A 57,671-nucleotide genomic window follows, 5' to 3' on the forward strand; every position below is an offset into this window, starting at 1 on the left:
CCGCCATTGCCACCGGCCGTACCGGGTGCAGCACCCGGGTCACCGGCCGCGTCATAACCGGCACCACCGTTACCACCGTTACCGCCGCTGCTCGGCGTGCTTCCCGTATTGCCGTTGGCGCCGCTCGTCGCCCCGGCACCGCCGGTGCCGCCGTCGCCACCAGCACCGACGTCGCCGCCGCGTCCGCCGTTGCCGCCGTCGGGGTTCGCCGCTGTTCCGTTGGCGCCGTCACCCCCATTGCCGGCCTGGCCGCCGCCGCCGCCATCGCCCGCGCGTCCCCCGATGCCGGTCGTGCCGCCTCCGGTACCGCCGTCACCGCCCACGCCGCCGACGCCACCGTTGCCACCGGCGGCACCATCGGGGTTGCCGGCGTTGCCGTCAGCCCCGTGGAAGGCGTTACCGCCGACGCCACCGTTGCCGCCGTAGCCGCCGGCACCGTCGCCGCCGTTGGAGGCGTAGTTGCCGCCGCCGCTCGACCCACCGGCGCCACCAGCGCCGCCCGCGCCCCCGGAACCGCCCTGCCCTCCGGCGTAGCCGTCCATGTGTTGGGCATCGCCGTTGGCACCGTTGGCGCCGTTGGCTCCGTGGCCGCCGTTGCCGCCGTTGCCGCCGTTACCACCAGTGCCATGAGCACCGGCGGTGGCGCCGGTACCGCCGGCACCGCCGTTACCGCCGACGCCACCGTTGCCGGCGTCGGTGCCGTCGGCACCCGGGGCAGTGCCGTTGATGCCGTTGAATCCGTTGCCCCCGGCGCCACCGACACCACCGGCGCCACCGTCGCCGGTCGCGGCCTGTGAACCATCGGCGTTCAGGCCACCCACGCCACCGTTGCCGCCGACACCGCCGTTGCCACCGGAGGTGCCATCAACAGCACCCGCCGTGCCATTCACACCCGCCAAGCCGGCGCCACCGGCGCCGCCGTCACCACCGACACCGCCGACACCACCGGTACCCGCTGCGGCGAAGCTGCCATTACCGCTGTGACCGCCGGCACCGCCCTTACCGGCGTTGCCACCGGCGCCACCGTGCTGGCCGGCGTAGCCATCGACATGCCCGGCATCGCCAGCCGCACCATCACCACCGTCGGCGCCGTTGCCGCCGTTGCCACCATTGCCACCGACACCACCGACACCGTGGACACCGGCCTGAGTGCCGCTACCGCCGACACCGCCCGCACCGCCGTCACCGCCATTGCCGGCATTGGTGCCCGCAGCACCCGGCGCGGCACCGTTGGCACCGTTGAAGCCATTGCCCCCGGCGCCACCCGCGCCACCGGCACCACCGTCACCGGTCGCGGCCTGCGAGCCGTCAACGTTGAAACCACCCAGCCCACCATTGCCACCAGCACCGCCGGCCCCACCGGCCGTACCGTCAGGATCCTGCGCGGTGCCGTTGACACCGGCTAGGCCAGCACCGCCGGTGCCACCGTTACCGCCGACACCGGCCTGTCCGTCGCTGCCGGCGGCGGCGTAGGTGCCGTTGCCGCTGTCGCCACCCGCACCGCCCTTGCCGGCGTCGCCGCCGTTGCCGCCGTCCTGGCCGGCATAGCCCGCCTGGTGCCCGATGTCGCCGGCCGCACCGTTGCCGCCGTCGGCGCCGTGGCCGCCGTTGCCGGCGTTGCCGCCGACACCACCGACACCGTGAGCACCGGCCTGAGTGCCGAAACCGCCAACGCCACCGGCACCACCGGCACCGCCGTTGCCGCCGCGAGTGCCGTCAGCCCCTGGCTCGTCGCCGTTGACACCGTTGATGCCGTTACCGCCGCGCCCACCAGCACCACCGGCACCACCGTTGCCGGTGGTGGCCTGCGAACCGTCGACGTTGAAACCGCCCGCGCCACCGTTGCCGCCGACGCCGCCGGCCCCACCGGCAGTACCGTCGGGATCCTGCTCGGTGCCATTGATTCCGTCCAGGCCAGTACCGCCGACACCGCCGTTGCCGCCGGCGCCGGCGGCCCCGTCGCCGCCGTTGGAGGCGTAGTTGCCGCCGCCGCTCGACCCACCGGCACCGCCCTTGCCCGCGTTGCCGCCGTTGCCGCCGTCCTGGCCGGCATAGCCCGCTTGGTGCTGGGCATTGCCGTTGGCACCGTTGGCGCCATTGGCTCCGTGGCCGCCGTGGCCGCCGTTGCCGCCGTTGCCACCAGTGCCATGAGCACCGGCGGTGGCGCCGGTACCGCCGGCACCGCCGTTACCGCCGACGCCACCGTTGCCGGCGTCGGTGCCGTCGGCACCCGGGGCAGTGCCGTTGATGCCGTTGAATCCGTTGCCCCCGGCGCCACCGACACCACCGGCGCCACCGTTACCGGTCGCGGCCTGTGAACCGTCGGCGTTCAGGCCACCCACGCCACCGTTGCCGCCGACACCGCCGTTGCCACCGGAGGTGCCATCAACAGCACCCGCGGTGCCATTCACACCCGCCAAGCCGGCGCCACCGGCGCCGCCGTCACCCCCGACACCGCCGACACCACCGGTACCCGCTGCGGCGAAGCTGCCATTACCGCTGTGACCGCCGGCACCGCCCTTACCGGCGTTGCCACCGGCGCCACCGTGCTGGCCGGCGTAGCCATCGACATGCCCGGCATCGCCAGCCGCACCATCACCACCGTCGGCGCCGTTGCCGCCGTTGCCACCATTGCCACCGACACCACCGACACCGTGGACACCGGCCTGAGTGCCGCTACCGCCGACACCGCCCGCACCGCCGACACCGCCATTGCCGGCATTGGTGCCCGCAGCACCCGGCGCGGCACCGTTGGCACCGTTGAAGCCATTGCCGCCGGCGCCACCCGCGCCACCGGCACCACCGTCACCGGTCGCGGCCTGCGAGCCGTCAACGTTGAAACCACCCAGCCCACCATTGCCACCAGCACCGCCGGCCCCACCGGCCGTACCGTCAGGATCCTGCGCGGTGCCATCGATGCCGGCCAGACCACTACCACCGGCACCGCCGTTCCCAGCGCCACCCGCCGTGCCGTCCGTACCGGCGTTACCGGTCAGGCCGCCTGCGGCACCCCCGGCAGCAGCAGCACCGCCGTTGCCACCGTCGCCACCGTTGCCGGCGTTGGCATATCCGGCGAGCCCATTGGCGCCGGCGCCGCCGTCACCGCCGAGTCCGCCGTTACCGCCCGCACCGCCGTCGCCGTCGCGACCGGCCGTGCCGTTGCCCGAACCGCCGATACCGGCCGCACCACCGACGCCACCCTGGCCGCCGATAGCGCCGTTGCCGCCAGTGCCACCAACAACACCATCGCCGGTGCCGCTGTTGTCGAACGTGCCGGCCGCACCCTTTGCGCCGTCGCCGCCGTTGCCGCCGGCACCGCCGACACCACCGGCACCGCCATTGCCGCCGATCCCGACGAACGACGAACCGTCACCGCCCGCACCGCCGTTGCCGGCGTTGCCGCCGGCCACCCCATGACCACCGTGACCACCCGAACCGGTACCCGCCGCACCATCGGTGCCCGTCCACCCGGCACCACCGGCCCCACCGTTGCCACCGTTGCCCCACGCGCCCATGCCGAAAAAGTCCTGGGCCTGACCCGACGAACCCCCGTTGCCACCGTTACCGGCACTCAGCGACGCAGTGCCGTTACCCCCAGCACCACCATCACCACCATTGCCCCACCACTCACCACCATGACCACCGTCGCCGCCATCAGCCCCCAGGCCACCGGCACCACCATCACCACCATTGCCGATACCACCGGCATGCCCACCATTGCCACCGGTGATGCCCTCCAGGGTCGACGACCAGCCATCACCGCCATCGCCGAACCACAACCCACCGGCCTGACCATCCGGATCGAACTCGGTGCCATCAGCACCGTTGCAGATCATCCCGCAAAAACCGGCCGTCGCCGGCGCGAACAACTGATTGATCACACCATTGACACCCGAACCGAAATCACTGTTGATCCAGTCCTGCAACAACGCGTGCAACGGCAGATAGAACGTCTCCTGCCACTGCTCGGCATGATCGGCATCCCACAACCCGAACAAGCCACCCTCAGCAACACCGGGCACACCCCACGTCGACACATCGAACAGATCAAAGTCCGACGCAACGCCACCATCATCGACACCGAAGAAATCCCAGAACGCATCCAGACCGAAGTCATCGGCCTGCGCACTCGGCGCCGCCACCACCGGAGCCACCCCGAACGCCAAAAACGCCGCCACCGAACTCGACGCCCCCACCACGCGACGCCGCACCGAACCCCGACCCGACGAACGTACCAATTTGCTAGACACTCGCCGACCCATGGAAGAACCTCTCAACAGTTTCTACTAAGAATTCCTGAAGGTTCGAATTATGGCCAGGCGTCCACTAATGGACAACTTAGGGACCATAAATTGTGATGAATATCATGTTGATATGTGCATTTCACTCCCGGCTGGAATGACGAAAGCGGCTGTTGCGACGGCGTTTTGAGACCACCGTCACACTGCTGCGACGCCCGTCACATTCAGCAGTCGGCATTATTCACAGCAAGTCGGCTGGGCGTATAAGTATTTTTACCGACCCTCCTTTATATACCTAGACCTGAGTGCGCATTAGAGGACAGCGTGCGTATCGGGATCACCTTTAATTTCGGTTTGCTGGAATCGCCATGCCCGGCAGCCGCAACACGTCAAAGGAACGGGCCCGCGCCCCGCTCGCGCCCGCATGACCATGGCCATGAAGAGCCGCCGCCGCTGCTCGGTGCTTCGCTCGGAAGGTCGCGATCAGGTGGACCGCTGCGGGGCGAAGATCAAACCGTCCGGCGCGCAGCGGGCAAGCGCAGCCCGTCCCGACCACTGTCCGGCACTGCGCCTCCGACAACATCGGCAAAAGTTCTCAAAAGTGGCCAATGGCGCACTCGCGGAAGTACCGGTAGAAATACCTACATGGTCGGGAACCAAGACGTATCGCCGCGCTCCATCCTGGACAGCAGGGCCAGCCGCTCGCATGACCATTGCGGCTGGTAGGGACGGTACATCTTGTCGAACGCGAGCGAGGCGGGTTTCGCGCCTGCCGTAGCGCGGACGGTCCTGGTGGTAGACGCCGGGGATCCCCGGCCACAGTGGCAGCCCGGTACGGAGTCGTTGTCGACCGCCGCGCTCTCGTGGCTGGAGCGCACGCTGGCCGAGGTGGTGGCCGGCCACCGCGGTATCCGCCTGACGGAGCAGGACCGCCGAGACAGGTTCGCCGCCGGGTTCGCGGACACCGGTGCCGCGGTGGCGTGCGCTATAGCGCTGCAGCGCACGCCTTCGGCACCCATCCAGCCGCGAATCGCAGTGCACGCCGACGAGGTGCCGCCGGTCGAACCGGATGCGTACCCGAGATCCCTGGTGAACCGCGCCGCGCGGCTATGCGACCTGGCCCATGCCGGTCAGACGGTGTTGTCGGAGACGGCCCGGGAGTTGGTGGGTGATCGGCTTCCCTTGGAGGCGTGGCTGCATGATCTGGGTGTTCATCGGCTTCCCGGCCGACCGTATCCGGAGCGCGTGAGCCAACTCTGCCACCGCGACCTCGTCACCGATTTTCCGCCCCTTTTAACGGGAAAACCGGTGGCCGAGCCGCATTTTCCGACGCCGCTGACCAGTTTCGTCGGACGCGATGCGGAACTGACCGAGCTCCGGCGGCTCGTTGACGGCAACCGGCTTGTGACGTTGACCGGCACCGGTGGAGTCGGCAAGACACGGCTGGCGCTGCAACTGGCCGATGAGGTGGCCGGCAGGTACCGCGACGGGGCATGGTGTGTAGATCTGTCGCCGATCACTGATCCCGAACTGATTCCCGAGCGAGTAGCGAAAACGCTGGGCCTGCCTGATCGACCCGACCGCTCCCCACTCGACACTCTGGTGTCCTTGATCGCAGGCCGGCAATTGCTGATGGTGCTCGACAATTGTGAGCACCTCCTGGACGCGTGCGCACGGCTGATCGCCACGCTATTGGCCGCCAGCGCGGAGCTGACAATCGTGGCGACAAGTCGGGAACCCATTGGCGTGGCCGGCGAGGTGACCTGGACGACCCCCTCGCTCTCGCCGGCCGACGAGGCTGTCGACTTGTTCCGTCAGCGCGCTCGGCTGGTTCGGCCGGGTTTCACCGGCACCACCGACGATGCCGCCTTGGTAGCCGAGATCTGCCAGCGGCTGGATGGGGTGCCGTTGGCCATCGAGCTTGCCGCGACACGCGCCCGAGCGTTGTCGCTGACCGAGATCGCCGACGGGCTAGGCGAACGCTTCCAACTGTTGACCGGTGGCGCGCGCACTGCGGTGCCGCGCCAACAGACGCTGAGGGCGTCGGAGGACTGGTCGCACGATTTGTTGAGCGAATCCGAACGCGTGGTGTTTCGCCGATTGGCGCCGTTTCGGGGCGGGTTCGACCTTGACGCCGCCCACGCTGTCGCCGGCAGCACTGACCTGCCGCGTGGACACATCGTCGACAAACTCACGCAGCTGGTGGATAAATCGCTGGTGATAGCCGACAGCACCGGAGAATCGACGCGGTTCCGGCTGCTGCAGACTGTGCAGCAGTACGCCCTGGAGAAGCTGGAGCAGGCCGGGGAAGCTGAGGCCATCCGGGCGCGCCACCGTGACCACTACACAGCACTGTTCGACGCCGGGGTGACCGCCGGGTACGGATGGCACATTGCGCAGGCCGAACTCGAGATCGACAACCTCAGGGCCGCCTTCAACTGGAGTCGTGAACATGGCGACATCGAGCTGGCCGCACATCTCGCCTCGTCGTTGTTCCCGCTGTGGATCCATAGTCAGACCTTGGAGGGCCTGGCGTGGTTCGATGCCGTTCTCACCACGCCCGCCTCGATGGCACCTGCCGCGCGCGCCCGCGCTCTCGCCGACAAGGCCATCTTCGAGGCGTTGACCGGCGACTACGGCCATGCCGATCAAGCTGAGGAGGCAGTCGCCATCGCGCGGCGTCTCGATGACCCGGCCCTGCTCGCCTGGTCGCTGGCAGCCTGCGGTTTCACCTCGAGCTACAGCCCTGAGCTGGCCCTGCCCTACTTCGAGCAGGCCATCGCACTGTCTCCCGCCCTCGACGACGATTGGCGGCTGGCGCAGATATATGGCGTACAGGCCTATTCCGCCTTCGTCGCCGGGGACCTGGCCACCACGCGCGTGGCCGCGGAGAAAGGGCAGCGCCTCGCCGACGCGGTCGGCGACTGGTCGGTTTCGCGCCTGTGCCGGCTCTGCTTGGGATTGACACACCTTCATCGGGGCGAACTCACCATGGCCGTCGAGAAGACCCGGAGCGTGGCTGTCGAGGCCGGGGCAGCAGGCGATCCGCTGTTCAGCACCCAGAGTCTGGCCGTCCTGGCCGAGGCCCTTGCGTGCCAAGGGGATACCCGAGGTGCCCGGGCCGCAGCGGACGCGTGCGTCGAGGCTGCCACGGACCTCATCGACTTCCACCGTGCCGTCAGCTTCGGGACGGTGGCGGACGTGTCGCTGGCCGCCGGTGATGTGTCCGGTGCGGTCGGCGCCGGTGCCGCAGCGTTTGACACGTGCGCACTGCCGCAACTGCTGGCAATAACCGGCAATCCGGTCGCCAGGGCCGCGTTGGCGTCCGGCGACCTGGTCACGGCGCGCCACCTGGCCGACGAGGCGCTTGCCGTGGGTTCCGGATTCCAGCGGGTACTGCTACTGGAGATACGTGCCCGGGTAGCGATGGCCGAGGGGAAACTCAAGCAGGCCGAGGAAGACGCGCGTCACGCGTTGGCGATCGCCGCGGAAACCGGGGGATACCTGGCCGTCCCCGAACTAATCGAGTCGCTAGCAGCAGTGAACTGCGCTGCGGGCCAACACCCTCGCGCAGCACGGCTTTTCGGCCTGGCGGCCAGTGCCCGAGATATCGTCGGCACGGCCCGCTCCAAGGTGTACGACGCCGAATACACCGACGCACTCAACACTCTACGAGAAGCAATGCGGCAGGACGACTTTGAGCGTCATTGGGACCAGGGAACTGCATCGTCGATCGCTGAGGCCATCGCCTACGCGTCCAGCACCGAAGGCAGGCGTAAACGCCCGTCGCGTGGTTGGGCTTCGCTGACTCCGGCCGAACACAACGTGATCCGGCTCGTCAGTGCTGGACTCCGCGACAAGGACATCGCCTCGAAACTGAGCATCTCGCCGCGAACCGTGCACTCCCACCTGAACCACATCTATACCAAGCTCGGTATCTCTTCCCGCGTGCAACTCGTCCAGGAAGCGGCAAGGCATATCTGAGCCCGACGACGTTGCCCCGCGACGTATCAGGCGAAGCGTGCGAGTGCGGCGAACAAGACCGGTCGTCGCAGCGGCACCTCACTGTCCGACGACTCAGGCCCCGTACACCGGCACCGGCGTGCGCGCCTGGGCCAGCAGGTCGCTGACGACCGGGCCCAATTCGGCCGGATCCCAGCGCGCACCCTTGTCGATCTGCGGACCGTGCGCCCAGCCCTCGGCGACGCGGATCTTGCCGCCCTCGACCTCGAAGACCTTGCCGGTCACGTCCTTGGATTCCACGCTGCCCAGCCACACCACCAGCGGGCTGACGTTCTCCGGCGCCATCGCGTCGAACGCCTGGTCCTGCGTCGCCATCATGTCGGCGAACACCGTCTCGGTCATCCGGGTGCGCGCTGACGGGGCGATCGCGTTCACGGTCACGCCGTAGCGGCCCATCTCAGCCGAGGCGACCAGCGTCAGCGCGGCAATACCGGCCTTGGAAGCGCTGTAGGTAGCCTGCCCGACACTGCCCTGCAGACCGGCACCCGAACTGGTGTTGATGATGCGGGCGTCCACGGTCTCGCCGGCCTTGGACTGCGCCCGCCAGTAGGCGGCCGCATGCTTCATGGTGGCGAAGTGGCCCTTGAGGTGCACCGCCGTGACGGCGTCGAATTCCTCTTCGGTGGCATTGGCAAACATCCGGTCCCGCACAATCCCGGCATTGTTGACCAGCACATCCAACCCGCCGAAGTGCTCGACCGCGGTCTGGATCAGCGTCGCCGACTGCTCCCAGTCGGCAACATTGGAACCGTTGGCGACGGCTTCCCCACCGGCCGCGACGATCTCGTCGACCACGCCCTGGGCGGCACTACCGCCACCGGCCGGCGAGCCGTCCAGGCCCACACCGATGTCGTTGACCACCACCCGGGCGCCCTCAGCGGCGAAGGCCAGCGCATGCGCCCGCCCGATTCCGCCGCCTGCTCCGGTGACGATGACCACGCGGCCGTCGAGAAGTCCCATGTGTGCTCTCTCCTTTATTTGTTGGCGCTCGAAGCGTCGAGGTAGGCGGGCGGCTCGCCACCGCCGTGGGCTTCCAGGCTGGCACCACTGATGTAAGACGCGGCATCGGATGCGAGAAATGCTGCCGCCCAGCCGATGTCGGCGGGCTTGGCGAGCCGGCCCAGTGGCACGGTGGCGGCCACGGCGGCCACCGACTCGGCGTCGCCGTAAAACAGCTCGGACTGCTCGGTCTCGACCATGCCGACCACCACCGAGTTCACCCGCACCTTGGGGGCCCACTCGACGGCCAGGGTGGCGGTCAGGTTGTCCACGCCGGCCTTGGCGGCGCTGTAGGCCGCGGTGCCCGGCGACGGGCGATGCCCGCTGACGCTGGTGATGTTGACGATCGACCCGCCGCTGTCCTGGGTCTGCATGACGGCGTTGGCGTGCTGGGCGACCTGTAGTGGCGCCAGCAGGTTGAGCTCGATGATCTTGCGGCTGAAGTTGGCCGAGGCCTGCGCGGCCGGCGCGTGCGGTGAACCGCCGGCATTGTTGACCACTACGTCAAGCCGGCCGTGCTTGGCGACCACGGTCTCGATCAGGCCCTTGACCGCGTCGTCGTCGCGGACGTCGCAGGCGTGAAACTCATACGGCAGGCCGTCCATCGACCGGCGCGCACAGGTCACCACGGTGGCGCCCTGGTCGGCAAAGACGGCGCTGATGCCAGCGCCGACACCGCGGACACCACCGGTCACCAGCACCACTTTTCCGGTCAATCCGAAATAGAGGGAACCGGACTTGAGATCAGACACTGTGCTAGTTTACCAAGCAAGTGCTTGCTTAGGTAGCTCAGGTGGTTCACGCCCCCCGAATCGACAGGGAAAGCCAGGAACAGCAGATGCCGATCACATCCACGACCGTTGAACCCGGGATCGTCGCGGTCACCATCGACTATCCGCCGGTCAACGCGCTGCCCTCTCGGGCCTGGTTCGAGCTGGGCGACGTCATCACCGCCGCAGGCAACGACATGGCCACCCACGCGGTGATCCTGCGGGCCGAGGGTCGCGGCTTCAACGCCGGCGTCGACATCAAGGAGATGCAGAACACCGAGGGCTTCACCGCACTGATCGACGCCAACCGCGGCTGCTTCGCAGCGTTCAAGGCCGTCTACGAGTGCGCGGTCCCGGTGATCGCCGCGGTCAACGGCTTCTGCGTCGGCGGCGGCATCGGACTGGTCGGCAACGCCGACGTGATCGTGGCCTCCGACGACGCCAAATTCGGCCTGCCCGAGGTGGAGCGCGGCGCGCTCGGTGCGGCCACCCACCTGTCCCGGCTGGTGCCGCAGCACATGATGCGCCGGTTGTTCTACACCGCGGCCACCGTGGACGCCGCCACGCTGCACCGGTACGGCTCGGTGCACGAGGTGGTGCCGCGCACCGAGCTCGACGAGGCCGCGCTGCGGGTGGCTCGCGACATCGCCGCCAAGGACACCCGGGTGATCCGGGCCGCCAAGGAGGCGCTCAACCTCATCGACGTGCAGAAGGTCAACTCCAGCTACCGCATGGAGCAGGGCTTCACTTTCGAGCTCAACCTCGCCGGGGTGGCCGACGAGCACCGCGACGCCTTCGCCGGCACCGAGAAGGGGAAGAAGTGACGACCAAGCTGACCACTCTGGACGACGCCGTCGCCGAGCTGCGCGACGGCATGACGATCGGCATCGGCGGCTGGGGTTCGCGCCGCAAGCCGATGGCATTCGTCCGCGCCATACTGCGCACCGGAGTCAAAGACCTGACCGTGGTGACCTACGGCGGCCCGGACCTGGGCCTGCTGTGCTCGGCGGGCAAGGTGCGCCGGGCCTATTACGGGTTCGTCTCGCTGGACTCGCCGCCGTTCTACGATCCCTGGTTCGCGCGTGCCCGCACCACCGGCGCGATCGAGGCCCGCGAGATGGACGAGGGCATGCTCCGGTGCGGGCTGCAGGCCGCCGCCCAGCGTCTGCCGTTCCTGCCGACCCGGGCCGGCCTGGGCAGCTCGGTGATCGACTTCTGGGAAGGGGAGCTCAAGACCGTCACCTCCCCGTATCCGGTCGAGGGCGGGCAGGAGACGTTGGTCGCGATGCCGGCGTTGAACCTCGACGCCGCGTTCGTGCACATGAACCTCGGCGACGAGCGTGGCAACGCCGCCTACACCGGCATCGACCCCTACTTCGACGACCTGTTCTTGATGTCGGCGCAGCGCCGCTTCCTGTCGGTGGAGAAGATCGTGCCCACCGAGGAGCTGATCACCACCACGTCGCCGCAGACCCAGATCATCAACCGGATGATGGTGGATCGCGTCGTGGAAGCACCCGGTGGTGCCCACTTCACCATCGGCGCAGCAGATTACGGCCGCGACGAGAAGTTCCAGCGGCACTACGCCGAAGCCGCGAGGTCCGACGAGACCTGGGCGGAGTTCAAGGCCACCTACCTGTCCGGTAGCGAAGAGGACTACCAGGCGGCGGTCAAGAAGTTCGGATCCGACCAGGAATCAGGGGCCCAAGCATGACCGACTCACCCACCCGCGCCGAGATCTGCGCCATCGCCTGCGCCGAGTTGTTCCGGGACGCCGGCGAGATCATGGCCAGCCCGATGGCCACGGTGCCATCAGTGGGCGCCCGGCTCGCCCGGCTCACCTTCTCCCCCGACCTGCTGATCACCGACGGTGAGGCCCGCATTCTGGCCGACACCCCGGCGATCGGGAAGGTCGGACCGCTGGAAGGGTGGATGCCGTTCAACCGGGTCTTCGAAACCCTGTCGTGGGGCCGTCGGCATGTGATCATGGGCGCCAACCAGATCGACCGGTACGGCAACCAGAACCTGTCGGCGTTCGGCCCGCTGCAGCACCCCACCCGGCAGATGTTCGGCGTCCGCGGCGCACCCGGCAACACCATCAACCACACCACCAGCTATTGGGTGGGTGCGCACTCGCCGCGGGTGTTCTGCGAGAGCGTCGACATCGTGTCCGGCATCGGCTACGACAAGGTGGATCCCGCCAACCCGGCGTTCCGGTTCTTCAACCTGGGCGGCGTGGTGACCAACCTCGGGGTGTTCGACTTCGGCGGCCCTTCGCACCAGATGCGTGCGGTCTCGCTGCACCCGGGCGTCACCGCCGATGAGGTCGCCGACAACACCTCGTTCGAGGTGCACGGGCTGGCCGATGCGCCGGCGACCCGGCTGCCGGAGGTCGAGGAGCTGCGGCTGATCCGCGAGGTTATCGACCCGAAGTCACTGCGGGATAAAGAAGTACGGGCATGAGCCGCCTCAAGACCCCGCTGACCGAGCTGGTCGGCATCGAACACCCGGTGGTGCAAACCGGGATGGGCTGGGTGGCCGGCGCCCGACTGGTCTCGGCGACCGCCAATGCCGGCGGCCTGGGCATCCTGGCCTCGGCGACCATGACCATCGACGAGCTGGCCACCGCGATCGCCAAGGTGAAGTCGGCGACCGACAAGCCGTTCGGGGTCAACATCCGCGCCGACGGCGCCGACGCCGGCGACCGGGTGGACCTGATGATCCGCGAGGGCGTCAAGGTGGCGTCGTTCGCGCTGGCCCCCAAGGCCGAGCTGATCGCGAAGCTCAAAGAGGCGGGTGCGGTGGTGATCCCGTCGGTCGGTGCGGCCAAGCACGCCAAGAAGGTGGCCTCCTGGGGTGCCGACGCGGTGATCGTGCAGGGCGGCGAGGGCGGTGGCCATACCGGTCCGGTGGCCACCACCCTGCTGCTGCCATCGGTGCTCGACGCCGTTGCCGGCACCGGAGTGCAGGTGATCGCCGCCGGCGGGTTCTTCGACGGTCGCGGCCTGGCCGCCGCACTGTCCTATGGCGCGACGGGCGTCGCGATGGGCACCCGGTTCCTGCTGACCAGCGACTCCACCGTTCCGGACGCGGTCAAGCAGCGCTACCTGGCCGCCGATCTGGGTGGCACCGTGGTTTCCACGCGGGTCGACGGCATGCCGCACCGGGTGCTGCGCACCGAACTGGTGGAGAAGCTGGAAAGCGGCTCACGGGCGCGCGGTTTCAGTGCCGCCATCCGCAACGCGGCGAAGTTCAAGAAGATGTCGAAGATGAGCTGGCCCACCATGATTCAGGATGGCTTGGCGATGCGGCACGGCAAAGAACTCACCTGGTCGCAGGTGCTGATGGCCGCCAACACGCCGATGCTGCTCAAAGCCGGCCTGGTGGAGGGCAATACCGAGGCCGGTGTGCTGGCCTCGGGTCAGGTGGCCGGCATCCTCGAGGACCTGCCGTCGTGCGCGGAGCTGATCGAGGGCATCGTGGCCGACGCCGTCGAGCAGCTGCGCAGCGCCAACTCCTTCGTCGTCTGAGCGCCAATCTCACGACGCGACACGCCGTGACGGCGTCGGGAGATTGACGCTCGCGCTGCCTGGCCATCCGGCCGCGCACATCGCGTCCCGCACCCGGCCGATCAGCGTCGCCTCCCGATAACGCAGCAGCTCCGCGCTGACCCGGATGATCACCCAGCCCGCGTCGGCCAGCGCCACCTGCCGGTCGATATCGTGTTGCCGCTGTTGCGGATCAGTCCAGTGCTGCTGACCGTCGTATTCGATGCCGACCTCCAGGTCCCGGTAGCCCATATCGATGCGGCCCACGAATTCGCCGTATTCGCCGCGCACCACGATCTGGGTCTCCGGCCGCGGCAGGCCGGCGTCGATCAACACCAATCGCGTCCGCGTTTCCTGTGGCGACTCCGCTCCGCGGTCGACGAGCGGCAGCACCCGGCGAAGCCGGTTCAGGTTCCGCGCCCCACGATGGGCGACGATGACGGTCTCGACTTCGGCAACCCCGACGCCGGTGGCGTTCGCCAGTGCGTCAAGCCGTTGGAGAGCCCACAGCCGTGACGACGTACGCCGTCCGATGTCGAAAGCGGTGCGCGCCGGGGAGGTGACCGCCATCCCGTCGACGTTCGTCACCTCGCCCGGCGTCAGGGTGTCGCGGTGCACGATGAGCTTCTGCGGGGGCATGCGGCTGCCGTACACCAGCTCGGCGTCCAGCGCGCCGCTAACCCACTTCGCGCCCAGCAGTGCCGCGGCCGAGCCACCCGCGACCACGCCGCGGCGACGTGACCAGAGCCACGCCGCCTCCGCCCGCTGCCGGGCGGTCAGCTCGACGCCCCAGGGCACATAGACCCCCGGATAGACCGGCTCGTAGAGCGCCCGCATCGCCCGCTCGGGGATGGCCTTGGCAGCCAGTGCTTCCTGCCCCAGGAATGGCCATCCCAATTCGTCCACAGCCTGAAAGCCTGCCCGCGGATGCCGATCCGCGCCGACACCCATCCACAAGCCCGCCGAGCGCCAATCTCACGACGCGACACGCCGTGGCGGCGTCGGGAGATTGGCGCTCGGCACGAGGATCAGACCTCGGCCACCATCAGGGTGTGGCCGGTCGGGTCGCGGAACCAGAACAGCGGCGGCACCGGATCACCCATCCGGGACACCTGCTCGTCGACATCGACCCCGAGCTCTTTCATGGCGGCCAGCGTGGCGTCGATGTCGTCGGTGGTCAGCGTAATGCCGGTGACGGCTGGCTCAACCGGACCGCTCTCCGGCGGCGGCGGTGCCAGCGCGATGCCGGCGATACCTGTCGGCGGGTAAACCTCGATCCATCGGTAACCATCGCCCATCTCGATGTCGGTGCGCTTCTCGAAGCCCAGCGACTCATAGAACGCAACGGCCTTGTCCTGGTCGGGCGTCGGGACACACACCAGGTTGATCGTCTTCAGGCCGGTCGTGATCGTGCTCATCTTTCTCCTTCTCGGTTGGGGGACTACGACTCGGGGCCGTATAGCTGGGCGATCTCCGGAGAGCTCGCCCAGCGGCCGTAGGTGGGGCCCTGCGGCCAGCCGGAGGGCGAGTCCTGCCACTCCTCCTGACGCCCATAGGGCAACACGTCGATCAATGGGAACGTGTGACTGAGCTGTTCGACACCACGTCCGGCGGTGTGCCAGGTTCGGTAGACCGTATCTCCTTGCCGCAGAAAGACGTTGACGGCGAATCCACCGCCCGGCGGAGCATCGACATCGGCCCCGAACCCACTGCCGGCGGTGCTGTACCAGTCCATCTGGTTGCCGACTCGGTGCTTGTACTCGATCGCTTCGTCGATGGGACCCTGCGTGACGATGACGAAGCGCGCGTCATAAGCCGACAGAAACTCCAGCCGGGTGAACTGCGCGGTGTACCCGGTACATCCGGGGCATTGCCATTCCTGTCCGGGTGACCACATGTGGTGGTAGACGATCAGCTGACTCTTGTTGTCGAACATCTCCGGCAGGCGAACCGGGCCGTTCTCGCCTTCGAGCACGTAGTTGCCCATCGCGACCATCGGCAACCGGCGGCGCTGCGCGGCGATGGCGTCGAGTTCCCGGGTGGCCGCCTTCTCCCGGACTCGCAGGGCGTCGAGTTCCCGCTGCCAGGCCGACCGGTCCACGACGGGCGGCAACCCCAAGGTCGTAGTCACGAGAACTCCTCCCGATGTCATGTGTACGGCGTCTACATTGGTATGTTCACACCGTACACTTCGATACGAGGGAGCTGTCAAGAGGTGACTGCGACGAAGACCGGTTACCACCACGGCGATCTGTGCGCGGCACTGATCGACGCCGGCCTGCAGCTCACCCGCACCGGCGGTCCGGATGCCCTGACCATCCGGGCGGCGACACGCCGCGCCGGGGTCTCACCCAACGCCGCCTACCGTCACTTCGCCGACCGTGAGGCGCTGTTGACCGCGGTGGCGACGGCCATCCACGACAAGATGGCCGCGCGCATGCTCAAACCGGTGAGCCGGCGCGGTTCAGCGCAGACCCGAGCCCGTGATCAGCTGCGCGCAGTCGGTCTCGGCTACATCGAGTTCGCGTTGAACGAACCCGGGTGGTTCACGGTGGCGTTCTTCGGCGGTTCAGCGAGCCTCGACGCAGGAGAGGCGAAGCTGGGACCGCCGCATAAACACCGCGGTTCAGCGAGCCTCGACGCAGGAGAGGCGAAGCTGGAACCCGGTTCCGACCTCAGCGCGATCGGCGATGACCGGGTCCCGCCGCCGCTTCGCGCGCTGGTCGATGCCCTCGACGCGATGGTCGAAGCCGGTGTGCTGCAACCGGAACAACGCGCGGGAGCGGAGTGGCCGTGCTGGTCGGCCGTACACGGATTCGCCGAACTGGCGCTGCGCGGGCCGCTGCGCGGCACCAGTCGCGGCGAACTCGATGCCCTGGCACGACGAACGGTCGGCGACATCATCTCCGGGCTGGTGCGCTGACCGGCTACCTCACCCGGCCCGGCTCGGTCGGGCCGGACCGGCATAGTGGATTCCGTGTCCGACCGCGAGCACGAACGAGGTCAGATCGTTCGCCAACTCGTCGATCGACCGCGGCGGCTCGGTGGCATGCAAGAAGTCGGCGATCAACTCGAAGACCCCCCCGACGGTGGCGACGGCCATCGCCCGGTAGTCGGCGTTGTCGTCGGGCGGTGCCTTGCTGCGCCAGAACGCCTCGATGAAGGCCGCTGCCCACCTGCGGTTCTCCTGCCGTCGGGACTCCACCTGCGGCGAGATACCGGTGCACTCCCGAAACGCCACCACTGCCACTCGCGGGTCGTCGACCAGCACGTGCGCAAACGTGGTGGCAACCCGGCGCACCGTCAGCTCTCCTGGCTCGTCGGGGGCGCTGCGCCCCAGCTCTGCCTCTACCTCCCCCTTGAGCCGGTCGCCGATCTGGTTGAGCAGCGCCAGGAAGCAGTCTTCTTTGCTGTCGAACAGTTCATAGAACGCCTTGTTGCCGACATAAGCCGTCTGGCAGATCTGTTCGATCGACGTGTTGACATAGCCGTCCCGCGCGAACAGGTCGAATGCCGCGGTCAGGAGTTGGTCGCGGCGCTGCGCGCGACGCTGCTCGGCGTCCAACCCACGGATCCGGCGCCCGCCCGGCACGGGGGTCGTCATTGCTCCCATGCTGCAGAAGTTTAGCTGTCCAGCCGCTCGATGATGGTGACGTTTGCCGTACCGCCGCCCTCACACATGGTTTGCAACCCGTACCGGCCGCCGGTCCGCTCCAGCTCGTGCAGCATCGTGGTGAACAGTTTGGCCCCGGTGGCCCCCAGCGGATGCCCGAGCGCGATCGCCCCGCCATTGGGGTTGACCTTGGCCGGGTCGATCGGGAACTCCTTCATCCAGGCCTGCACCACCGGAGCAAACGCCTCGTTGATCTCCACGACGTCGATGTCGTCGATGCTCAGGCCGGTCTTCTCCAGCGCGTAGCGAGTGGCCGGAATCGGGCCGGTCAGCATGATCACCGGGTCGTCACCACGGGCACTGATGTGGTGGATGCGGGCGCGGGGCTTCAGGCCGTGCGTCTGCACTGCGCTTTCGGAGGCGAGCAGCACCGCGGCCGACCCGTCACAGATCTGGCTGGAGACCGCGGCGGTCAGCCGGCCGCCCTCGATCAGTGGCTTGAGGCCGGCCATCTTCTCCAAGGTGGACTCGCGCGGGCACTCGTCCACCCGGAAACCGTCGACATCGATGATCTCGTTGTCGAAGCGACCCTCGGCGATCGCGGTGAACGCACGCTGGTGGCTCTGCAATGCGAAACGCTCCATGTCCTCGCGGGAGATGTCCCAGCGCTCGGCGATCATCTCTGCACCGCGGAACTGGGAGACTTCTTCGTCGCCGTAGCGCTCCAGCCACTTCTTCGACTCGTTGGTCGGCGAGGTGAAGCCGAACTGCTCGCCGACGATCATTGCCGACGAGATCGGGATCCAGCTCATGTTCTGCACGCCGCCGGCCACGATCAGGTCCGCGGTGCGCGACATGATCGCCTGCGCGCCGAAGGAGATGGCCTGCTGGGACGAACCGCACTGCCGGTCGACGGTGACCCCGGGCACCCCTTCGGGGAAGCCGGCCGCCAGCCACGCCAGCCGGCCGATATTGCCGGCCTGGCCGCCGATGGCGTCCACGCAGCCGGTGATCACATCGTCGACAGCAGCCGGGTCGACACCGACCCGGTCCAGCAGGCCGCTAAACGCCAACGCGCCCAAGTCGATCGGGTGGATACCGGCCAGCGATCCGTTGCGCTTGCCGACGGCGGTGCGAACGGCGTCGATGACGTACGCCTCAGAGACTTGTGCGGCCATTTCAGACTCCTTCTTTGGTGATGCCACCCAGGACGATGGCGAGGTATTGTCTGCCGACTTGTTCGGCGGTCAGTGGGCCACCGGGCTGGTACCAGCGCACCGATACCCAGGTGGTGTCTCGGATGAAACGGTAGACCAGGTCGACGTCGAGGTCGGGCCGGAAACAACCCGCTTCGACGCCCTGCTGCAGCACGTCGATCCACATCTTGCGCTGCTGGCGATTGCGCTCATCGACGTAGCCGAAGCGCTCCTGCGACGACAGCCGCTTGGCTTCGTCCTGGTAGATGACGACCTGGGCGTGCCGGTGCTCGATCGCATCGAACGACGCCAGGAACAACCCTTTGAAGCGTTCCATCGGGTCGGATTCGGTGTCGATGATCTGCTGGTAGCGCTCGAACAGCCAATCGAGGAAGTCGCGCAGCACCTCGTCGACCATCTCCTCCTTGGAGGAGAAGTGGTGATACAGACTCCCCGACAGGATCCCGGCGGCGTCGGCGATGTCGCGCACCGTGGTCGCGCGCAGCCCACGCTCGGCGATCATCGCCGCAGCCAGGTTCAGGAGTTCGTCACGGCGCGTCATGGCATCACGGGTGCTGACTGGAAACCGAGATGACTTCGCCCGTCAGGTAACTGGAGTAGTCGCTGGCCAAGAATGCGATCGTGGTGGCGATCTCCCACGGCTCGGCGGCCCGGCCGAAGGCCTCGCCCTCGGCGAGCCGGTCGAGCAGCTCCGCGGAGCTGGTCTTCTCCAGGAACTTGTGTCGGGCGATCGACGGCGACACGGCGTTGATCCGGACCCCGTACTCGACCGCCTCGATGGCGCTGCACCGGGTCAGGGCCATGACACCGGCCTTGGCGGCGGCGTAGTGCGACTGGGAATGCTGCGCGCGCCAGCCCAGCACGCTGGCGTTGTTGACGATCACGCCGCCGTGTTCGACGTCGCGGAAGTAGCGCAACGCGGCCCGGGTGGCCCGCATCACCGAGTTCAAAGTCACGTTCAGCACCCGGTCCCACTCATCGTCGGTCATGTCGATCACCGGCGTCTGGCCGCCCAGGCCGGCGTTGTTGACCAGCACGTCGAGCCGGCCCATCCTGGCCACGGCGGTCTCGAACAGTTCGTCGACCGCAGCGGTGGAGGTGACGTCGCAGACCACCGCCTCCACCCGGCCCAGCCCGAGAGCGGCCAATTCCTCGCGGGTTTCGGAAAGCCGGCGTTCGTGGTAGTCGGAGACCACGACGTCGGCACCCTCGACTAGCGCACGCCGGGCGGTGGTGGAACCGATACCGGTACCGGCGGCCGCGGTCACCAGCACCGTCTTGCCCGCCAATAGGCCGTGTCCGGCGATCTCCTCCGGCGCCTTGGACAGATCTTTGGCCGAGCTCATCCCTTTGCCTCCCGGGGTAGGCCGAGAACCCGCTCGGCGATGATGTTGCGCTGAATCTCGTTCGACCCGCCGTAGATGGTGTCTGAGCGGGTGAACAAGTAGAGCCGCTGCCACTCGTCGAACTCGCCGTCGGCGAGCACCATCGAGTCGCGACCGATCACGTCCATGGCAAGCTCGCCCAGGTCGCGATGCCAGTTGGCCCACAGCAACTTTGAGACGTTGTCCTGGCCGGGTTGCTCCACGTCCATGGTGGCCATCGCATACGACCGCATCGACCGCAAGCCGACCCACGACCGGGTCAGCCGCTCGCGGATCAGCGGGTCTTCGGCGGCGCCGTTGCGCGTGGCGAGCTCTGCGAGCGCGGAAAGCTCACGCGCGTAACGGATCTGCTGTCCCAATGTCGAGACGCCGCGCTCGAAGGTGAGCGTGCCCATCGCCACTTTCCAGCCGTCGCCGGGCTCACCCACCACCAGGTCGGCATCGGTGACCGCGTTGTCGAAGAACACCTCGTTGAACTCCGAGGTGCCGGTCAGCTGCACGATCGGGCGGATCTCGACACCGGGCTGATCCAGTGGCACCAGCAGATACGACAGCCCGTTGTGACGTTTGGAGCCCTTCTCGGTACGGGCGACCACGAAGCACCATTGCGACAGGTGCGCCAGCGAGGTCCACACCTTCTGGCCATTAATAAGCCACTGCCCACCCTCGAGCACTGCGGTGGTGGCGACATTGGCCAGGTCAGACCCGGCGCCCGGCTCGGAGTAGCCCTGGCACCACAACTCGGTGACGTTGCGGATGCCGGGCAGGAAGCGCTGCTGTTGTTCGGGGGTGCCGAAGGCGATCAGCGTCGGACCCAGCAACTCCTCGCCAAGGTGGTTGACCTTGTCGGGCGCGTCGGCGCGGGCGTATTCCTCGTAGAACGCCACCCGGTGCGCCACCGACAGGCCGCGGCCGCCGTGTTCGATCGGCCAGCCCAGGCAGGTCAGCCCGGCGTCGGCGAGGTGGCGGTTCCACGCCATCCGCTCCTCGAAGGCCTCGTGTTCGCGTCCGGGACCGCCGAGGCCCTTGAGCTTGGCGAACTCTCCGACCAGGTTGTCGGACAGCCATGCGCGGACCTCAGCCCGGAACTCCTCGACTGCTTGCACCCTTGTAGGCTAACCTACCAAGCACTTGCTCGGCTACGAGCCGTCGAACCCAGGGAGTCCCGATGTCCGGCGCCGGCGACGATGCGGTCGGGGCGCCCCCGGCCGCGCAGCGGCGAGCGGAACGCAGCGACGAGGAGGAGTGGCGCCCATGATCACGGACCCGCGGACCACCCCCGCGGCCCTGGACCACATCGCGAGTGCACTCCCCGACCATGAGGCGCTGATCACCGACGATGTCCGGCTCAGCTATGCCCAGCTGCGTGAACAGGTGCGCCGCGCTGCGGCCGCGCTGATCGCCCAGGGCGTGGCGCCCGGCGACCGGGTCGCGCTGTGGTCACCGAACACCTGGCACTGGGTCATCACCTGCCTGGGCACCCACTACGCCGGCGCGGTGCTGGTACCGCTGAACACCCGCTACACCGCCGCGGAGGCCGCCGACATCCTGGTCCGCAGCAAAGCCAAGGTGCTGGTCGGCATGGGCCGGTTCCTCAAGACCGACCGACTCGCCGAACTGGATCGAGACCGACTGCCCGACCTGCAGCACGTGGTCCGGGTACCGGTGGAGATAGCCGACGGAACGTGGGACGAGTTCATCGCGTCCGGAGCGGCGATCACCGAGGACGAGATCGACGCCCGGGCCGCGGCGGTCGGCCCCGACGACCTCTCCGACATCTTGTTCACCTCGGGGACGACCGGCCGCAGCAAAGGCGTGCTCTGCGCCCACCGGCAGTCGCTGGCCGGCCCGGCGGCCTGGGCCGAGTGCGGGCAGCTGACCGCCGACGACCGCTACCTGTGCATCAACCCGTTCTTCCACAACTTCGGCTACAAGGCCGGCATCCTGGCCTGTCTGCAGACCGGGGCCACCCTGATCCCGCAACTGACCTTCGACCCGGCCGCAGCGTTGCGAGCCATCGCCGAACACCGGATCACCGTGCTGCCCGGGCCTCCGACCATCTACCAGACGCTGCTCGACCACCCCGACCGCGATCGGCATGACCTGAGCTCGCTGCGGTTCGCGGTCACCGGTGCGGCAACCGTGCCGGTGGTGTTGATCGAGCGGATGCAGAACGAACTCGACATCGACATCGTGTTGACCGCCTACGGGCTGACCGAGTCCGGCGGGTTCGCCACCATGTGCCGCGCCGACGATGACGCCGTCACCGTCGCCACCACCTGCGGGCGGCCGATCGCCGACTTCGAGCTGCGAATCGATCACGGCCCCGACTCCGAGGCCGGCGAGGTGCTGCTGCGCAGCGCCAACGTCATGCTCGGTTACCTCGATGACGCCGAGGCCACCGCGGCCGCCATCGACGCCGACGGCTGGCTGCACACCGGTGACGTCGGCACCGTGGACGCGGCCGGCAACCTGCGAATCACCGACCGGCTCAAGGACATGTACATCTGCGGCGGCTTCAACGTCTATCCGGCCGAGATCGAGCAGGTACTGGCCCGCCTCGACGGGGTGGCCGACGTGGCGGTGATCGGGGTGCCTGACGAGCGGCTCGGCGAAGTCGGACGGGCATTCATCGTGCGCCGGGCAGGATCCGAGCTGGACGAAGCGACGGTGATCGCTTACGCCCGTGAACATCTGGCGAACTTCAAGGCACCGCGATCGGTGACCTTCGCCGACTCCCTGCCGCGCAATCCCGGCGGCAAGGTGGTCAAGCATGAGTTGAGAGAGTGGGCTTGATGGACCTGAATTTCGATGCCGACACCGAGGCCTTCCGCACGGAGGTCCGCGAGTTCCTGGCGGCGAACAAAGACAAGTTCCCGGTCGCGTCCTACGACACCGCCGAAGGCTTCGAACAGCACCGTCGTTGGGACAAGGTGCTTTACGACGCCGGCCTGTCGGTGATCGCCTGGCCGGAGAAGTACGGCGGGCGCGACGCCACCCTGCTGCAGTGGGTGGTGTTCGAGGAGGAGTACTTCCGCGCGGGCGCACCGGGGCGCGCCAGCGCCAACGGCACCTCGATGCTGGCGCCGACGCTGTTCGCACACGGAACCGAAGAACAGTTGGACCGGGTGCTGCCGAAGATGGCGACTGGCGAGGAGATCTGGGCGCAGGCCTGGTCGGAACCGGAGTCCGGCAGCGACCTGGCGTCGCTGCGGTCGACGGCCACCAAGGTCGAGGGCGGCTGGAAGCTCAACGGACAGAAGATCTGGAGCTCACGCGCGCCGTTCGGTGAGCGCGGCTTCGGCTTGTTCCGCTCGGACCCGGAGGCCCAGCGCCACCACGGGCTGACCTACTTCATGTTCGACCTCAAGGCGCCCGGGGTCACGGTGCGCGCCATCGAGCAGCTCGGCGGCGAGACCGGTTTCGGCGAGATCTTCCTCGACGACGTGTTCGTACCGGACAACGACGTGATCGGTGTGGCAGGCGAGGGCTGGCGCGCCGCGATGAGCACGTCGAGCAATGAGCGCGGCATGAGTCTGCGCAGCCCGGCCCGGTTCCTGGTGGGAGCCGAGAAGCTGGTCGCGCTCTGGCGCGAGCACGGCAGCGACCCGGCGTACACCGATCGGGTCGCCGACGCCTGGATCGCCGCGCAGGCCTACCGGCTGCAGACCTTCGGCACCGTGACCCGGCTGGCCGCCGGCGGCGAGCTGGGCGCGGAATCCTCGGTGACCAAAGTGTTCTGGTCCGATCTCGACGTCGCGCTGCACCAGACCGGCCTGGACATCCGCGGCGCCGACGGCGAGCTTGCCGACGCCTGGACCCACGGCTACCTGTTCGCGCTGGGTGGCCCGATCTACGCCGGTACCAACGAGATCCAGCGCAATATCATCGCCGAGCGGCTGCTGGGCCTGCCCCGGGAGAAGAAGTGAAATTCGATCTAGACCAAGACCAGCGCGACTTCGCGGCCAGCATCGACGCCGCGCTTGCCGCGGCCGACGTGCCGGGCGCGGTGCGCGCCTGGTCGACCGGTGACACGGCGGCCGGCAAGCGGGTGTGGAACCAGCTGTCCGAACTCGGTGTCACCGCGTTGGCCATACCCGAGGAGTTCGACGGCATCGGCGCCCACCCGGTCGATCTGGTGCTGGCCATGGAAGCGCTCGGCCGCTGGTGCGTACCCGGGCCGGTGGTGGAATCGATTGCGGTAGCGCCGGTTCTGCTGGCCGGTGCACCCGACGCCGCAGCGCAGCTGGCCGGGCTGGCCGCCGGTGAGCTGATCGCCACCGTGGCGCTGCCGCCGCACACCCCCCGCGCCGTGGCTGCCGACACCGCCGACCTCGTCTTGCTGGCAGAGAACGGCCGGGCCGGCACGGCGCAGGCCGGCACCCGGCATGCCTCGGTAGACCCCAGCCGGGGCGTCTTCGACGTGACTGCCACCGGCGACTCCTGGGAAGCCGACACCGCCCGCGCCTACGAGGTGGGCGCCCTGGCCACCGCAGCGCAGCTGATCGGGGCCGGGCAGGCCATGCTGAACGCGAGCGTGGACTACGCCAAGCAGCGCACCCAGTTCGGCCGGGTGATCGGCAGCTACCAGGCGATCAAGCACAAGCTGGCCGACGTGCACATCGCTTTGGAGCTGGCGCGCCCGTTGGTGTACGGAGCGGCGCTCTCACTCGCCTCCGAGACCGCCGAGACCGCCGAGACCGCCCGCGACGTCAGCGCGGCCAAGGTGGCGGCCGCCGATGCCGCCCTGCTGGCCGCGCGCTCGGCGCTGCAGACGCACGGTGCGATCGGTTTCACCAGTGAATGCGACCTGTCACTGTGGCTGCTGCGGGTGCAGGCCGTGCGCCCGGCCTGGGGAGATGCCACCGCCCACCGGCGGCGAGTGTTGGAGGCGATCTGATGGCCCGCAATGAAGAACGCGACCTGCTGCGCCAGACGGTCGCCGCGCTGGTCGACAAGCACGCCACCCCCGAAGCGGTCCGCACCGCGATGGAATCCGACCGCGGCTACGACGAGTCGCTGTGGCAGCTGTTGTGCGAGCAGGTCGGTGCCGCCGCGCTGGTGGTGCCCGAGGAGCTCGGCGGCGCCGGCGGCGAATTGGGCGATGCCGCCGTCGTGCTCGAGGAACTGGGCAAGGCGCTGGTGCCCACCCCGCTGTTGGGCACCGTGCTGGCCGAGCTGGCACTGCTGGCCGCCACCGAGCCTGATGCCGAAACGCTGGAGCGGCTCGCCGAAGGCAGTGCGATCGGAGCGGTGGTCTTCGGTGACGGTTACGCGGCCAACGGCGATCTGGTGGGCGCAGCGGATGTCGACGGTGTTGTCATCGGCGTCCAAGACGGACAACTGCTGCGCTGGACGGCCTTCAGCGCCGAGCCGGTGGCAACCATGGACCCCACCCGCCGGCTGGGCCGGGTCACCGCCGAGCAGATCGCGCCCATCGGCGCCGACCCCGGCATCGCCGACTATGCGGCGATCCTGCTGGCCGCCGAACAGGTCGGCGCGGCCACCCGCTGTCTGGACCTGACCGTGCAGTACACCAAGGACCGGGTGCAGTTCGGCCGGCCGATCGGCAGCTTCCAGGCCCTCAAGCACCGGATGGCCGACCTGTACGTGGCCGTCTCGGCCGCCCGGGCCGTCGTCGACGACGCGATCGCCGAGCCGTCGGCGACGTCGGCCGCGCTGGCCAGAGTCGTTGCCAGTGAGGCATTCTCCAAGGTCGCCGGTGAGGCGGTCCAACTGCACGGCGGCATCGCGATCACTTGGGAAAGCGACATCCAGCTTTATTTCAAACGCGCGCACGGCAGTTCGCAGCTGCTCGGCCAGCCGGCAGAACACCTGCGGCGGTTACAGGCCGAGGTGTTCTAGAAGCCCGTACGGTAGACACATGTGCACCCGACTGGTTTATCTGGGCCCCAATGGCAACATCATCACCGGACGGTCGATGGACTGGAAGCTGGATCTGGCAACCAACCTGTGGTCGTTGCCACGCGGCGTGAAGCGCGACGGGCGGGCCGGAGCGAACTCCATCGAGTGGACCGCGAAGTACGGCAGCGTGGTGGCCACCGGCTACGACATCTGCACCACCGACGGATTGAACGAGGCCGGCCTGTCGGCCAACCTGCTGTGGCTGGCCGAGTCGGAGTATCCCGCCCGCAACGGTTCCCGCCCGGTGATGTCCGTCGCAACGTGGGCCCAGTACATGCTCGACAACTTCGCCACGGTGGGCGATGCGGTCGCGGCACTGCAGACCGAACCGTTCGATGTGCTCACCGAAGGCGTGCCCGGTGAAGAGCGGCTGGCCACCCTGCACCTGTCGATGTCGGACAGCAGCGGTGACAGTGCGATCGTAGAATACGTTGGCGGCAAACAGGTCATCCACCACAGTCGCGACTATCAGGTGATGACGAACTCCCCGGTGTTCGAACAGCAACTCGCCGTCAACGCCTACTGGGAACAACTCGGCGGCACCGTCATGCTGCCGGGCACCAACCGGGCCGCCGACCGGTTCGCGCGGGCATCGTTCTACGTCAACGCGATACCCAAGGTCGAAGACCCCAAGATCGCGCTCGCCTCGGTGTTCAGCGTGGTGCGCAACGTGTCGGTCCCGTTCGGCATCTCCACACCGGACGAGCCGAACATCTCCTCCACCCGGTGGCGCACCGTCGCCCACCACAGCCGCAAGCTGTACTGCTTCGAGTCGGCGTTGACGCCCAACGTCTTCTGGGTGGACCTGAACAAGCTCGACCTGTCCGAGGGCGCACCGGTGCGCAAGCTGGATCTGGGCCGCGACGAATCCAACACGTTCGCGGGCGAGAGCTCGGCCGAATTCCAGGTCACCGAGCCGTTCACGTTTCTGGGAATCACCACGTGACTGCGAACCGTCTCCTGGCTGCGGCCCTGCTGGCGGTGCTGGTGTGCGCCCTGGCAACCACCAGTCCGGTCGGCGCTACCACCGCGCCGGACTGGTCCGGCTTGGACGCCCGCGATTACGCCGGGCCGATCCCGTCGGCCGGAGACGTGATCGCCGCGGTACCGCTGAACCCGGCGCTGTCGGTGCGCGGTGCCGGCGAGGCGTTCCGCATCCTGTACGCCACCGTCGACCAGCACGCCGAACCGGCGGTCAGCACGGCGGCCGTCTTCACCCCGCGCACCGCCCCGCCACCCGGTGGCTGGCCGGTGGTCGCCTGGGCACACGGCACCGTCGGCCTGGGCGACGACTGCACGCCATCGGCGCTGCCCCGCAGCGCCCGAGACGACGAGTACCTGACGCACTGGCTCGACCAGGGCTACGTCGTCGTCGGCACGGACTACGCCGGCCTGGGCACCCCGGGACTGATGAGCTACCTCAACAGCACCGCCGAAGCGCATTCGGTGGTGGACTCCGTTCGCGCGGTTCATCACCTGGACCTGCCGCTGTCGCCAAAATGGGCGATCATCGGCCAATCGCAGGGCGGCGGCGCGGCGGTCAACAGCGCCTGGTGGGCCGACCGGCTGACCGCAGGCGCCGGACTCGACTACCGCGGTGTGGTGGCCACCGGAACACCGGCCAACATCGAGCGGGTGTTCGCCCAGGCCGGGCCGGATCTGCCGCCGCGTCAGACACCGCCGGCGGCGATCAGCTACACCTCCTACATCCTCGCCGCACTGCGCGAGGCGCACACCGAACTCGGTATCGACAAGGTGCTGACGCCACGCGGCCGCGAGTTGGCCGACGCCGCACAGTCGCTGTGCAAACCGGCCTTGGATCAGCGGGTCGGGACCACCACGCTCAACGACTTGTTCAGCGCCCCGGTCGGCTCGCTGCCCGGCATCGACGCGGCGCTGGACAGCTTCATGGGCACGCCCACCGAGGGTTACAGCCGGCCGATCTTTTTGGGGCAAGGGCTGCTCGACAGTGATGTCCCGCCGCTTTCCACCCAGACGCTGTATCAGCAACTGACCGACAATCACCAGGATGTGGAGCTGCATATCTACCCCGACCAGGACCATTCCGGCACGGTGATCGCCTCGATGCCCGACTCCACCCGTTTCCTGCAGCGGGTCATGGCAGGTTGATGCCATGACCGATTCGGCTCCCGGCTCCGGCGGCGTCGCGCTGCGTGCGGGCATCCCACCGTTCCACGTGATGGACGTGTGGCTGGCCGCCGCCGAACGCCAACGCAGCCACGGCGATCTGGTGAACCTGTCGGCCGGGCAGCCCAGTGTCGGCGCGCCCGGTCCGGTGCGTGACGCCGCCGCAGCGGCACTGCGGGCCAACCAACTCGGCTACACCGTCGCGTTGGGGATCCCGGAGTTACGCGCGGCCATCGCCGGCTCCTACGGCGATCGCTACGGCCTGGCCGTCGACCCCGACGACGTGGTGGTGACCACCGGTTCGTCGGGCGGTTTCCTGCTGGCGTTTCTGGCCTGCTTCGACGCCGGTGACCGGGTGGCGATCGCCAGCCCCGGTTACCCGTGTTACCGCAACATCCTGACCGCGCTGGGCTGCGAGGTGGTCGAGATCCCGTGCGGGCCCGAGACGCGCTTCCAGCCCACCGCGGCGATGCTGGCCGCACTCGCCGAAACCGGGCCGCTGGCCGGGGTGATCGTCGCCAGCCCGGCCAACCCGACCGGCACCGTCTTAGAGCCCGCCGAGCTGGCCGCGATCGCCACCTGGTGCGACGAGACCGGGGTGCGGCTGATCAGCGACGAGGTTTACCACGGCCTGGTCTACGACGGCGCCCCGCAGACCAGCTGCGCCTGGCAGACCTCGCGGAACGCGGTGGTGGCCAACAGCTTTTCCAAGTACTTCGCGATGACCGGCTGGCGGCTGGGCTGGCTGCTGGTACCGGCGGCGCTGCGCCGCGCGGTGGACCGCCTCACCGGCAACTTCACCATCTGCCCGCCGGTGCTGGCCCAATACGCCGCCGTCGCCGCATTCACCCCCGAATCGATCGCCGAATCGGACGGCCATCTGCGGCACTACGCCGCCAACCGGGCACTGCTGCTCGACGGGCTGCGGTCCATGGGCATCGACCGGTTGGCGCCCACCGACGGCGCGTTCTACGTCTATGCCGACGTCGCCGGGCATACCGACGATTCGCTGGCGTTCTGCGCGCGACTGCTCGCCGATACCGGGGTCGCGCTGGCGCCGGGTATCGACTTCGACACCGAACGGGGCAACACCTTCGTGCGGCTGTCGTTCGCCGGCCCGACCACCGACATCGAAGAAGCATTGCGCCGAATCCGCGAGTGGCTGCCCCTCGGGTAGGTTTAGCCCAAGCTCGTCTGATCGAAGGGATCACAGCAATGCGCACATCCACGACTTCTCGACTGGCGATCGGTGCGGCGGCCGTCGGCATCCTCGGCGCGGTGGCCGCTTCCGCAACGGCCGGGACCACCGCCCCGGCCGCCGATGCGGCACCGGCGCCCTGCACGGCCGCCGGACTGTCCAGTACCGCCAGCGGGGTGCTGAGCCAGGCGGGTGTGTTCCTCAACGAGCACCCGGAGGCCAACGACGTGCTGACCAATGCCGCCACCATGCCGCCGGAGCAGGCCAAGTCCTCGGTGCAGGGTTACTTCGTCGGCCACCTCGACCAGCTGTCGACCCTGCAGGGCATCGCCCAGCCGCTCACCGACCTGAAGAACCAGTGCGGGATCGCGGTGTCGCCGACCCAGCTGGCCATGCTGCTGGAGACCGTCAGCAAATAGGTCCGCCATGGGCCTGAGGATCAGCGAGCACGAACGAGCCGCGCTGGCCGAGGCGGCCGGGTTCGGGTTGTTCGCCGCCATCTCCGGGCGCCGGTCGCGGCGGTTCCCGGCCGGCGGTGTCATTCCGGCTGGCCCCCTGGCCTACCGCAGCCGCCGGCCGGTGCAGCCGCTCTCCGACGTCGAGCGGGCGCTGCTGCTGTCGCTGATGGCCGGTGTCACCGGCTGGCATGACGGCATCGCGCACCACCCCGGGTATGCCCCCGCGCTGCCGAACTACCCCGGCAGCGCCACCGGCCGGGCCATGCCGTCGGCGGCGGGCTTTCACACCAGTCAGGTGTTCTTCACCGACGACACCGGCTGCTATCTGCTGCCGACCCGTGATCAGCCGTCCCGGGAATTCGACACCCTCGAGGACCGGATCAGCCATACCGCCGATTCCTATGTGCGGCTCTCGGATTCCCGGTTGCAGCTGCCCCGCGAAGAGCCCTACATGGAGGGCCACAACACCTGGATCGGCAACCACCCGGGCAGTCTGCTGGCGTTCGCGGTGGCGGATCTGGCCGAGCACCTGCTGGAGAACCTGTGGTTCTTCGCGGCCAACGGCTACCCGGTTCGCGACGACATCAACGGCTGCGAAATCCCGGGCATCCAAGCATTTTCCGGGCTGGCGCACGCCGACGACCCGATACCGTTGTCGTTCGTCGAGCAGTACACGCTGACCGAGGCCAGCGCCGAGCTGTCCATCGCCGCCCACAACGGGGCGCTGGGATTGCAGGCGATGGGGCTGGGCGGCTGGATCTTCGACGGCCTGGACCGGCTGTCGGTGCTGGGCGGCTCGGGTGACCCGCGGGCACCCGGGTTCGGCTTCGTCGCCGATGACGACCCGCGCTGGCCGTTCCCGAACGTCACCGGACTGCCCGGCCACTTCGAGACGCTCAGCCCGCCCCACGTCGCGTCGGTGGCCGACGGCGTGGCCAAGCTGGTGGCCCGCAAATTCGGCCCCGGCGGTCCGTCCCACCGCGAGACGGCGGGACCGTGGACGGACAATCCGGGGGTGCGCGGTTCGGCGCTGCCGCCCGAGGGCATCGCCGAACTGGTCACCCTGCAGGCGTCGTATATCTACGACACCTTCGGCAAGCTGCCGGGCACCGTGCCGACCGTGCACGTGCTGATGTACCTGCAGGCCCAGCATCTGGACACCGACTTCTACGACGAACTCTACGGCCCCGGGGCGTATCTGCGGACCCACGCCGAACACCAGCAGCGCTGGCATTAAAGCCGCCGAGCAGTCGCGAAAGCCCCTAAAATACCTTTGAATTGGGGGCTTTCGCGACTGCTCGCGGGAAAGAAAGAACCTACAGCCAGGTGTCGTCGGTGGTGGCGGTGAGAAACGCCTCCAGGTCGTCGCGCCACTGCGCGGGCGTGGTCTTCTCCGGTTCGATGCCGGTGTAGTCGCCGCGGTAGAACAGCAGCGGCCGCGGCTTGACCTCCGGCACATCGGATAGCGATTGCACCGCGCCGAACACCACGAAGTGGTCGCCGCCGTCGTGCACCGAGGCGACCGTGCAGTCGATGTGGGCCAGGGAGCGGGCCAGGATCGGCGATCCCAGCGGGGAGGGTTCCCATTCCACGCCGGCGAACTTGTCCGGCTCGCGCGAGCCGAACCGGGCGCAGATGTCCTTCTGCTCCTCGGCCAGGATGTTCACGCAGAAGCGTCCGCTGGCCTCGATGGCCTGCCAGGACCGCGACATCTTCGTCGGGCAGAACAGCACCAGCGGCGGGTCCAGCGACAGCGCGGCGAACGACTGGCAGGCGAACCCCACCGGCACGTCGTCGTGCACGGTGGTGATGATGGTGATCCCCGTACAGAACTGACCGAGTACGTTGCGGAACGCGCGCGGGTCGATCGGAAGGTCGTCTTTCGATTCGGAGCTCACTGCTATGACTCTATGCCGACCGTGAAGTCGTGCCCCCACAGGCTGACCGCGGTGCTCTCCCGAGCCACCCAGTCCTCATCGTCGACTTCCAGTCCCTCACAACCGAATTCGACCTGGAACCCGCTGGGCGATTTCATGTAGAACGACAACATCTTGTCGTTGACGTGCCGGCCCAGGGTCGCGGCCATGGGCACCTTGCGGCGGTAGGCCCGGTCCAGGCAGAGCCCGACGTCGTCGGCCTCGCCGACCTCGACCATCAGGTGCACGATGCCGGTCGGGGTGGGCATCGGCAAAAACGCCAGGCTGTGGTGGCGCGGGTTGCAGCCGAAGAAGCGCAGCCACGCCGGGTCGCCGTCGGCCGGGCGGCCCACCATCTGCGGCGGCAGCCGCATCGAGTCGCGCAGCCGGAAGCCGAGCACGTCGCGGTAGAAGTGCAGCGCCTCGGCGTCGTCCTTGGTCGACAGCACCACGTGCCCCAGACCCTGTTCCTCGGTGACGAACCGGTGCCCGTAGGGACTGACCACCCGGCGGTGCTGCAGCGCCACCCCGTGGAACACCTCGAGGGTGTTGCCGGACGGGTCGGCGAAGGTGATCATCTCGACGACACGACGCTCGGCGAGCTCAGCAACCGAGGCCTCCTTGTAGGGCGTACCCTCGCCTTCCAAGCGCTGCCGGATCTCTTGCAGCCCTTCAGCGTTGGCACACTCCCAACCCGACGACAGCAGCCGGTCGGTGTCACCGGGCACGATCACCAGCCGGGCCGGGAACTCGTCCATCCGCAGATACAGCGCACCATCGGTGGCGCCGTCGCCCTCGACCATGCCGAGGACCTTCAGGCCGAACTCACGCCAGGCCGCCATGTCGGTGGCCTGGATCCGCAGATACCCCAGCGAACGGATACTCATCGCGATACCTCCAGATCAGACCATCGTGTCGCCGGGCGGCAACCCGAACTCGTGGTTGCCGAAGATCAGGTATGCCCGCTCCGGGTCGTTGGCCGCGTGCACCCGACCGGCGTGTGCGTCACGCCAGAACCGCTGCACCGGAGCGTCGTTGGACAGCGCGGTGGCGCCGGCCGCCTCGAAGAGCCGGTCGATGGAGGTGATGGCCCGGCCGGTGGCGCGCACCTGGTCGCGCCGCGCGCGGGCCCGCAGGTCGAACGGGATCTCCTTGCCGGCCGCCAGCAGCGCGTACTCGTCGGCGACATTGCCGATCAGCTGCCGCCAACCGGCGTCGATGTCACTGGCCGCCTCGGCGATCCGCACCTTGGCGAACGGGTCGTCCTTGGCCTTCTCGCCGGCGAACGCCGCCCGCACCCGCTTGCCCTGGTGCTCGACGTGGGCCTGGTAGGCGCCGTAGGCCATGCCCATGATGGGGGCCGAGATCGTGGTGGGGTGCATAGTGCCCCACGGCATCTTGTAGACCGGCGCGGTGTTGGTCTCATAACCGCCGGCGGTCTGGTCGTTCATCGCCTTGTAGGACAGGAAGCGGTGCCGCGGCACGAAGACGTCTTTGACCACGACGGTGTTGCTGCCGGTGCCGCGCAGGCCGACCACGTGCCAGACGTCGTCGATGGTGTACTCGCTGCGCGGGATCAGGAAGCTGCCGAAGTCCACCGGCTTGCCGTCCTTGATGACCGGGCCGCCCAGGAATGCCCAGGTGGCGTGGTCACAGCCCGACGACCAGTTCCAGGAGCCGTTGACGATATAACCGTCGGCGTTCTCGGTGACCACGCCGGCGCCCATCGGGGCGTAGGAGGACGACACCCGCACGTTGGTGTCGGAGCCCCACACCTCTTCCTGGGCCCGCTGGTCGAACAGCGCCAAGTGCCAGTTGTGCACACCGATGATCGACGCCACCCACCCGGTGGAACCGCAGGCGCTGGCGATGCGGCGGACCGCCTCGTAGAACACCGCCGGGTCACATTCCAGACCGCCCCACTGCGACGGCTGCAACAGCGTGAAGAATCCGATCTCCTCGAGCGCCTTGACGTTGGCGTCGGGAAGCTTGCGCAGATCCTCGGTCTCCTGGGCGCGCTCGCGCAACTGCGGAAGAAGGTCGTCGATGGCTGCCAGCACCGACTGCGCGTCACGCTGCTGAATGGACGTCACTAGATTGCCTCCCATGGAGTGAGCAGGTATAGCGGCCCGTTTCTCAACCAGCCTAGAGTGAGATTAGAACACGTTCCGATTTGTGTCGAGTGGGGTGTTCCTGCGGCTGGTAGCGATACCGGACCGGTTTTCTGTAACCTGTTCTAGTTATGACGGAAGGTGAGGGGCGGACTGTGACGGAGACCATTCCGGACGAACCACTCGGCAGTCACGTCCTGGAATTGCAGATCAGCGAGGTCGTCGCCGAGACCGACGACGCGTGTTCGCTGGTATTCGGCGTGCCGGATGGCCCCGACGATCCGGAGATCCCCGCGGAGCGGCTCAAGTACTCGCCGGGCCAGTTTTTGACGCTGCGAATTCCCAGCGAACGCACCGGTTCGGTGGCCCGCTGCTATTCGTTGTGCAGTTCTCCGTTCACCGACGACTCGCTGACCGTCACCGTGAAGCGGACCGCGGACGGCTACGCCTCGAATTGGCTCTGCGATCACGCCCGTCCCGGGATGCGGGTCCACGTGCTCGCGCCGTCGGGCACCTTCGTGCCCAAGTCCCTGGACACCGACTTCCTGCTACTGGCCGCCGGCAGCGGGATCACGCCGATGATGGCGATCTGCAAGTCGGCGCTGTCGCAGGGCAGCGGCAAGGTGGTGCTGGTTTACGCCAACCGCGACGAACGGTCGGTGATCTTCGGCACCGCGCTGCGCGAACTGGCCGCCAAGTACCCCGACCGGCTCACGGTCGTGCACTGGTTGGAGTCGGTACAGGGCCTGCCGAGCTCCGCGGCGCTGGCCCAGCTGATCGCGCCCTACACCGACCGCCAGGCCTTCATCTGCGGACCCGGCCCGTTCATGCAGGCGTCGCGGGACGCGCTGGACGCTTTGCAGGTTCCGGCCGAGCAGGTGCATCTCGAGGTGTTCAAGTCGTTGGAGAGCGACCCGTTCGCCGCGGTCAAGATCACCGAGGCGCCCGAGGGCTCAGCGGACACGGCGCCGGCCACCGTCACCGTCGAATTGGACGGGCAGACCCAGACGATTGCGTGGCCGCGCCACGTCAAGCTGCTGGACCTGCTGCTCGACAAGGGCCTCGATGCCCCGTTCTCCTGCCGGGAGGGGCACTGCGGCGCATGCGCTTGCGTTTTGAAGAAGGGCGAGGTCGCCATGGAGGTCAACGATGTGCTGGAACCGCAAGACCTCGACGAGGGGCTGATCCTGGCCTGCCAGGCCCATCCCGAGACCGATTCGGTGGAAGTGACCTACGACGAGTGATCTCGGGTCTAGGTTGGTGCGACATGAAACGGTTGCTGATGGTGCCGGCCACGGTGACGCTGTTGGCCGCGCTGATCCCGCCCGCGATCTCGGCGGCGGCGAGTGACACCAAGACCAGTCTGATGCCGGTCAACGAGTTCGATCAGCTGCAGACCCACAGTTGGGTGGACTGCGCCGCGCCGCCGCTGTGCCGTTTCACGGTCGGGGTGCGACTGCAGACGCCGGAGGGGTTGACCGGCTTCCCGCCCGACCTGTGGGCCCGCCAGAGCACCGAGATCCGCTCTTCGAAGCGGACCGCGTATCTCGACGTGCACACCGACGGCGGTGAGGGCTGGTTCAAGGACCGCGGCGGGCCGGGAACGAAGGTGTTCAAGGACGGCACCGGCGCGGTGATCCAGTCGATGTACTACGGCGAAGGCCCACCGGAGAAGTACCAGACCAACGGCAGCATCGACGTGTTGGAGTACTCCACCGGCCGGCCCAAGACCGACGCCAACGTGATCGTGTGCACCCACATCCAGGTGGTCTACAGCGGGGTCAACCTGACCACGCCGTCCACCTGCGCCCAGACGGTGTTCTAAGTCCGCAGCACCGCGAACGTGTGCCCCGGCAACCGCGTCGTCTCCTCGCCGTAGCCCGGTGATCCCCACGCCAGCACCGGCTCGCCGGACACCGGAACGCCCACCGTGGCCTCACCCAGGTTGCAGATGAGCACCAACCGACCACGGCGCATGGCGATCCAGCGGTCGTCCTCGTCGTAGTCGATCGTGAGATGGGTCAGCCAGGGATCGGCCAGATCCGCTTCGGCGCGCAGCCCGATCAGCGCCCGGTAGACGCCGAGCAGCTGCCGATGGCGGTGCCCGTCGGCCTCGTCCCAGTCCAGCTTGGATCGCCGGAAGGTATCGGGGTCCTGGGGGTCCGGGATCTCGTCGGCGTCCCAGCCGTGCTCGGCGAACTCGGCTTTGCGGCCCTCGGCGGTAGCGCGTGCCACTTGCGGGTCCTCATGCGAGGTGAAGAACTGAAAAGGGGCCAGCGCGCCCCATTCCTCACCCATGAAAAGCATTGCGGTGTACGGCGATAGCAGCACCAGCGCCGCCTTGATCGCGAGCTGGCCGGCGGTCAGGTACTGCGAGGGGCGGTCACCGAGCGCCCGGTTGCCGACCTGGTCGTGGGTGCAGGTGTACGCCAGCAGCCGGGTGGCCGGGATCTGCGAGGTGGGCAGTGGACGACCGTGCCGCCGGCGCCGGAACGACGAGTACGTGGCGGCGTGGAAGAAGCCGTTACGCAGCGTGGTCGCCAGCGTGGCGATACTGCCGAAGTCAGCGTAATAACCTTGTCGCTCACCGGATACCGCGGTGTGGATGGCATGGTGGATGTCGTCGTCCCATTGTGCGGTGATCCCATACCCTCCGTCTTCACGACGGGTGATGGTCCGCGGGTCGTTGCGGTCGCTTTCGGCGATGAGAGACAGCGGACGGCCCAACTGCGCTGCGAGCGCGTCGGTCTCGGCGGCCAGTTCCTCGAGAAGGTGGATCGCCGTGGTGTCCACCAGCGCGTGCACGGCATCGAGCCGCAGGCCGTCGGCGTGGAACACACGCATCCAGCGCAGCGCGCAGTCGATGATGTAGCGGCGTACTTCGTCGGAGTCGGGGCCGTCGATGTTGATGGCGTTGCCCCAGGGATTGCGTGCTTGCGACAGGTATGGGCCGAAGCGGGGCAGGTAGTTCCCGGACGGCCCGAGGTGGTTGAAGACGGCGTCGATCAACACTCCCAGGCCGCGGCCGTGGCAGGCATCGACGAAGCGCGCCAGCCCGTCCGGGCCGCCATAGGGTTCGTGCACCGCGTACCACAGCACCCCGTCGTACCCCCAGCCGTGCGCCCCGGAGAAGGCATTGACCGGCATCAGTTCGACGAAGTCGACACCCAAGTCGACCAGGCGATCCAGCTTCGCGATGGCCGAATCGAAGGTGCCGGCCCGGGTGAAGGTGCCGATGTGCAGTTCGTAGATCACCGCGCCTTCGACCGGTTTCCCCGCCCAGTCGTCGTCGGTCCAAGCCGGGACGGTCTCGTCCCACAACGCCGAGCGCGCGTGCACGCCGTCGGGCTGACGGGCCGACCGCGGATCCGGCAGCACCGCGGGGTCGTTATCGAGCAGATAGCCGTAGCGGGCGTCGGCGCGCGCCTCGACCGTCGTCCGCCACCAGCCGCCGTCGGCACGGGTCATCGGGTAGGACACCCCATCGACATCGAGGGCGACGGTTGCCGGGGCCGGCGCCCAGACGGCGAAGTCAGTCATCGACGCGCTCCAGCAGGGCTACCGGCAGCGTGGCGAACAATTCCGCGGCCGGTGTCGGTCCGCTGTGCTCGGCGCCCGACAGGGCGTCGGCCCAGTGCCCCGGCGGGATCGCGACGACGGTGTCGCGCCATCCGGTGTCGCGCAGCCGCACCGTCCAGCGGCTGACCGCTACCACCACGTCGTGACCCCTGGCGAAGGCGACGACGTGTTCGGCGGCCGGGCCCGACGCCAGCACGGGGTGATAGCCGCCGTTCCGGAAGGTGTCGGGACGCGCTCGCCGCATTCGCAGCGCCGCGGCGACGACCCGCATCTTCGGGTGCCGCAACGACGTGAGTGCCTCACGGCGCGCGGTGTAGTCGACCGCTCGCCGGTTGTCCGGGTCGACCAGACTGTCCTCTGGCAGTTCGGTGCCCTGATACACGTCCGGGATGCCGGGAACGGTCAACGCCAGGAGTTTCTGGCCCAACATGTCGCTTTCGATGTGCGGAGCGAGTTCGGTGACGAACTCGGTCAGTTGCTTGGCGATCGGTCCATCCAGTACGTCGTCGAGCCAGCGGTGTACCGCATCCTCGAACTCGGTGTCGGGGTCGTGCCATGAGGTACGGCGGCCGGCTTCGCGTACCGCCTTCTGCGCATAGGCGTGCAGCCGCTCCCGTAACGCGGGGGCCGTCGTGCCGTCCAGCGGCCAGACGCCGAAGATGTTCTGCCACAGGAAGAGACCGGTGGCCAGGTCCGGCGAAGGGACAACGGCCTCCCACCGGGCGACGAACTCGGCCCACAACGAGGGCACCTGTGACAGCACGCCGATGCGGGCCCGAACGTCCTCGCCGCGTTTGGTGTCGTGGGTGGACAGCGTGGTCATCGTGTGCGGCCAGCACCGCGCCCGGGTCGCGGCCCGATCATGAAATTCGGCCGCCCCCACCCCGAAACACTGCGGGTCGCCGCCGACTTCGTTGAGCGAGACCAGCCGCGCATCGCGGTAGAACAGGCAATCCTCGGCCGCCTTGGCGGTCACCGCCCCGCACAGCTGCTGCAACCGGGTCGAGCACTGCCCGTCGACGGCGATCGCGGCCGCCAGCAATGCCAGCGGTTCGCCGAGTTCCGGTTTGCCAGACTGCGTTTCAGCCAACGCCACCGACAGCGTCGACACCAGGCCGGGGTAGTCGCTGCGGTAGACGCCCAGCCGGCCGAGCAGGGCCACGATGGCTTCGGACAGCAGCGGATGGTCCGCGCCGGTGGCGCTCACCACGCAACGGCACAGCCGCGCCAGTTCGCTGCCCAGCGTCTCGGCGGCCGTGATCTCCTTCTGTTCGGCCAGCAACGTCGGCATCGCGCGATAGTCGACCCCGGCGGTCTCGACCAGCTCGGTCAGCGCCGGCTCGCCATTGGGGTCGATGAACAACCCGCCGATCTCCCGCAGCACGTCGTAGCCGGTGGAGCCGGCCACCGGCAGGGTCGGCTCGAGCGATTCGTCGACGGCCAGAATCTTCTCGACCACAATCCAGGCATCGGCTCCCACCAGGGCACGCAGCCATTCCAGATACTCGCACGGATCCGACAGCCCGTCCGGGTGATCGACCCGCACGCCGTCGACGAGACCGTCGTGAAACCAGCGAGACAGCTCGGCGTGCCAGGCATCGAACACCGTCCGATCCTCTTGCCGCAGACCCGCCAGCGACGTGATCGAGAAAAAGCGCCGGTATCCACACGTGCCGTTACGCCACCCGACCAGCCGGTAGTGCTGGCGGTCGTGAACCTGCGCGCCGGTTCCGGTCCCGGTACCCGGCGCGATCGGAAACACCAGATCACCCAGTCGCAGCCGCTCACCGTCGACCGCCAGATCGGCGACGTCGCCGTCAGATCCCAGCACCGGCAGGATGATCCGGCCGTCACCCAGCTCCCAATCGATATCGAAGAACACCGAGTACGGCGAGGAACGCCCGTGCTTGAGCACATCCCACCACCACCGGTTCTGCTCCGATTTCGCTACCCCGACGTGATTGGGCACGATGTCGACGACCAGACCGATTCCGCGGGCATGCGCGGCCGCCGCCAGCCGCGCCAACCCCTGCGCACCGCCCAGTTCGGCAGACACGGTGGTCGGATCGACTACGTCGTAGCCGTGCGCCGAGCCGCGTACCGCGGTCATAACCGGTGACAGGTAAAGGTGCGAGACGCCCAGATCGTCGAAGTAGTCCAGTAGCCCTTCGGCGTCGGCGAAGGTGAACGCGAATCCGCTGTCCGGGCCGCGCAGCTGCAACCGATAGGTGGACAGCACCGGCCGCGGCGTCATCGCCTCAGCGCACTTTCCGCAAGACGAGCAGCGAACGCCCCGCAACGGGCAATGCGGCTGTTGCCGGCACCACCCGTTCATCCGTTGCCGCCGGCTCGGCGGTGTCTAGTTCGACGCTCCATTCCTGTGCGTAATCCGGTCCGGGAACGGCGAATTCGACCTCATCCTGGTGCGCATTGAAGCACAGCAGGAAGGAGTCATCCACGATGCGCTGGCCGCGTACGTCGGGCTCGCGGATCGCCTCACCGTTGAGAAAGACCATGATGCACTTGTCGAATCCGCTGTCCCAGTCGTCCTGGTTCATCTCCTGCCCGGCGGGGGTGAACCACGCGATGTCGCCGACCTCGTCGCCGTGGCGCGCCGGAAGGCCCTCGAAAAAGCGGCGCCGGCGAAACACCGGATGGTCTTTGCGAAGCTGCGTCACCCGGCGGGTGAAGTCCAGCAGATCGGCATTGGTCTGGGCCAGTGACCAGTCCATCCAAGCCAGTTCGGAGTCCTGACAGTAGGCGTTGTTGTTGCCGTGCTGCGTGCGGCCGATTTCGTCACCGTGCGCGATCATCGGCGTGCCTTGCGACAGCATCAGGGTGGCCATGATGTTGCGCATCTGGCGGGCCCGTAGCGCCAGGATGTCCGGGTCGTCGGTGGGGCCTTCGACGCCACAGTTCCACGACCGGTTGTGGCTCTCGCCGTCGGTGTTGTCGTCGCCGTTGGCCTCGTTGTGTTTCTCGTTGTAGGAGACCAGATCGTGCAGGGTGAAGCCGTCGTGGGCGACGACGAAGTTGATACTGGCGCCGGGTCGGCGTCCGGTGGCCTCGTAGAGGTCCGATGAGCCGGTGAGCCGGGAGGCGAACTCGCCCAGCGTCTCCGGCTCACCACGCCAGAAGTCGCGCACGGTGTCTCGGTACTTCCCGTTCCATTCGGTCCACAAGGCCGGAAAGTTGCCGACCTGGTAGCCGCCTTCGCCGACATCCCAGGGTTCGGCGATCAGCTTGACCTGGCTGACCACCGGGTCCTGCTGGATCAGGTCGAAAAACGCTGAAAGGCGGTCGACATCATAGAATTCGCGGGCCAGCGTCGATGCCAGGTCGAAGCGAAAGCCGTCGACGTGCATCTCGGTCACCCAGTAGCGCAGTGAATCCATGATCAGCTGCAGCGCATGCGGGTTGCGCGCATTGAGGCTGTTGCCCGTACCGGTGTAATCCATGTAGCGACTGCGGTCCTCTTCGACGAGCCGGTAGTAGGCGGCGTTGTCGATGCCCCGGAAATTGATGGTCGGGCCGAGATGGTTGCCCTCGGCCGTGTGGTTGTAGACCACGTCGAGGATCACCTCGATACCGGCTTCGTGGAAGGTGCGCACCATGGTCTTGAACTCCGCCACGGCTGCACCCGGCGTCCGGTTCGCCGCATACTGGCTGTGCGGGGCGAAGAAGCCGAAAGTGTTGTAACCCCAGTAGTTTCGCAGGCCCAGCTGCAACAACCGGTCATCGTGCATGAACTGGTGTACCGGCATCAGTTCGACCGCCGTGACGTTGAGTGCCTTGAGGTGCTCGATCACGACCGGGTGGGCCAGACCGGCGTAGGTGCCGCGCAGTTCCTCCGGGATGTCCGGATGGGTCTGTGTCATGCCCTTCACATGGGTCTCGTAGATGATCGTTTCGTGGTAGGGCGTCTTCGGTGGGCGATCGGATGCCCAGTCGAAGTACGGGTTGATCACCACGCTGGTCATGGTGTGGCCCAGCGAATCGACCCTCGGCAGGGTTTCGGCGCTCACCGCTTCGCCGCCGGCCGTCATGTCATAGGAGAACAGCGCCTGTCCGAAGTCGAAGTCCCCGGCGAACGCCCGTCCGTAGGGGTCCAGTAACAGCTTGCTGGAATCACAACGGTGCCCGTCGGCCGGTTCGAACGGCCCGTGCACCCGAAAGCCGTAATGCTGCCCGGGCGAGACCGTCGGCAGGTAGGCGTGCCAGACGTAGCCGTCCACCTCCTCGAGCGGGATGCAGGTCTGCTCGCCGTTCTCGTCGATCAGGCAGAGCTCCACCCGCTCGGCGATTTCGGAGAACAGCGCGAAGTTGGTGCCACCGCCGTCGTAGCCGGCTCCGAGCGGGGCGCTGCTGCCGGGCCAGACGGTCGGTGACACCGGTGGTTTCTCGGCTGCTTCCGTGACTGCGCTGACCTTCCTCTCCGAATTTCGGGTAATGCCCATATTCACTCAATCTGGTCAGGCCGTCCGTTTCCGCGACACTCGGTCGTGGCTACCCGCCTGCCGGATGGCCAAACTCTCGTCGGCTACGACACTACGGTCATCGCGCGGTCCTCGCTGATCTTGTTGAAAGGTTCCGGCTGCGGGTATAGCCGTTGTCGTGGTGCCTGATGACCTGCGCCGGCTGGCGGCCGCGCACGGCGTGGCGAGCTGCTATCGCAATGAGCGGCGGGAGCTGGTGCAGGTCGACGCCGACGTGGTGATCCGGATACTTCGGCTGCTCGACGTCGAAGCGGGCGACGAAACCGAGCGACGTCGCGAGTTGGCCCGACTGAACCAGCCCGATCGCGCCGGCGCCGCGCCGCCCACGGTGGCGGTGCGGGTGACCGGGCGTGCGCAGCCGCTTCCCGGGGCCACCCAGCTGGTGAGTGAGGACGGCGAACGCCGGACGGTGCGCGACGAACTGCCCGCCGATCTGCCGCCCGGTTGGTATGAGCTTGCGCTGCGCGATGGTCGGCAGGTCACACTGGTCGCCGCTCCCCCGCGGGCGCCGGCGGCCCCGGCCACCTGGGGATGGATGCTGCAGCTCTACGCGGTGCGGTCCGCCCGTTCGTGGGGTATCGGCGACCTGTCGGACCTGCGGGACTGGGTGTGCTGGACGGCCGGCGAGCACGGCGCCGGAGCGGTGTTGCTCAACCCGCTGCACGCCCCGGGCCCTACCCATCCGGTGCAGCCTTCGCCGTACACGCCGTCGAGCCGGCAGTTCGCCAATCCGCTGGCGCTGTGCATCCCCGACCTCGCGGTCTATCACCGCGCCGACCCGGACACCCGGGCGGAGGTCGATGCGCTGCGGGTTGCTGCCGACACGGCGCGGATCGACTACGACCTGGTCTGGGCGGCCAAACGGGCCGCCCTGGAGTCGCTCTGGCGCGCCGACGGCCGCCCGTCCCCGCTGGACGAGTCGCCCGGCAACACCGCGTTGCGCGACTGGGCGACGTACTGTGCGCTGGCCGAGCGCCACGGCGGCAGGTGGACGAGGTGGCCGGCGTCGCTGCACGATGCGGCCGGGCCCGCGGTGGCGGCCGCACGTCGGGAGCTCGCACCGAGGATCGCGTTTCACGCCTGGGTGCAACAGCGCTGCGAGGAACAACTGGCGGCGGTGCAGCGCGCCGCAACGGACTCGGGCATGGCGCTGGGGGTACTGCACGACTTGCCCGTCGGCGTGGACGCCGACGGCGCCGATGCCTGGGCACTGGCCGACCTGCTGGCCGGTGCGGCCAGCATCGGGGCGCCCCCGGACACGTTCAGCCCGCACGGTCAGGACTGGCGGCTACCGCCGTGGCGACCGGACCGGTTGGCCGCCACCGGCTACACCGCGGTGCGCGACATGCTGCGTGCCGTACTCGCCCACGCCGACGGGGTGCGCATCGATCACGTCGCCGGCCTGTGGCGGCTGTGGTGGATCCTGCCCGGAGAAAGCCCGGACCGCGGCACCTACGTCCACTACGACGCCGACGTCATGCTGGCGGTGCTGGCGCTGGAAGCCCATCGCGCCGATGCTGTTGTCATCGGCGAGGATCTGGGCACCGTCGAACCGGAGGTCACCCGGACGCTGGCCGGCAACGACATGCTGGGCTGCGCGGTCTCTTGGTTCACCCGCGACGAATCGGCACCCGGCCAGCCGCTGCTGCCACCGGCGAAGTGGCCGGCGCAGGTGGCCGCCAGTATCTCCACCCACGACCTGCCCACCGCGGCCGGATTCCTGCGTGCCGAGCACGTCCGGGCCCGCGCCGAGCGGGGCCTGCTCGACGACGCGGCGGCCGCCCAAGCCGCAGCCGAGCGCGAACGAGCCGAGTGGCTGGCGCTGCTGCGCTCCGAAGGGCTGCTTTCGCCCGGCACCGAAAACGGCCAGACCGCGGACGAAGCCGAGATCATCGACGCCATGCACCGCTTGCTGGCCGCCACCCCGAGCCGGCTGAAACTCATCTCCCCCTATGACGTATTGGCCGACCCCCGCCAGCCCAACCTGCCCGGCACCGTCGATGAATACCCGAACTGGCGGCTGCCGCTGCGCGAGTCTTTCGAACAGCTGCGCACCGATCCGAGAGTCGCCCGGACCACGGCATCGTTCTCACCGGGTGGCGAGTCGAAGCCCGGCGACGTTCACGATCCCCCCGATGGCAGGTAATCGCGGCGCGAATCGGGTACATGTCGAAATATGGCCACCGACGTTGACGACGAGTTCGGTCAGGATCTCCCAGACCCGGCAGCGGGCAGCCATGTCGAACACGGCCTGGTGGAGCATCCGACCGCCGATGATTTCGGTGATGCCGCGGCACTGCCTGCCGACCCCGTCTGGTTCAAGCGTGCGGTGTTCTACGAGGTGCTGGTTCGGGCGTTCTACGACTCCAACGGCGATGGCATCGGTGACCTGCGCGGCCTGACCGAGCGATTGGACTACCTGCAGTGGCTCGGCGTCGACTGCCTGTGGCTGCCACCGTTCTACGATTCACCGTTGCGCGACGGTGGTTATGACATCCGCGACTTCTACAAGGTGTTGCCGGAGTTCGGCACCGTCGATGACTTCGTCGAACTGCTCGACGCGGCACACCGGCGCGGCATCCGGGTCATCACCGACCTGGTGATGAACCACACCTCCGACAGCCACCCCTGGTTTCAGCAGTCGCGGCATGACCCGGGCGGCCCCCACGGCGACTTCTACGTGTGGAGTGACACCAGCGAACGGTACGCGGACGCCCGAATCATCTTCGTCGACACCGAGGAGTCCAACTGGACATTCGACGCGGTGCGCAAGCAGTTCTACTGGCACCGGTTCTTCTCCCACCAGCCCGACCTGAACTATGAGAACCCGGCGGTACAGGAAGCGATGATCGACGTGCTGCGGTTCTGGCTGAACCTCGGCATCGACGGCTTCCGGCTGGACGCGGTGCCCTACCTGTTCGAACGGGAGGGCACCAACTGCGAAAACCTCCCCGAGACACACGCCTTCCTGAAACGTTGCCGCAAGGTGGTCGACGAGGAGTTCCCCGGCCGGGTGCTGCTGGCCGAGGCGAATCAATGGCCCAGTGACGTCGTCGAATATTTCGGTGATCCCGAGACCGGCGGCGACGAGTGCCACATGGCCTTCCATTTCCCATTGATGCCACGCATTTTCATGGCGGTGCGCCGTGAATCGCGCTTTCCGATCTCGGAGATCCTGGCCCAGACACCACCGATCCCGCAGCTGGCGCAGTGGGGCATCTTCCTGCGCAACCACGACGAGTTGACGCTGGAGATGGTCACCGACGACGAGCGCGACTACATGTACGCCGAATACGCGAAAGACCCCAGGATGAAGGCGAATGTGGGGATCCGGCGGCGACTGGCACCACTGCTGGACAACGACCGCAACCAGATCCAGCTGTTCACCGCCTTGTTGCTGTCGCTGCCCGGCTCACCCATCCTCTACTACGGCGACGAGATCGGAATGGGCGACATCATCTGGCTGGGTGACCGCGACGCGGTGCGCACCCCGATGCAGTGGACCCCCGACCGCAATGCCGGTTTCTCCACCGCCAATCCCGGCCGGCTCTACCTGCCGCCCATTCAGGACGCGGTCTACGGCCATCAGTCGGTCAACGTCGAAGCGCAACGCGACACCTCCACGTCATTGCTGAACTGGACTCGCACCATGCTCGCCATCCGGCGCCGGTACGACGCATTCGCCCTCGGCGGGTTCCGGGAACTAGGCGGCTCCAATCCGTCGGTGCTGGCCTATGTGCGCGAGTTGTCCGGCGACGAGGGCCACACGGTGCTGTGCGTCAACAACCTGTCGCGGTTTCCCCAGCCGATCGAACTGAATCTGCAGCACTGGGATGGCCGTACGCCGGTGGAGCTGACCGGGTCCGTGGAGTTCCCGGCGATCGGAAAACTCCCGTATCTGCTCACGCTGCCCGGGCACGGCTTCTACTGGTTTCAACTGTGCGAGCCGAAGGAGGACATGTCATGACCGGTGGCACCGGCGAGCCGGCGGGACTGCCGTGGGCGGAATGGCTGCCGACCCGACGCTGGTACGCGGGGCGTAATCGGGAGCTGGCCGTAGCCGAGCCCGCCCTGGTGGTGGCGATGGGCGACGGACTGGATCTGGTATTGCTCGACGTCGCCTACACCGACGGTGCCGGCGAGCGCTACCAGGTGATGGTCAGCTGGGACGTGGAGCTGGCACCGGAGTACGCCCAGATCGCGATGATCGGAACCTATCGGGGACACACCGCCTACGACGCGTTGTACGACGCTGCAGCAGTCAGGGTGCTGTTGTCGCTGATCGCCTCGTCGGCCACCCGTGGCGAGGTGACGTTCACCCCCCAGGAGGGGGTGTCGCTGCCCGTCCGGGCGGACTCTCGCGTATCGGAGGCCGAGCAGAGCAACACCAGCGTGATCATCGAGGAAGAAGTGGTCCTCAAGGTGTTCCGGCGGTTGAAGGACGGCATCAATCCCGACATCGAGTTGAACGCGGCGCTGGGCCGGGCAGCCAATCCGCACGTGCCGCGATTATTGGGCTGCTATCAGATCGAGTTGCCCGGCGAGTCCGGTGCAGTGCCCTACACATTGGGCATGATCAGCGAGTACGCGATGAACTCGGCCGAGGGCTGGGCGATGGCCACCGCCAGTGTGCGCGACCTCTTCGCCGAAGCGGATCTGTACGCCCACGAAGTGGGCGGCGACTTCGCCGGCGAATCGTACCGGCTCGGTGAGGCCGTCGCCTCGGTGCACCGAACGCTGGCCGACAGCTTGGGCACCTCGCAAGCGGAGTTTCCGGCGGCGGCCTTGCTGTCGCGATTGTCGGAGACGGCGGAGCTGGTGCCCGAAGTGCGCCCGCACGTCGCAGCCATCGAACAGCGCTTCCAGGCCCTGGCCGGACAGCCGATCACGGTGCAGCGGGTCCACGGTGACCTGCATCTGGGCCAGGTGCTGCGCACCCCCAATGGTTGGCTGCTCATCGATTTCGAGGGCGAACCCGGCGCCCCGCTGTCGCAACGGCGGCGGCCGGACTCGCCGCTGCGGGATGTCGCCGGTGTGCTGCGGTCCTACGACTACGCCGCCTACGGGAAATTGGCCGACCTGTCGCGCGACGGGCAGGACCGGCAACTGGCCACCCGCGCCCGCGAATGGCTGGATCGCTGCCGCACCGCCTTCTGCGAAGGGTACGGAGCGGAATCGGGTGCCGATCCGCGGGATTCACCGGCGCTGCTCGCCGCCTATGAGGTCGACAAGGCGGTCTATGAGGCCGGCTACGAGGCCCGGCACCGGCCCGGCTGGCTGCCGATTCCGCTGCGGGCGCTGGCCCGGCTGACCCAGCAGTGATCATCAGCCCCGCATCACTCGCAGGGCTCCAACCACAGCGCCGACAGTGGTGGCAGCACCAGCACGGCCGACGCCGGGCGGCCGTGGCGGGGCTCGTCAACAGCGTCCACCCCACCGAGGTTGCCGGCGCCGCCGCCGTGGTAATCGACGGCATCGGTGTTGAGCACCTCTCGCCACCGGCCGGCGCTCGGTAGCCCGAGATGGTAGTCGGTGTGCGCGACACCGGAGAAGTTGAACACGGCGGCCAGCACCGATCCGTCCGTTGCGTAGCGCAAGAAGCTCAGCACGTTGTTGGCGGAGTCGTTCGCGTCGATCCAGGAGTAGCCGGCCGGGTTGATGTCTTCGCTCCACAACGCGGGATGGCTCCGGTAAACGGCATTGAGATCTTTTGTCAGGCGGAGGATTCCGGCGGAGAAGCCGCCATCCTGCCGTTCCGGGTCGAGCTGAAACCAGTCCAGCCCCCGTTCCTCGGACCATTCGGCGTGCTGGCCGAATTCCTGGCCCATGAACAGCAACTGCTTGCCCGGGTGCGCCCACTGGTAGGCCAGCAGCGTGCGCACCCCGGCGGCCTTGGCGTGGTCGTCTCCGGGCATCCGGGTCCACAGCGTCCCCTTGCCGTGCACCACTTCGTCGTGGCTGATCGGCAGCACGAAGTTCTCGCTGTAGGCATACAGCATCGAGAACGTCATCTCATGGTGGTGATAGGAGCGGTGCACCGGGTCGTGACCGAGGTAGGCCAGCGTGTCGTGCATCCAGCCCATGTTCCACTTCATCGAAAACCCCAGGCCGCCAAGGCTGGTATCGCGGGTGACACCGGGCCAGGAGGTCGATTCCTCGGCGATGGTCACGATTCCGGGTGCCACCCGGTGCGCGGTCGCGTTGAGCTCCTGCAGGAACTGCACCGCCTCCAGGTTCTCCCGGCCGCCGTGGATGTTGGGGGTCCAGCCGCCCTCAGGACGGGAGTAATCCAGATACAGCATCGACGCCACGGCATCGACGCGCAGCCCGTCGACGTGGAACTCGGTCAGCCAGTACAGCGCGTTGGCCACCAGGAAGTTGCGCACCTCCGGACGACCGAAGTCGAACACGTAGGTGCCCCAGTCGAGTTGTTCACCGCGGCGCGGGTCGGCGTGCTCGTAGAGCGGGGTGCCGTCGAAACGGCCCAGCGCCCACGCGTCTTTGGGGAAGTGCGCCGGCACCCAGTCGACGATGACGCCGATGCCGGCGCGGTGCAGCGCGTCGACCAGCGCCCGGAAATCATCGGGTGTGCCGAAGCGCGCCGTCGGCGCGTAGTACGAGGTGACCTGATACCCCCAGGACCCGCCGAACGGATGCTCGGCGACCGGCAGCAACTCGACATGGGTGAAACCGTGCTGCACCACGTATTCGGTCAGCTCCACCGCGAGCTGGCGATAACTCAGGCCGGGACGCCACGACCCGAGGTGCACCTCGTAGATGCTCATCGCTTCCAGTGCCGGATTCCCCGCGGGGCGCCGGCTCATCCAATCGTCGTCGTGCCAGGTATGATCGCTGGTGGTCACCCGGGAGGCGGTCTGCGGCGGGACTTCGGCGGAGAACGCCATCGGGTCGGCGCGTTCGGTGACGACGTCGTCGGCGCCGTGAATCCGGAACTTGTACAGGCCGCCGATCGGAAAGCCCGGCCAGAACAGCTCCCACACGCCCGAAGAGCCGAGGGCCCGCATCGGTGCGCCGATGCCCTCCCAACCGGTGACGTCACTGATCAGGCCCACCCCCCTGGCGTTGGGCGCCCACACCGCGAACGACACCCCGGTCACGGTGCCGTCTGCGGTGGTGAACGCGCGGGGATGAGCGCCGAGCACGTCCCACAGCCGTTCGTGTCTTCCCTCGGCGAACAGGTGCAGGTCAACCTCGCCCAGCGTCGGCAGGAAACGATATCCGTCGGCCACGGTCTGCGGTTCCGCGGCGCCGGGATAGTCGATCAGCAACCGGTAGTCGATCAAGTCGGCGAACGGCAACGTCGCGGCGAACAGCCCTTCGGCCACCTGCTTCATCGACAACCGGTCACCGCCCACCAGGACGGTCACCGCGGCAGCGCCCGGCCGCAGCGTTCGGATCACCGTGCGTTCACCGTCGTCGTGGGCGCCGAGGATGGCGTGCGGATCGTGGTACACACCGGACAGCAACCGGTTGATGTCGTCGGGATTCACCGCCAGTCGGCCGGCGGACGTGTGTTTGCTTCGGGTCATCGGGCCTTCCCCTCACTCAAGGCCGGCTCGCACGCCGGCGCCCATCACCGGCATGTTGACGATATGGGCGACCGCGCGGCCCGGGTCGAGTCGTACGTAATTCTGCTGTCCCCATTGGTATTCCTCCCCGCTGATCTCGTCACGCACCCAGAAACGCTGGTAGGACTGCATTCCCAACGCCGCCATGTCCAGCGACAGCGTCGCCTCCTCGGCGGCGAACGCGTTCAGCGTCACCACGACCAGCACCGTGTCGCCGCTCACCGGATCGAACTTGCTGTATGCCAACAGCGCATCGTTGTCGACATGGTGGAAGTGCAGGGTTCGTAGTTGCTGCAGCGCGGGATGACTGCGGCGAATGGCGTTGAGTCGCGCGATGAACGGTTCTAGCGATCGGCCCTGCTCCAAGGCGGTGGCGAAATCGCGTGGCCGCAACTCGTATTTCTCCGAGTGAAGGTATTCTTCGCTTCCTTCACGCAGGGCTCGGTGTTCGAACAACTCATAACCGGAGTACACCCCCCACGACGGGCCCATCGTCGCCGCCAGCACCGCCCGGATCGCGAACATGCCGGGACCGTGGTGTTGCAGGCTGGCGTGCAGGATGTCCGGTGTGTTGACGAATAGGTTCGGACGGCGGAAATCCGCGAGTTCGGCGATCTCGTCGCCGAATTCGACGAGCTCGGCCTTGGACGTGCGCCAGGTGAAGTAGGTGTAGGACTGCGTGAAACCGAGTTTGGCCAGGCCGTACTGGCGTGCCGGCGGGGTGAACGCCTCGGACAAGAACACCACGTCCGGATCGGCGGCCTTCACCTTCGCGATCAGCCACGCCCAGAAGTCGGGCGGCTTGGTGTGCGGATTGTCGACCCGAAACACCTTGACTCCGTGCTTGATCCAGTGCTGCACCACCCGAAGCACCTCGGCGTACAAGCCGGCCGGATCGTTGTCGAAGTTCAGTGGGTAGATGTCCTGGTATTTCTTCGGGGGGTTCTCGGCGTAGGCGATCGTGCCGTCGGGCAGTTCGGTGAACCACTGGCGATGACGGCGAACCCACGGGTGATCGGGCGCGCACTGCAACGCCAGGTCGAGGGCCACCTCCAAACCGAGCTCGCGTGCCCGGGCGACGAAGCGGTCGAAATCATCGAGCGACCCCAGGGCGGGGTGCACCGCGTCGTGACCACCCTCGTCACTGCCGATCGCCCACGGTGAACCGACGTCACCCGACTCGGCGACAGCGCTGTTGTCACGGCCCTTCCGGTGAATCTTTCCGATCGGGTGGATCGGCGGCAGGTACACCACGTCGAACCCCATCCCGGCGATGCGCGGCAGCGCTGCTGCCGCGGTGGCCAGCGTGCCGTGCACCGGGTTTCCTGCCGAGTCCCAGCCGCCGGTGGAGCGCGGGAAGATCTCATACCAGGCGCTGAAGCGGGCCAGCGGCCGATCCACCCAGACCAGCTGCTGGCGTCCCCGGGTGAGCAGGTCACGCAGCGGATAGCGGCCGAGCAGCTCGGCGACGTCGTCCGACAACGCCGACGCCGACCGGGTCAGCGGATCGCCGGGGTCGCGTAACGCGGCGGCGGCGACCGACAGCGGCCGGCGGCTGCCGACCGGTACCGTCGCGGCGGCACGGTCGAACAACTCGGCGCCGATCAACAGATCGTTGGACAACTCGGCTTCGCCCTGGCCGGCGTCGAGCTTCGCCAGCACCGCGTCGCGCCAGCTGCGGATCGAATCGGTCCAGCCGTCGACCCGAAACGACCACAACCCGATCTGGTCGGGAACGAACTGACCATGAAAAACGTAGGGTTGCGCACCGGCCGTCATCGCTACCAGCAGTGGCTCGGTTCGCGGGCATGCGGCACGGCCCTCCGGGGCCTCCTGGTCCAGCCCGCGCGGACCCGGGGGTGCCGGGTAGTCGCGACCGAGGTAGCTCACCACCAAGGTCGCCGCGACAGCATCGTGTCCGTCGCGCCAGACGGCGGCCTCGACCGGTACCACCTCGCCCACCACGGCTTTGGCGGGATACCTGCCGCAGGACACAACCGGCGTAACGCCATCGACCTCGATTCGGCCCGGCACCACCACTCCGTTCGTCGGCTGCGTTTCCGACAGGGGGGTACCCGCAGTGCCGGGAAGCTACCCGCGCGGCAGCCCCAGCAGCCGTTCAGCGGCCAGCGTCAGCAGGATCTGTTCGGTGCCGCCGGCGATCGAGAGGCAGCGGGTGTTGAGGAAGTCGTGCACCGGGCGCCCGGCCACGGCGCCGGCCCCGTCGGCCACCTCCATCCGGTACTCGGCCAGGTCTTGGCGGTAGCGCACCCCGATCAGCTTGCGGACCGAGGACTCCGAGCCGGGATCCTGGCCGCCGACGGCAAGCTGCGCAATGCGCTGATCCAGCAACGAACCCGCCTGGGCGGCGATGATCAGCCGAGCCAGCCGGTCGGCGGTGGCGGTATCCGGTTCCCGATCGTGCTGCCCGCCGAACAGGGCTTTCAGCAGTTCCTCCATCGGGTTGCCCAGCGCGGTGCCACCGGCGATCGCGACCCGCTCGTTGGCCAGCGTGGTGCGGGCCAGCCGCCAGCCGTCGTTGACGCCGCCGACCACCATCTCGTCGGGCACGAACACGTCGTCGAGGAAGACCTCGTTGAACAGCGCATCACCGGTGATCTCGCGCAGCGGCCGGATGTCGATGCCCTCGGCGGACATGTCGAGCAGGAAATAGGTGATGCCTTTATGTTTCGGCGCGTCGGCGTCGGTGCGGGCCAGGCAGATGCCCCACTGCGAGTCGTCCGCCCGCGAGGTCCACACCTTCTGCCCGGTCAGTCGCCAGCCGCCGTCGACCTTGACCGCCTTGGTTCGCAGCGCCGCCAGATCCGAGCCGGCGCCCGGCTCGGAGAACAGCTGGCACCAGAACACCTCGCCGGTCAGGGTGGCCGGGATGAAGCGCTCGATCTGTTCGGGCGTGCCGTGCTCGAGGATGGTCGGCGCCGCCCACCACCCGATCACCAGGTCGGGGCGCGCGACACCGGCCGCGGCCAGCTCCTGGTCGATCACCAGCTGCTCGGCGGGGCCGGCGGCGCGGCCGTAGGGGGCCGGCCAGTGCGGCGCCAACAGGCCCGATTCGGCGAGCGCCACCTGGCGCTGCTCCTCGGGTAGCGCGGCGATCCGGGCCGCCGCCTCGGCGATCTCGGGCCGGATGTCGCTCGCCGTGTCGTCGAGGTCGACCTCCAGCCGGCGCCGCACCCCGGCCCGGGTCAGCGCGGTGGTACGGCGCAGCCAGCGCTCCTGTCCGCCCAGCGCCTGGCCGATGCCGTAGGCCCGACGCAGGTACAAGTGGGCGTCGTGTTCCCAGGTGATGCCGATGCCGCCGAGCACCTGGATGCAGTCCTTGGCGTTGGCCTTGGCGGCATCGATGCAGATCGCGGCGGCCACCGCGGCGGCGATTGCGAACTGCTGCTGATCGGAGTCCGAGGCGGCGCGAGCCGCGTCGGCCGCCGCCACCGCCGCCTGTTCGGCACGGCACAGCATCTCGGCGCACAGGTGTTTGACGGCCTGGAAGCTGCCGATCGGCTTGCCGAACTGCTCACGGACCTTCGCATAGGCGACGGCGGTGTCCAGTGCCCAGCGAGCGACACCGGCCGCCTCGGCGGACAGCACCGTGACCGCCAGGTTCTCCACGCGGCCGCCCGACTCCAGAATTACGGCCGGCGCGTCCGACAACGTCACCTTCGCCAGCGGTCGGGAGAAGTCGGTCGCGATCAGCGGCTCGACAGCGACCCCGTCGGCCCGGGAATCCACCAGCACCCAGTCCTGCCCGACCGGCAGCACCAGCAGCGCGTCAGCGGTCGCTCCCAGCACCCACTCGGCGGTACCGGAGACCTTCCCGGCCGCGGCGTCGAAGTGCAGGTCGGCGTCGATCGCAACCCCGGCGACCCGCTCACCGACTGCCAGGGCTTCGGTCAGTTGCGGATCGGCGACCACCAGGGTGGCCAGCGCGGTGGTCGCCACCGGACCTGGCACCAGCGCCTTGGCGGCCTCGTCGACCATCGCGCACAGGTCTTCGAGCCGGCCGCCGGCGCCCCCGCACTCCTCGGGGACGGCCACCCCGAACAGACCCAACTCGGCCAGCCGGGCGAAAACCGGTTTCCAGGCGTCGGTTTCGCCGAGTTCCACGGCGCGAATCGCCTCCGCGGTGCCCGCTGCGGCGGCCCAGTCACGGACCAGCTCGCGGGCGGCAAGCTGTTCGTCGTCGATGGTCAGGGACACGCTGGACTCCTCGGGGTCATGGCGGTATGGAATTTCCGTGGCGAGAAGACCACCACGCTCACTAGAACGTGTTCTAATAGTGCCAGCGTCCGAACGTCAAGTCGAACCCTTGTGGCAGGACACGTCACGTCCCGCCGGTGTTGGGAGTCAGAGATTCAGCTACCCGATGCGTATCGTTACTGGCGAGTAGGCCAACTGAAGGAGCTGCCCCTCTCATGTCGTCACCAGCCGACAGCAACCCGGGCCGCGGAGCCGGCACCCAGCCCCGCGAGGTCACCAGCGTGGCCGTGCTGACCGAGTCCGACCTCGGTTCCGAGGCGCAGCGGGAACGGCGCAAGCGCATCCTGGACGCCACGCTGGCGATCGCCTCCAAGGGCGGCTACGACGCGGTGCAGATGCGTGCGGTCGCCGACCGCGCCGACGTCGCCGTAGGCACCCTCTACCGGTACTTCCCGTCGAAGGTCCACCTGCTGGTCTCGGCGATGGGCAGGGAGATCGCACGGGTCGAGACCAAGCCCGACCCGGCCACCTACGCCGAAACAACCCGGCATCAGCGGCTCAACCTCGTGGTCAACAAACTCAACCGCGCCATGCAGCGCAACCCGCTGCTCACCGAGGCCATGACCCGGGCATACGTCTTCGCCGACGCGTCGGCCGCCGGTGAGGTCGACCACGTCCAGAAGCTGATCGACTCGATGTTCGCCGAGGCGATGAGCGACGGCGAGCCGACCGAGGAGCAGTACCACATCTCGCGGGTCATCTCCGATGTGTGGCTGTCCAACCTGCTCGCCTGGCTGACCCGGCGGGCGTCTGCGACCGACTTCACCACGCGACTGGACCTGGCGGTGCGGTTGCTGATCGGCGACGACGACAGCCCCAAGGTCTGACCCGGCCCCGCCGATGCGTCTCAAAGTCGGCCGCCCCGACATCGGCAGGTACGCGCACCGGTTCACCGTCCCGGCCGCGGCGCCGGACGCACCGCTGTGGGTGACGTGGCTCGGCGTGACCAGCATGCTGATCGACGACGGGTCGTCGGCGCTGATGACCGACGGCTACTTCTCGCGTCCGGGTCTGACCCGGGTGGCATTGCGCAAGGTGTCGCCGTCGGCCGCTCGCATCGACGGCTGCCTGGCCCGGGCCGGGGCGCGGGAGCTGGCCGCAGTGATCCCCCTGCACACCCACATCGATCACGCGCTGGACTCGGCGGTGGTAGCCGAACGCACCGGTGCAGCACTGGTGGGTGGCCTCTCGGCCGCCAATATCGGCCGCGGCCAAGGGCTCTCGGACGATCGGTTGATCGTCGCCGTTGCGGGGGCACCCATCACGCTGGGCGCCTACGACGTCACCCTGGTCGAGTCACGGCACTGCCCGCCGGACCGCTTCCCCGGGGTCATCACCACCGCGGTGGTCCCGCCGGTCAAGGCGTCGGCCTACAAGTGCGGTGAGGCGTGGTCGGCGCTGGTGACCCACCGGCCCTCGGGGCGGGGCCTGCTGATCGTCGGCAGCGCCGGGTTCGTTCCCGGCGCGCTGGCCGGGCACCGCGCCGAGGTGGTGTACCTGGGTGTGGGCCAACTCGGTTTGCAACCGCGCCAGTACCTCGTCGACTACTGGTCGGAGACGGTGCGCACCGTCGGTGCGAAGACGGTCGTGTTGACCCACTGGGACGATTTCTTCCGGCCACTGTCAAAGCCGTTGCGCGCGTTGCCCTACGCCGGCGACGATCTGGATTTCTCGATGCGGATCCTGTGTGAGCTGGCCGAGGCCGACGGCGTCGCGCTGCACCTTCCCACGGTGTGGCGGCGCGAAGACCCGTGGCGCTGAATCCGATACTCGCACTGCTGCTGCTCGTTGTGGTGCTGGGCTTCGCGGTGGCCCGGCCGCGGGGCTGGCCGGAACTGTTCGCGGCCGTGCCGGCCGCGGCCATCCTGATTGCGACCGGGGCGATCTCGGTGCACGACGCGGCAGCCGAAGTCGCCACGCTGCTGCACGTCGTCGCGTTTTTGGGTGCGGTGCTGGTGCTGGCACAACTCTGCGACGACGAGGGGCTGTTCGAGGCGGCCGGGGCGGCGATGGCCCGCGCCGATGTCGGGCCGCCGCAGCACCTGCTGCGCCGGGTCTTCGTCATCGCGGCCTGCCTGACCGCGGTATTGAGCCTGGACGCGACGGTGGTGCTGCTGACCCCGGTGGTGTTGACGATGGTCCGGCGCCGCCGCGCGCCGATGCGCCCGCACGCCTACGCGACCGCGCATCTGGCCAACACGGCGTCCCTGCTGCTGCCGGTGTCCAACCTGACCAACCTGCTGGCCTTCCAGGCGACCGGCCTGTCGTTCGTGCGGTTCACCGCGCTGATGGCGGCGCCGTGGCTCGTTGCGACGGCGGTCGTCTACCTGATCTTCAGGTGGTTCTTCCGCGCCGATCTGCGCGCGACGCCGGAGCATCTGCGGGCCGGCCCGCCACCACCGGTCCCGGTGTTCGCGTTGGTGGTGCTGGGCTTGACGCTGGCCGGTTTCGTGGTCGCCGAGACGTTCGGCGTGGCGCCGGCGTGGGCGGCGGTGGCCGGCGCCACTGTGCTGGCCGGACGCGGCCTGGTGCTGCGGCGCAGCACCCCCGCCGGCATCCTGCGGGCCGCCAACGCGGGCTTTCTGGTGTTCGTGCTGGCCCTCGGTGTGGTGGTACGCGCCGTCGTGGACAACGGTCTGGGCGACCGGATGAGTGCGCTGCTGCCGGCGGGCGCTGGGCTCGCCGCGCTGCTCGGCGTGGCGGCGGTGGCCGCGATACTGGCCAACCTGGTCAACAACCTGCCCGCCACGCTGGTGTTGGCGCCACTGGTGGCACCCGCCGGCCCGGTGGCGGTGCTGGCGGTGCTGATCGGGGTCAACATCGGCCCCAACCTGACCTATGCCGGCTCATTGTCGAACCTGTTGTGGCGCCGGGTGCTGCGCCGCTATGGCGTCCGGGCCGGTGTCGGCGAGTACACCCGGCTGGGGCTGTGCACGGTTCCGCCGACCCTGCTGGCCGCGGTGCTGGCGCTGTGGGCCGGTGCGCGGCTGCTGGGCGCCTAGCCGGTCGCAGGCGGCAGCGGCATACCGGACTCGGCCAGCACCTCACGTGCCCGACTCGGGTAGTCGGTGATGAACCCGTCGACCCCCGCGGCGATCTGCTCGCGCATCGCGTCGGCATCGTTGACGGTCCACGGAATGACCCTGAGCCCGGCGGCATGGGCGCGCTCGACGAAGGCCCGGTCGACGATCCGATGCTCCGGGGCCACCACGTCGGCACCGACGGCCGCGGCGCCGGTGATCGGGTCCGGTCCCCGTTCCCACAGCGCGACAAGCGGAATGGCCGGCTCGGCGGCGCGCACCAGCGACAGGGTGCGCCAGTCGAAGCTCTGGATCTCGACGGCGTCGAGCTTGTCACCGGCCCGCACCGCCGCCAGGATCACCTCGACGATCTGCCGCTGGTTGCCGCCGTCGACCTTGGTCTCGATGTTGTAGCGCACGTCGGAGCGGTAGGAGTCGGCCAGGGCGAAGACCTCGGGAAGCGTCGCGATCACGTTGCCGCGCACCACTTCCGCATCAGGGAACTCCGGCAGCGGTTGACCGCAGTCCAGGGTGCGCAGTTGGGCCAAGGTGAGGTCGGCCACCCGCTTGCCCAGGTACGGATAGTCGGGGTCTTTGGTGACGACCGGACCGGTATCGGCGCACTTGGCGGGCTCGATCACCCGATCGTGCCAGACCAGCGGCTGGGCATCCCGGGTCAGCACGATATCCAGTTCCAGTGTGGTGACCCCAGCTTCGATCGCCTTGGCGAACGCGCGCAGCGACTCCTCGGTGGTCTCGCCGCGCCCGCCGCGATGCGCCTGCAGATCGAAACTCGCCGGCTGCGCCGCGACCGGGGATCCGGCAAGCACCGCAGCCGCAGCCGCCATCGCGACAGCAGCGCGACGGATCACCGTCGCTGGCGGGCGATCTCGGCCAGCACCACCCCGGCGGCCACCGACGCGTTGAGCGACTCGGTGGGCCCGGCCATCGGAATCGACACGATCGCATCGCAGTTCTGCCGGACCAGCCGGGACAAGCCCTTACCCTCGGAGCCGACCACCAGCACCATCGGTCCCGTCCCGTCCAACTCGTCGACCACGGTGTCACCGCCGGCGTCCAGCCCGACCACCTGCAGGCCGCGGTCCGCCCACCCTTTGAGGGTTTGCGTCAAGTTTGGTGCGCGCCCGACCGGGATA

Annotated in this window: 45 protein-coding genes (1 of these 45 running past the window's edge); 23 read left to right on the plus strand and 22 right to left on the minus strand. The window is 68.2% G+C overall.

The annotated features are described in order from the left end of the window. Positions 1-4,211: PGRS repeat-containing protein (locus tag ACAG20_RS10975; protein ID WP_370492525.1), on the minus strand; the 4,211-nt coding region annotated here is incomplete at its 3' end. 873 nt (positions 4,212-5,084) lie between these two features. Here ACAG20_RS10975 and ACAG20_RS10980 point away from each other — a divergent pair. Beyond that, positions 5,085-8,225: a LuxR C-terminal-related transcriptional regulator gene (locus ACAG20_RS10980; protein WP_370492526.1), complete on the plus strand. Its 3,141-nt coding sequence runs from the start codon at positions 5,085-5,087 to the stop codon at positions 8,223-8,225. Between the two features lie 93 nt (positions 8,226-8,318). Here ACAG20_RS10980 and ACAG20_RS10985 read toward each other — a convergent pair whose 3' ends face one another. Then, positions 8,319-9,224 (minus strand): SDR family oxidoreductase, encoded by a 906-nt coding sequence (locus ACAG20_RS10985; protein ID WP_370492527.1) that lies wholly within the window; start codon positions 9,222-9,224, stop codon positions 8,319-8,321. Between the two features lie 14 nt (positions 9,225-9,238). Next, a complete protein-coding gene (locus ACAG20_RS10990) occupies positions 9,239-10,015 on the minus strand; it encodes an SDR family oxidoreductase (protein WP_370492528.1) in 777 nt (258 codons plus the stop codon). An 86-nt stretch (positions 10,016-10,101) separates the two neighbouring features. Here ACAG20_RS10990 and echA20 point away from each other — a divergent pair, with 86 nt between their 5' ends. Genes echA20 through ipdC form a run of 4 tightly spaced genes read left to right on the plus strand, consistent with a single transcriptional unit; the run spans position 10,102 to position 13,563 of the window. Beyond that, a complete protein-coding gene (gene echA20, locus ACAG20_RS10995) occupies positions 10,102-10,857 on the plus strand; it encodes a (7aS)-7a-methyl-1,5-dioxo-2,3,5,6,7,7a-hexahydro-1H-indene-carboxyl-CoA hydrolase (RefSeq protein WP_370492529.1) in 756 nt (251 codons plus the stop codon). Beyond that, a complete protein-coding gene (gene ipdA / locus ACAG20_RS11000) occupies positions 10,854-11,747 on the plus strand; it encodes a cholesterol ring-cleaving hydrolase subunit IpdA (protein WP_370492530.1) in 894 nt (297 codons plus the stop codon). The genes echA20 and ipdA overlap by 4 nt, the downstream gene beginning before the upstream one ends. Next, complete coding sequence (gene ipdB, locus ACAG20_RS11005) at positions 11,744-12,496, plus strand: cholesterol ring-cleaving hydrolase subunit IpdB (protein ID WP_370492531.1); 753 nt, start codon at positions 11,744-11,746, stop codon at positions 12,494-12,496. Before ipdA ends, ipdB begins: the two co-directional genes overlap by 4 nt. Next, positions 12,493-13,563 (plus strand): (3aS,4S,5R,7aS)-5-hydroxy-7a-methyl-1-oxo-octahydro-1H-indene-4-carboxyl-CoA dehydrogenase, encoded by a 1,071-nt coding sequence (gene ipdC / locus ACAG20_RS11010; RefSeq protein WP_370492532.1) that lies wholly within the window; start codon positions 12,493-12,495, stop codon positions 13,561-13,563. The genes ipdB and ipdC overlap by 4 nt, the downstream gene beginning before the upstream one ends. 9 nt (positions 13,564-13,572) lie before the next feature. Here the strand turns inward: ipdC and ACAG20_RS11015 are convergent, their stop codons facing one another. The 3 genes from ACAG20_RS11015 to ACAG20_RS11025 form a co-directional block, all read right to left on the minus strand. Further along, complete coding sequence (locus ACAG20_RS11015) at positions 13,573-14,487, minus strand: endonuclease domain-containing protein (protein WP_370492533.1); 915 nt, start codon at positions 14,485-14,487, stop codon at positions 13,573-13,575. Between the two features lie 122 nt (positions 14,488-14,609). Further along, a complete protein-coding gene (locus tag ACAG20_RS11020; RefSeq protein WP_370492534.1) occupies positions 14,610-14,999 on the minus strand; it encodes a VOC family protein in 390 nt (129 codons plus the stop codon). A gap of 23 nt (positions 15,000-15,022) precedes the next feature. Then, positions 15,023-15,733, minus strand: a complete 711-nt coding sequence (locus ACAG20_RS11025) for a DUF899 domain-containing protein (protein WP_370492535.1) — start codon at positions 15,731-15,733, stop codon at positions 15,023-15,025. A 63-nt stretch (positions 15,734-15,796) separates the two neighbouring features. Between ACAG20_RS11025 and ACAG20_RS11030 the strand changes: the two genes are divergently transcribed. Continuing rightward, entirely contained in the window at positions 15,797-16,504 is a 708-nt protein-coding gene (locus ACAG20_RS11030) for a TetR/AcrR family transcriptional regulator (protein ID WP_370492536.1), read from the plus strand. A gap of 9 nt (positions 16,505-16,513) precedes the next feature. Here ACAG20_RS11030 and ACAG20_RS11035 read toward each other — a convergent pair whose 3' ends face one another. Genes ACAG20_RS11035 through ipdE1 form a run of 5 tightly spaced genes read right to left on the minus strand, consistent with a single transcriptional unit; the run spans position 16,514 to position 20,902 of the window. Next, positions 16,514-17,185, minus strand: coding sequence for a TetR/AcrR family transcriptional regulator (locus tag ACAG20_RS11035; protein ID WP_234825536.1), 672 nt, complete (start codon positions 17,183-17,185; stop codon positions 16,514-16,516). 20 nt (positions 17,186-17,205) lie between these two features. Beyond that, on the minus strand, positions 17,206-18,372 hold the full coding sequence (gene fadA6 / locus ACAG20_RS11040; protein ID WP_370492537.1) for a steroid 3-ketoacyl-CoA thiolase FadA6: 1,167 nt from the start codon (positions 18,370-18,372) through the stop codon (positions 17,206-17,208). A gap of 1 nt (position 18,373) precedes the next feature. Then, positions 18,374-18,952, minus strand: a complete 579-nt coding sequence (kstR2, locus tag ACAG20_RS11045; RefSeq protein ID WP_112684252.1) for a TetR family transcriptional regulator KstR2 — start codon at positions 18,950-18,952, stop codon at positions 18,374-18,376. A 4-nt stretch (positions 18,953-18,956) separates the two neighbouring features. Further along, a complete protein-coding gene (gene ipdF / locus ACAG20_RS11050) occupies positions 18,957-19,757 on the minus strand; it encodes a (5R,7aS)-5-hydroxy-7a-methyl-1-oxo-2,3,5,6,7,7a-hexahydro-1H-indene-carboxyl-CoA reductase (protein ID WP_370492538.1) in 801 nt (266 codons plus the stop codon). Further along, entirely contained in the window at positions 19,754-20,902 is a 1,149-nt protein-coding gene (gene ipdE1, locus ACAG20_RS11055) for an acyl-CoA dehydrogenase IpdE1 (RefSeq protein WP_370492539.1), read from the minus strand. The genes ipdF and ipdE1 overlap by 4 nt, the downstream gene beginning before the upstream one ends. 148 nt (positions 20,903-21,050) lie before the next feature. On the opposite strand from ipdE1, the gene fadD3 reads away from it, so the two are divergent. From fadD3 to ACAG20_RS11100, 9 genes are read left to right on the plus strand one after another with little or no spacing between them, the layout of a single operon-like run. Next, complete coding sequence (gene fadD3, locus ACAG20_RS11060) at positions 21,051-22,592, plus strand: 3-((3aS,4S,7aS)-7a-methyl-1,5-dioxo-octahydro-1H-inden-4-yl)propanoate--CoA ligase FadD3 (protein WP_370492540.1); 1,542 nt, start codon at positions 21,051-21,053, stop codon at positions 22,590-22,592. Next, positions 22,592-23,725 (plus strand): acyl-CoA dehydrogenase family protein, encoded by a 1,134-nt coding sequence (locus tag ACAG20_RS11065; protein WP_370492541.1) that lies wholly within the window; start codon positions 22,592-22,594, stop codon positions 23,723-23,725. Before fadD3 ends, ACAG20_RS11065 begins: the two co-directional genes overlap by 1 nt. Further along, entirely contained in the window at positions 23,722-24,696 is a 975-nt protein-coding gene (locus ACAG20_RS11070) for an acyl-CoA dehydrogenase family protein (protein ID WP_370492542.1), read from the plus strand. The genes ACAG20_RS11065 and ACAG20_RS11070 overlap by 4 nt, the downstream gene beginning before the upstream one ends. Then, on the plus strand, positions 24,696-25,661 hold the full coding sequence (locus ACAG20_RS11075) for an acyl-CoA dehydrogenase family protein (RefSeq protein WP_370492543.1): 966 nt from the start codon (positions 24,696-24,698) through the stop codon (positions 25,659-25,661). Before ACAG20_RS11070 ends, ACAG20_RS11075 begins: the two co-directional genes overlap by 1 nt. Positions 25,662-25,680: 19 nt before the next feature. Beyond that, positions 25,681-26,667 (plus strand): linear amide C-N hydrolase, encoded by a 987-nt coding sequence (locus ACAG20_RS11080; RefSeq protein ID WP_370492544.1) that lies wholly within the window; start codon positions 25,681-25,683, stop codon positions 26,665-26,667. After that, positions 26,664-27,851, plus strand: coding sequence for an alpha/beta hydrolase family protein (locus ACAG20_RS11085; protein ID WP_370492545.1), 1,188 nt, complete (start codon positions 26,664-26,666; stop codon positions 27,849-27,851). Before ACAG20_RS11080 ends, ACAG20_RS11085 begins: the two co-directional genes overlap by 4 nt. 4 nt (positions 27,852-27,855) lie before the next feature. Further along, the gene (locus ACAG20_RS11090; RefSeq protein ID WP_370492546.1) at positions 27,856-29,046 is read left to right on the plus strand and encodes a pyridoxal phosphate-dependent aminotransferase; all 1,191 of its coding nucleotides are present in this window, start codon (positions 27,856-27,858) and stop codon (positions 29,044-29,046) included. 38 nt (positions 29,047-29,084) lie between these two features. Then, entirely contained in the window at positions 29,085-29,486 is a 402-nt protein-coding gene (locus ACAG20_RS11095; RefSeq protein ID WP_370492547.1) for a heme-binding protein, read from the plus strand. A 7-nt stretch (positions 29,487-29,493) separates the two neighbouring features. Next, a complete protein-coding gene (locus ACAG20_RS11100) occupies positions 29,494-30,762 on the plus strand; it encodes a hypothetical protein (protein ID WP_370492548.1) in 1,269 nt (422 codons plus the stop codon). Positions 30,763-30,841: 79 nt separating this feature from the next. Here ACAG20_RS11100 and hsaB read toward each other — a convergent pair whose 3' ends face one another. From hsaB to hsaA, 3 genes are read right to left on the minus strand one after another with little or no spacing between them, the layout of a single operon-like run. Next, a complete protein-coding gene (hsaB, locus tag ACAG20_RS11105; protein ID WP_205277488.1) occupies positions 30,842-31,393 on the minus strand; it encodes a 3-hydroxy-9,10-secoandrosta-1,3,5(10)-triene-9,17-dione monooxygenase reductase subunit in 552 nt (183 codons plus the stop codon). A gap of 32 nt (positions 31,394-31,425) precedes the next feature. Beyond that, positions 31,426-32,328: an iron-dependent extradiol dioxygenase HsaC gene (hsaC, locus tag ACAG20_RS11110; protein ID WP_370492549.1), complete on the minus strand. Its 903-nt coding sequence runs from the start codon at positions 32,326-32,328 to the stop codon at positions 31,426-31,428. 15 nt (positions 32,329-32,343) lie between these two features. Further along, a complete protein-coding gene (gene hsaA, locus ACAG20_RS11115; RefSeq protein ID WP_370492550.1) occupies positions 32,344-33,534 on the minus strand; it encodes a 3-hydroxy-9,10-secoandrosta-1,3,5(10)-triene-9,17-dione monooxygenase oxygenase subunit in 1,191 nt (396 codons plus the stop codon). 173 nt (positions 33,535-33,707) lie between these two features. Here hsaA and ACAG20_RS11120 point away from each other — a divergent pair, with 173 nt between their 5' ends. Continuing rightward, a complete protein-coding gene (locus ACAG20_RS11120) occupies positions 33,708-34,796 on the plus strand; it encodes a 2Fe-2S iron-sulfur cluster-binding protein (protein ID WP_370492551.1) in 1,089 nt (362 codons plus the stop codon). A 23-nt stretch (positions 34,797-34,819) separates the two neighbouring features. Beyond that, positions 34,820-35,377, plus strand: coding sequence for a hypothetical protein (locus ACAG20_RS11125; protein WP_112684225.1), 558 nt, complete (start codon positions 34,820-34,822; stop codon positions 35,375-35,377). On the opposite strand, the gene treZ is transcribed toward ACAG20_RS11125, so the two are convergent. From treZ to glgX, 3 genes are read right to left on the minus strand one after another with little or no spacing between them, the layout of a single operon-like run. After that, complete coding sequence (gene treZ / locus ACAG20_RS11130) at positions 35,374-37,092, minus strand: malto-oligosyltrehalose trehalohydrolase (protein WP_370492552.1); 1,719 nt, start codon at positions 37,090-37,092, stop codon at positions 35,374-35,376. The genes ACAG20_RS11125 and treZ overlap by 4 nt on opposite strands. After that, positions 37,085-39,385, minus strand: a complete 2,301-nt coding sequence (gene treY / locus ACAG20_RS11135; RefSeq protein WP_370492553.1) for a malto-oligosyltrehalose synthase — start codon at positions 39,383-39,385, stop codon at positions 37,085-37,087. The genes treZ and treY overlap by 8 nt, the downstream gene beginning before the upstream one ends. Before the next feature lie 4 nt (positions 39,386-39,389). Further along, positions 39,390-41,588 (minus strand): glycogen debranching protein GlgX, encoded by a 2,199-nt coding sequence (glgX, locus tag ACAG20_RS11140; protein WP_370492554.1) that lies wholly within the window; start codon positions 41,586-41,588, stop codon positions 39,390-39,392. Between the two features lie 157 nt (positions 41,589-41,745). On the opposite strand from glgX, the gene malQ reads away from it, so the two are divergent. The 3 genes from malQ to ACAG20_RS11155 are packed head-to-tail and all read left to right on the plus strand — an operon-like array spanning position 41,746 to position 46,949. Then, a complete protein-coding gene (gene malQ / locus ACAG20_RS11145) occupies positions 41,746-43,773 on the plus strand; it encodes a 4-alpha-glucanotransferase (protein WP_370492555.1) in 2,028 nt (675 codons plus the stop codon). A 30-nt stretch (positions 43,774-43,803) separates the two neighbouring features. Beyond that, complete coding sequence (gene treS, locus ACAG20_RS11150; RefSeq protein ID WP_370492556.1) at positions 43,804-45,594, plus strand: maltose alpha-D-glucosyltransferase; 1,791 nt, start codon at positions 43,804-43,806, stop codon at positions 45,592-45,594. After that, entirely contained in the window at positions 45,591-46,949 is a 1,359-nt protein-coding gene (locus ACAG20_RS11155; RefSeq protein ID WP_370492557.1) for a maltokinase, read from the plus strand. The genes treS and ACAG20_RS11155 overlap by 4 nt, the downstream gene beginning before the upstream one ends. Before the next feature lie 14 nt (positions 46,950-46,963). Here ACAG20_RS11155 and glgB read toward each other — a convergent pair whose 3' ends face one another. From glgB to ACAG20_RS11170, 3 genes are read right to left on the minus strand one after another with little or no spacing between them, the layout of a single operon-like run. Beyond that, positions 46,964-49,177 carry a 1,4-alpha-glucan branching protein GlgB gene (glgB, locus tag ACAG20_RS11160; protein WP_370492558.1) on the minus strand — a complete coding sequence of 738 codons (2,214 nt, stop codon included), beginning with the start codon at positions 49,175-49,177 and terminating at the stop codon, positions 46,964-46,966. 12 nt (positions 49,178-49,189) lie between these two features. Further along, positions 49,190-51,256, minus strand: coding sequence for an alpha-1,4-glucan--maltose-1-phosphate maltosyltransferase (locus ACAG20_RS11165; protein ID WP_370492559.1), 2,067 nt, complete (start codon positions 51,254-51,256; stop codon positions 49,190-49,192). Positions 51,257-51,307: 51 nt separating this feature from the next. Continuing rightward, positions 51,308-53,434, minus strand: coding sequence for an acyl-CoA dehydrogenase family protein (locus tag ACAG20_RS11170; protein ID WP_370492560.1), 2,127 nt, complete (start codon positions 53,432-53,434; stop codon positions 51,308-51,310). Between the two features lie 281 nt (positions 53,435-53,715). Between ACAG20_RS11170 and kstR the strand changes: the two genes are divergently transcribed. The 3 genes from kstR to ACAG20_RS11185 are packed head-to-tail and all read left to right on the plus strand — an operon-like array spanning position 53,716 to position 56,496. After that, the gene (gene kstR / locus ACAG20_RS11175; RefSeq protein ID WP_370492754.1) at positions 53,716-54,321 is read left to right on the plus strand and encodes a cholesterol catabolism transcriptional regulator KstR; all 606 of its coding nucleotides are present in this window, start codon (positions 53,716-53,718) and stop codon (positions 54,319-54,321) included. Between the two features lie 13 nt (positions 54,322-54,334). Then, positions 54,335-55,255: an MBL fold metallo-hydrolase gene (locus tag ACAG20_RS11180; protein ID WP_370492561.1), complete on the plus strand. Its 921-nt coding sequence runs from the start codon at positions 54,335-54,337 to the stop codon at positions 55,253-55,255. Beyond that, entirely contained in the window at positions 55,246-56,496 is a 1,251-nt protein-coding gene (locus ACAG20_RS11185) for an ArsB/NhaD family transporter (protein ID WP_370492562.1), read from the plus strand. The genes ACAG20_RS11180 and ACAG20_RS11185 overlap by 10 nt, the downstream gene beginning before the upstream one ends. On the opposite strand, the gene ACAG20_RS11190 is transcribed toward ACAG20_RS11185, so the two are convergent. Then, positions 56,493-57,362, minus strand: a complete 870-nt coding sequence (locus ACAG20_RS11190) for a glycerophosphodiester phosphodiesterase family protein (protein WP_370492563.1) — start codon at positions 57,360-57,362, stop codon at positions 56,493-56,495. The two genes, ACAG20_RS11185 and ACAG20_RS11190, sit on opposite strands and share 4 nt — an antisense overlap. A 20-nt stretch (positions 57,363-57,382) precedes the next feature. Further along, on the minus strand, positions 57,383-57,671 hold the end of the coding sequence (gene rlmB, locus ACAG20_RS11195; protein WP_370492564.1) for a 23S rRNA (guanosine(2251)-2'-O)-methyltransferase RlmB. Its footprint extends 653 nt past the window's final position; only the last 289 of its 942 coding nucleotides appear in the window; the start codon falls outside the window, past its right edge — the gene reads right to left on this strand; it ends in the stop codon at positions 57,383-57,385.

The sequence above is a fragment of the Mycobacterium sp. pW045 genome (genome assembly GCF_041287085.1).
Classification (GTDB): Bacteria; Actinomycetota; Actinomycetes; order Mycobacteriales; family Mycobacteriaceae; genus Mycobacterium; species Mycobacterium algericum_A.

Coding starts and splice junctions, on each gene's coding strand:
- fadA6 (WP_370492537.1), bottom strand. CDS start 18,372: ATGGCCGCACAAGTCTCTGAGGCGTACGTCATCGACGCCGTTCGCACC.
- kstR2 (WP_112684252.1), bottom strand. CDS start 18,952: ATGACGCGCCGTGACGAACTCCTGAACCTGGCTGCGGCGATGATCGCC.
- treS (WP_370492556.1), top strand. CDS start 43,804: ATGGCCACCGACGTTGACGACGAGTTCGGTCAGGATCTCCCAGACCCG.
- ipdF (WP_370492538.1), bottom strand. CDS start 19,757: ATGAGCTCGGCCAAAGATCTGTCCAAGGCGCCGGAGGAGATCGCCGGA.
- ACAG20_RS11090 (WP_370492546.1), top strand. CDS start 27,856: ATGACCGATTCGGCTCCCGGCTCCGGCGGCGTCGCGCTGCGTGCGGGC.
- ACAG20_RS11155 (WP_370492557.1), top strand. CDS start 45,591: ATGACCGGTGGCACCGGCGAGCCGGCGGGACTGCCGTGGGCGGAATGG.
- ACAG20_RS11095 (WP_370492547.1), top strand. CDS start 29,085: ATGCGCACATCCACGACTTCTCGACTGGCGATCGGTGCGGCGGCCGTC.
- ACAG20_RS11125 (WP_112684225.1), top strand. CDS start 34,820: ATGAAACGGTTGCTGATGGTGCCGGCCACGGTGACGCTGTTGGCCGCG.
- treY (WP_370492553.1), bottom strand. CDS start 39,385: ATGACGCCGCGGCCGGTGCTGTCCACCTATCGGTTGCAGCTGCGCGGC.
- ipdC (WP_370492532.1), top strand. CDS start 12,493: ATGAGCCGCCTCAAGACCCCGCTGACCGAGCTGGTCGGCATCGAACAC.
- glgX (WP_370492554.1), bottom strand. CDS start 41,588: ATGGGCATTACCCGAAATTCGGAGAGGAAGGTCAGCGCAGTCACGGAA.
- ACAG20_RS11080 (WP_370492544.1), top strand. CDS start 25,681: ATGTGCACCCGACTGGTTTATCTGGGCCCCAATGGCAACATCATCACC.
- fadD3 (WP_370492540.1), top strand. CDS start 21,051: ATGATCACGGACCCGCGGACCACCCCCGCGGCCCTGGACCACATCGCG.
- treZ (WP_370492552.1), bottom strand. CDS start 37,092: ATGACTGACTTCGCCGTCTGGGCGCCGGCCCCGGCAACCGTCGCCCTC.
- ipdB (WP_370492531.1), top strand. CDS start 11,744: ATGACCGACTCACCCACCCGCGCCGAGATCTGCGCCATCGCCTGCGCC.
- ACAG20_RS10985 (WP_370492527.1), bottom strand. CDS start 9,224: ATGGGACTTCTCGACGGCCGCGTGGTCATCGTCACCGGAGCAGGCGGC.
- ACAG20_RS11100 (WP_370492548.1), top strand. CDS start 29,494: ATGGGCCTGAGGATCAGCGAGCACGAACGAGCCGCGCTGGCCGAGGCG.
- ACAG20_RS11075 (WP_370492543.1), top strand. CDS start 24,696: ATGGCCCGCAATGAAGAACGCGACCTGCTGCGCCAGACGGTCGCCGCG.
- glgB (WP_370492558.1), bottom strand. CDS start 49,177: ATGACCCGAAGCAAACACACGTCCGCCGGCCGACTGGCGGTGAATCCC.
- ACAG20_RS11180 (WP_370492561.1), top strand. CDS start 54,335: ATGCGTCTCAAAGTCGGCCGCCCCGACATCGGCAGGTACGCGCACCGG.
- hsaC (WP_370492549.1), bottom strand. CDS start 32,328: ATGAGTATCCGTTCGCTGGGGTATCTGCGGATCCAGGCCACCGACATG.
- echA20 (WP_370492529.1), top strand. CDS start 10,102: ATGCCGATCACATCCACGACCGTTGAACCCGGGATCGTCGCGGTCACC.
- ACAG20_RS11190 (WP_370492563.1), bottom strand. CDS start 57,362: ATGGCGGCTGCGGCTGCGGTGCTTGCCGGATCCCCGGTCGCGGCGCAG.
- ACAG20_RS11020 (WP_370492534.1), bottom strand. CDS start 14,999: ATGAGCACGATCACGACCGGCCTGAAGACGATCAACCTGGTGTGTGTC.
- ACAG20_RS11065 (WP_370492541.1), top strand. CDS start 22,592: ATGGACCTGAATTTCGATGCCGACACCGAGGCCTTCCGCACGGAGGTC.
- ACAG20_RS11035 (WP_234825536.1), bottom strand. CDS start 17,185: ATGACGACCCCCGTGCCGGGCGGGCGCCGGATCCGTGGGTTGGACGCC.
- ACAG20_RS11025 (WP_370492535.1), bottom strand. CDS start 15,733: ATGACATCGGGAGGAGTTCTCGTGACTACGACCTTGGGGTTGCCGCCC.